This window comes from Segatella albensis DSM 11370 = JCM 12258 (assembly GCF_000426565.1).
Lineage (GTDB): Bacteria > Bacteroidota > Bacteroidia > Bacteroidales > Bacteroidaceae > Prevotella > Prevotella albensis.
Genome location: NZ_AUFP01000002.1, coordinates 1 through 57,671 on the forward strand (window position 1 = coordinate 1; position 57,671 = coordinate 57,671).

General features: G+C 41.4%; 42 protein-coding genes (1 of these 42 running past the window's edge). 12 read left to right on the plus strand and 30 right to left on the minus strand.

Annotation, left to right across the window (positions count from 1 at the left end; all coding sequences use genetic code 11):
* A partial coding sequence (locus K333_RS0101565; protein ID WP_244870400.1) for a hypothetical protein occupies nucleotides 1–337 on the plus strand: 337 nt, incomplete at its 5' end.
* A gap of 273 nt (nucleotides 338–610) precedes the next feature.
* On the opposite strand, the gene K333_RS11685 is transcribed toward K333_RS0101565, so the two are convergent.
* The 9 genes from K333_RS11685 to K333_RS0101610 form a co-directional block, all read right to left on the minus strand.
* Complete coding sequence (locus tag K333_RS11685) at nucleotides 611–1,330, minus strand: hypothetical protein (RefSeq protein ID WP_154652961.1); 720 nt, start codon at nucleotides 1,328–1,330, stop codon at nucleotides 611–613.
* A gap of 95 nt (nucleotides 1,331–1,425) precedes the next feature.
* Nucleotides 1,426–2,772, minus strand: a complete 1,347-nt coding sequence (locus K333_RS0101575) for an NAD(P)-dependent oxidoreductase (protein WP_024989207.1) — start codon at nucleotides 2,770–2,772, stop codon at nucleotides 1,426–1,428.
* Between the two features lie 188 nt (nucleotides 2,773–2,960).
* Nucleotides 2,961–5,426: a glycoside hydrolase family 2 TIM barrel-domain containing protein gene (locus tag K333_RS0101580; RefSeq protein ID WP_024989206.1), complete on the minus strand. Its 2,466-nt coding sequence runs from the start codon at nucleotides 5,424–5,426 to the stop codon at nucleotides 2,961–2,963.
* A 30-nt stretch (nucleotides 5,427–5,456) separates the two neighbouring features.
* Nucleotides 5,457–6,251 carry a prephenate dehydrogenase/arogenate dehydrogenase family protein gene (locus K333_RS0101585; RefSeq protein ID WP_024989205.1) on the minus strand — a complete coding sequence of 265 codons (795 nt, stop codon included), beginning with the start codon at nucleotides 6,249–6,251 and terminating at the stop codon, nucleotides 5,457–5,459.
* Between the two features lie 7 nt (nucleotides 6,252–6,258).
* On the minus strand, nucleotides 6,259–7,323 hold the full coding sequence (locus K333_RS13045; RefSeq protein WP_024989204.1) for a bifunctional 3-deoxy-7-phosphoheptulonate synthase/chorismate mutase type II: 1,065 nt from the start codon (nucleotides 7,321–7,323) through the stop codon (nucleotides 6,259–6,261).
* 6 nt (nucleotides 7,324–7,329) lie between these two features.
* Nucleotides 7,330–8,499 (minus strand): pyridoxal phosphate-dependent aminotransferase, encoded by a 1,170-nt coding sequence (locus tag K333_RS13050; protein ID WP_027452251.1) that lies wholly within the window; start codon nucleotides 8,497–8,499, stop codon nucleotides 7,330–7,332.
* An 18-nt stretch (nucleotides 8,500–8,517) separates the two neighbouring features.
* Nucleotides 8,518–9,348: a prephenate dehydratase gene (locus K333_RS0101600; RefSeq protein WP_024989203.1), complete on the minus strand. Its 831-nt coding sequence runs from the start codon at nucleotides 9,346–9,348 to the stop codon at nucleotides 8,518–8,520.
* Nucleotides 9,349–9,796: 448 nt separating this feature from the next.
* Nucleotides 9,797–10,714 (minus strand): tetratricopeptide repeat protein, encoded by a 918-nt coding sequence (locus K333_RS0101605; protein ID WP_024989202.1) that lies wholly within the window; start codon nucleotides 10,712–10,714, stop codon nucleotides 9,797–9,799.
* A gap of 8 nt (nucleotides 10,715–10,722) precedes the next feature.
* The gene (locus tag K333_RS0101610; protein ID WP_051230829.1) at nucleotides 10,723–11,289 is read right to left on the minus strand and encodes a hypothetical protein; all 567 of its coding nucleotides are present in this window, start codon (nucleotides 11,287–11,289) and stop codon (nucleotides 10,723–10,725) included.
* A 181-nt stretch (nucleotides 11,290–11,470) separates the two neighbouring features.
* On the opposite strand from K333_RS0101610, the gene K333_RS0101615 reads away from it, so the two are divergent.
* The gene (locus K333_RS0101615; protein WP_024989200.1) at nucleotides 11,471–12,253 is read left to right on the plus strand and encodes a hypothetical protein; all 783 of its coding nucleotides are present in this window, start codon (nucleotides 11,471–11,473) and stop codon (nucleotides 12,251–12,253) included.
* Between the two features lie 32 nt (nucleotides 12,254–12,285).
* On the opposite strand, the gene K333_RS0101620 is transcribed toward K333_RS0101615, so the two are convergent.
* Together K333_RS0101620 and K333_RS0101625 are read right to left on the minus strand one after the other, a co-directional pair.
* Nucleotides 12,286–14,202, minus strand: coding sequence for a heavy metal translocating P-type ATPase (locus K333_RS0101620; RefSeq protein WP_027452252.1), 1,917 nt, complete (start codon nucleotides 14,200–14,202; stop codon nucleotides 12,286–12,288).
* An 18-nt stretch (nucleotides 14,203–14,220) separates the two neighbouring features.
* The gene (locus tag K333_RS0101625) at nucleotides 14,221–14,430 is read right to left on the minus strand and encodes a heavy-metal-associated domain-containing protein (protein WP_024989199.1); all 210 of its coding nucleotides are present in this window, start codon (nucleotides 14,428–14,430) and stop codon (nucleotides 14,221–14,223) included.
* Nucleotides 14,431–14,746: 316 nt separating this feature from the next.
* Here K333_RS0101625 and K333_RS0101630 point away from each other — a divergent pair, with 316 nt between their 5' ends.
* The 6 genes from K333_RS0101630 (at nucleotide 14,747) to K333_RS0101655 (ending at nucleotide 24,147) form a co-directional block, all read left to right on the plus strand.
* Complete coding sequence (locus tag K333_RS0101630; RefSeq protein ID WP_024989198.1) at nucleotides 14,747–16,075, plus strand: hypothetical protein; 1,329 nt, start codon at nucleotides 14,747–14,749, stop codon at nucleotides 16,073–16,075.
* The gene (locus K333_RS0101635; protein ID WP_024989197.1) at nucleotides 16,072–17,280 is read left to right on the plus strand and encodes a hypothetical protein; all 1,209 of its coding nucleotides are present in this window, start codon (nucleotides 16,072–16,074) and stop codon (nucleotides 17,278–17,280) included. Before K333_RS0101630 ends, K333_RS0101635 begins: the two co-directional genes overlap by 4 nt.
* Nucleotides 17,264–18,718 carry a TackOD1 domain-containing metal-binding protein gene (locus K333_RS11690; protein ID WP_024989196.1) on the plus strand — a complete coding sequence of 485 codons (1,455 nt, stop codon included), beginning with the start codon at nucleotides 17,264–17,266 and terminating at the stop codon, nucleotides 18,716–18,718. The genes K333_RS0101635 and K333_RS11690 overlap by 17 nt, the downstream gene beginning before the upstream one ends.
* Complete coding sequence (locus tag K333_RS0101645; RefSeq protein ID WP_238314227.1) at nucleotides 18,711–20,078, plus strand: glycosyltransferase family 2 protein; 1,368 nt, start codon at nucleotides 18,711–18,713, stop codon at nucleotides 20,076–20,078. Before K333_RS11690 ends, K333_RS0101645 begins: the two co-directional genes overlap by 8 nt.
* 270 nt (nucleotides 20,079–20,348) lie before the next feature.
* On the plus strand, nucleotides 20,349–21,620 hold the full coding sequence (locus tag K333_RS0101650; protein WP_024989194.1) for a nucleotide sugar dehydrogenase: 1,272 nt from the start codon (nucleotides 20,349–20,351) through the stop codon (nucleotides 21,618–21,620).
* Nucleotides 21,621–21,726: 106 nt separating this feature from the next.
* Nucleotides 21,727–24,147 (plus strand): LVIVD repeat-containing protein, encoded by a 2,421-nt coding sequence (locus tag K333_RS0101655; RefSeq protein WP_154652962.1) that lies wholly within the window; start codon nucleotides 21,727–21,729, stop codon nucleotides 24,145–24,147.
* 513 nt (nucleotides 24,148–24,660) lie between these two features.
* Here K333_RS0101655 and K333_RS0101660 read toward each other — a convergent pair.
* The 5 genes from K333_RS0101660 to K333_RS0101680 form a co-directional block, all read right to left on the minus strand.
* On the minus strand, nucleotides 24,661–25,779 hold the full coding sequence (locus K333_RS0101660) for a UDP-N-acetyl glucosamine 2-epimerase (RefSeq protein ID WP_024989192.1): 1,119 nt from the start codon (nucleotides 25,777–25,779) through the stop codon (nucleotides 24,661–24,663).
* Between the two features lie 91 nt (nucleotides 25,780–25,870).
* Entirely contained in the window at nucleotides 25,871–26,824 is a 954-nt protein-coding gene (locus tag K333_RS0101665) for an SPFH domain-containing protein (RefSeq protein WP_024989191.1), read from the minus strand.
* Nucleotides 26,825–26,849: 25 nt separating this feature from the next.
* The gene (locus K333_RS0101670; RefSeq protein ID WP_024989190.1) at nucleotides 26,850–27,317 is read right to left on the minus strand and encodes an NfeD family protein; all 468 of its coding nucleotides are present in this window, start codon (nucleotides 27,315–27,317) and stop codon (nucleotides 26,850–26,852) included.
* A 39-nt stretch (nucleotides 27,318–27,356) separates the two neighbouring features.
* Complete coding sequence (locus tag K333_RS0101675) at nucleotides 27,357–28,238, minus strand: M48 family metallopeptidase (RefSeq protein ID WP_024989189.1); 882 nt, start codon at nucleotides 28,236–28,238, stop codon at nucleotides 27,357–27,359.
* A 156-nt stretch (nucleotides 28,239–28,394) separates the two neighbouring features.
* A complete protein-coding gene (locus K333_RS0101680; RefSeq protein WP_024989188.1) occupies nucleotides 28,395–28,751 on the minus strand; it encodes a hypothetical protein in 357 nt (118 codons plus the stop codon).
* Between the two features lie 440 nt (nucleotides 28,752–29,191).
* Between K333_RS0101680 and K333_RS0101685 the strand changes: the two genes are divergently transcribed.
* The gene (locus K333_RS0101685; RefSeq protein ID WP_024989187.1) at nucleotides 29,192–29,803 is read left to right on the plus strand and encodes an FKBP-type peptidyl-prolyl cis-trans isomerase; all 612 of its coding nucleotides are present in this window, start codon (nucleotides 29,192–29,194) and stop codon (nucleotides 29,801–29,803) included.
* Nucleotides 29,804–29,846: 43 nt separating this feature from the next.
* Nucleotides 29,847–30,923, plus strand: a complete 1,077-nt coding sequence (gene aroC / locus K333_RS0101690; RefSeq protein ID WP_024989186.1) for a chorismate synthase — start codon at nucleotides 29,847–29,849, stop codon at nucleotides 30,921–30,923.
* A 180-nt stretch (nucleotides 30,924–31,103) separates the two neighbouring features.
* Here the strand turns inward: aroC and K333_RS0101695 are convergent, their stop codons facing one another.
* From K333_RS0101695 to holA, 4 genes are all read right to left on the minus strand, one after another.
* Entirely contained in the window at nucleotides 31,104–32,012 is a 909-nt protein-coding gene (locus K333_RS0101695) for a dihydroorotate dehydrogenase (RefSeq protein ID WP_027452253.1), read from the minus strand.
* Entirely contained in the window at nucleotides 32,000–32,776 is a 777-nt protein-coding gene (locus K333_RS0101700; protein WP_024989185.1) for a dihydroorotate dehydrogenase electron transfer subunit, read from the minus strand. The genes K333_RS0101695 and K333_RS0101700 overlap by 13 nt, the downstream gene beginning before the upstream one ends.
* Before the next feature lie 377 nt (nucleotides 32,777–33,153).
* Entirely contained in the window at nucleotides 33,154–33,627 is a 474-nt protein-coding gene (locus K333_RS0101705; RefSeq protein WP_024989184.1) for a helix-turn-helix domain-containing protein, read from the minus strand.
* A gap of 885 nt (nucleotides 33,628–34,512) precedes the next feature.
* Entirely contained in the window at nucleotides 34,513–35,547 is a 1,035-nt protein-coding gene (gene holA / locus K333_RS0101710; protein WP_024989183.1) for a DNA polymerase III subunit delta, read from the minus strand.
* A gap of 32 nt (nucleotides 35,548–35,579) precedes the next feature.
* Between holA and K333_RS0101715 the strand changes: the two genes are divergently transcribed.
* Both K333_RS0101715 and K333_RS0101720 read left to right on the plus strand, forming a co-directional pair.
* Nucleotides 35,580–36,029, plus strand: a complete 450-nt coding sequence (locus K333_RS0101715; protein ID WP_024989182.1) for a type I restriction enzyme HsdR N-terminal domain-containing protein — start codon at nucleotides 35,580–35,582, stop codon at nucleotides 36,027–36,029.
* 204 nt (nucleotides 36,030–36,233) lie between these two features.
* Nucleotides 36,234–37,316, plus strand: coding sequence for an AAA family ATPase (locus K333_RS0101720; RefSeq protein ID WP_024989181.1), 1,083 nt, complete (start codon nucleotides 36,234–36,236; stop codon nucleotides 37,314–37,316).
* A 598-nt stretch (nucleotides 37,317–37,914) separates the two neighbouring features.
* On the opposite strand, the gene K333_RS0101725 is transcribed toward K333_RS0101720, so the two are convergent.
* The 10 genes from K333_RS0101725 to K333_RS11695 form a co-directional block, all read right to left on the minus strand.
* Nucleotides 37,915–38,664: a hypothetical protein gene (locus tag K333_RS0101725; RefSeq protein ID WP_024989180.1), complete on the minus strand. Its 750-nt coding sequence runs from the start codon at nucleotides 38,662–38,664 to the stop codon at nucleotides 37,915–37,917.
* Between the two features lie 141 nt (nucleotides 38,665–38,805).
* Nucleotides 38,806–40,500, minus strand: coding sequence for a glycoside hydrolase family 43 protein (locus K333_RS0101730; RefSeq protein ID WP_027452254.1), 1,695 nt, complete (start codon nucleotides 40,498–40,500; stop codon nucleotides 38,806–38,808).
* 113 nt (nucleotides 40,501–40,613) lie between these two features.
* On the minus strand, nucleotides 40,614–42,269 hold the full coding sequence (locus K333_RS0101735; RefSeq protein ID WP_027452255.1) for an endo-1,4-beta-xylanase: 1,656 nt from the start codon (nucleotides 42,267–42,269) through the stop codon (nucleotides 40,614–40,616).
* Nucleotides 42,270–42,278: 9 nt separating this feature from the next.
* Entirely contained in the window at nucleotides 42,279–43,247 is a 969-nt protein-coding gene (locus K333_RS0101740; protein WP_036885833.1) for a DUF5627 domain-containing protein, read from the minus strand.
* A gap of 24 nt (nucleotides 43,248–43,271) precedes the next feature.
* The gene (locus tag K333_RS0101745; RefSeq protein WP_027452257.1) at nucleotides 43,272–45,068 is read right to left on the minus strand and encodes a RagB/SusD family nutrient uptake outer membrane protein; all 1,797 of its coding nucleotides are present in this window, start codon (nucleotides 45,066–45,068) and stop codon (nucleotides 43,272–43,274) included.
* A gap of 12 nt (nucleotides 45,069–45,080) precedes the next feature.
* On the minus strand, nucleotides 45,081–47,894 hold the full coding sequence (locus tag K333_RS0101750) for a SusC/RagA family TonB-linked outer membrane protein (RefSeq protein ID WP_024989177.1): 2,814 nt from the start codon (nucleotides 47,892–47,894) through the stop codon (nucleotides 45,081–45,083).
* Between the two features lie 37 nt (nucleotides 47,895–47,931).
* A complete protein-coding gene (locus K333_RS0101755; RefSeq protein ID WP_036889032.1) occupies nucleotides 47,932–49,881 on the minus strand; it encodes a RagB/SusD family nutrient uptake outer membrane protein in 1,950 nt (649 codons plus the stop codon).
* A gap of 11 nt (nucleotides 49,882–49,892) precedes the next feature.
* Nucleotides 49,893–53,030, minus strand: a complete 3,138-nt coding sequence (locus tag K333_RS0101760; protein ID WP_027452259.1) for a SusC/RagA family TonB-linked outer membrane protein — start codon at nucleotides 53,028–53,030, stop codon at nucleotides 49,893–49,895.
* 188 nt (nucleotides 53,031–53,218) lie between these two features.
* Nucleotides 53,219–55,804, minus strand: coding sequence for a xylan 1,4-beta-xylosidase (gene xyl3A / locus K333_RS0101765; RefSeq protein WP_027452260.1), 2,586 nt, complete (start codon nucleotides 55,802–55,804; stop codon nucleotides 53,219–53,221).
* A gap of 246 nt (nucleotides 55,805–56,050) precedes the next feature.
* Nucleotides 56,051–57,671 carry the 3' portion of a glycoside hydrolase family 95 protein gene (locus tag K333_RS11695; protein WP_024989175.1) on the minus strand. The gene runs 509 nt beyond the window's last position, so 1,621 of the gene's 2,130 nt are visible here — the last part of the coding sequence; its start codon lies off the right edge, out of view — the gene reads right to left on this strand; its stop codon occupies nucleotides 56,051–56,053.

Genomic DNA, 57,671 nt, shown 5'->3' on the forward strand with positions numbered 1-57,671 from the left:
TTTCTACAAGATACCTTATCCTATATCCATAGAGGCTAATGGTGAGGTCGTCAATCAAGGAACAGTGCAAGTGCTTGTGCCATACAAGTATTTGTATCTTTTCGATGAGCCAAGGACGGCTCATGTATCTTTCGAGGGCAACGACGATGCTTCTTATAACTGCAACATCATAAGCCATAATGCCAAGCTCATACATAGGGAAGATGGTAACTATTTTATGGCTACAGCCACTGTGAGTACACAGGGACAAAATACCCCAATACTGCAAAAGTACATGAAAGCCGATGTCAGAATCATCGTCAGCAACAAAACGTTATGGCAACAGGTATTCGGATAAACTATATCCGAATACCTGCTGTTTGTTTTTGGATGCATATTGTGTTGGTAAGCATCAGATTTTACGCAAAAGTTCTAAATTCCATAAATTTCTCCTAGCGAGTTATGGGATATTTAGAAATTTATCGTATCTTTGTCCCCGAATTGAGGCGTTCTTTGCATATTGCAAAATACAGAAACGAGCAGAAGTCCGCTCGTTTCCATGTTGTTACCTATATAATATAGGCAAACGCCCAACTTCTTGATTTTCAATCAAAATCCAATTTAGAGCGAGTTATCTTTTTATATCTTCAATAATTTCTTGTTGCTGTTTCCTTTTGTCAGTTTCAACTTTTTCTTTGGCTAATATTTTAGCCTTCTCTTCAGCCTCCTGCTGTGCTTCAGCTGCCTCTTTTTTGCGTTTAGCTTCAGCTGCTTCCGCAGCTTTGGTCTTTTCATATGCGGCAATAATAGGATCTGAACTGAATTTAGGTTTATCCAACTGTTCAGAAATCTCTTTAGCCTTCTTTAGATGTTTTGCATCACGTTTTCCGCGTGCATCCATCCATCCTAAAAAGTCTTTTCCAGAAGGTAGTTTTCCATATTCTAAAGCTATCTTCTTAGCTCCACTAAGAGCCTGTTTGATTGACTGTTGTTGATAATCTTTGCCATAAACAGTCACCTCATCCAAGGTAAGTGTCGTTTTAGGCAAAAGGAACAAAGTATCCGGTAAATTCCTAGAATATATTTTTGTTTCCAGATATCCTTCTCGTTTTACGGATGCAGAATCAAAGGTATATCTCATATTCCAGTATCCACGATAATCAGAACGCGCCCAATGCCCGTTGTCGGTATGAATAATCACATCACGAACAGGCACATGCGTTTCCATGTCGGCAATTACACAAGTACGGTATTGCGAACCCACTATCGTGTCTTTACAGGCTTCCGTATTCTGTGCCTTAGCAATGGAATTCATTAATAAGGCTAATATAAAAAAGACGATTCTATTCATTCCTTTTTTCTAAACGAAAACAAAGGTAATGGAAAGAATCGTCCTCAGCAAATATATTGTAGCTTATTAAAGCGAATTAAGCATTTTTTTACAAATTACTGTTCTTCTATCTTTATGCCTACATCTTTCATCAACTTCAAAGCGTCCACATATTGTGCAATGCCTTGGGCTACATCCTTGGCTGCTTTCATGGCCAATACTACGGTCTGAGGTCTGTGCACAACATCACCACCTGCAAAAACACCTCTACGCGTTGTCATTCCATATGGACGTTCTTGCACTTTTACATAACCCTTTTCATCAACCTCAATACCCTCGGTGGTTGAAACGATACGATTAGCCGGACGACTTCCTATAGCTAAATATATACGATCAAACTTTTCGATACGCTCTCCATCTGGTGTCTTCAAACGACATTCTGCTAGTCGGCCATTCTTACCTGCAATAAACTCTTCGACGGTTGTCTCCCATTGGAATTTCACGCCTTCGCTTACTGCCTCTTCGTATTCGCTCTGAATAGCAGGCATCTCCTCTTGGGTTCTACGATATATAACTGTAACATCAGAGCCCATACGAATAGCTGTTCGTGCTGCGTCCATAGCAACATTGCCGCCGCCAATGACACCTACCTTTTCTCCATCCTTCAAAGGTACTTGGTCACGACCCAATGCGCCTTCGTTGAAGGCATTTACATTATGGAGGAAATAGGTGCTCTGACTTACACCATGTAGTTTACTGCCTGGAGTTGAATCCATATTTTGAGGAACTGCGGTACCTGTACCCATAAAGATTGCATCGAAGCCTTCTGCAAAGAGTGAATCTACCGTAAGTCCATTCTCTCCAACAAGAGCATTACATACGAAATTCACACCTAAGGCCTCTATCTTTGCTGTTTCCGAACGAACTACCACCTTAGGCAATCTATATTCCGGAATACCGTACATCAGGACACCGCCAGGTTCTGCCTGTCCCTCAAAGATTGTCACAGCAAAACCTTCGCGAGCAAGATCACCGGCAACGGTAAGTCCTGCAGGACCGGAACCTATTACTGCTACCTTTCCTCGTGTCTTCTGTGGTAATTTCTCACGACGAAGTTGCATCTTTGTATCGAAATCAGCGATAAATTGCTCAAGTTTGCCAATCTGTATCGGTGTGCCTTTCTTACCAAGAACGCAATGACCCTGACATTGTTTTTCATGTGGACATACTCTACCACATATCGCCGGAAGATTACTCTTATTGTTGATAATCTGCATTGCACTTCCTAAATTACCTTTCGACAATTCGTGTACAAAATCAGGTATATCATTTTCTATAGGGCAACCTTTCTTACACTGTGGTATCTTACAGTGTAGGCATCGTTGAGCTTCTTCGATAGCCTCATGCATATTATATCCTTCATGAACTACTTGAAAAGCATTTTGTTCGTCGATTTCACTCATACCTATTTATTTTAAATTGATTTCGTCTTAAGTTTGTAATGCAAATTTACATATTAACGCATACAGAATTTAACATTATATCTTATTCTTAACGATTTTTAATCATAACAACGCAAAGAATGCACAATATCTTTCATATTGTGCATTCTATATTTACTTATAAGCGATTATGAATTGCACACTTGTGCTCAATTCACATGGATTACGGGAATTAGTATCTCTTTTTCTATATGGTGGTCCATATCTTTTACCTTGACATGAACTTTTCCTGGATGTTCTCCTGCTCTTACTGTTAAAACTAATTTGCCTGCAAAAAGATGCATCTTGGGTTGTTTGAACGACTCCAGCGATGTGGCATCGCCATTACATACGGCTTCGAAAGTTCCTTCTCCTGACACTTCGAATGACAAGGCATCGGTGGCATTAGGGATTTCTGTACCCTCTGCGTCTACCAGTGATACTTTGATATAAGCTAAGTCCTCACCATCAGCTTTCAGCGATTCACGATCAGACTGTAACTTCAAAGCCTTTGCTTCACCAGCAGTTTTTACTGTTGTTTCACCCGTCTGATGTCCAGCTTCATCATAGGTTACTACTTTTATCTCACCAGGAGTATACTTCACATTTTTCCACATCAGCCTATATCTTGCTGCACGTTCTTCTGCTTCCTGTGATGTGGCCGGATGTCCTGTTTTCCACTCTGCATCATCTATTTTTGCTTTATGGATTCGTCCTTGCGAAATTCCATTTACAAACAGTTCGGCACAAGGATAATCTGTATAACAGAACACAGGTGTTACCTTTCCTTCCCTACCTGGCCAAGTCCAATGGGGTAACACATGAATCGTATGTTCTTTCTTATTCCATACTGAACGATACAGATAATATCGGTCTTTAGGAAGACCGGCTAAATCACATGCTCCAAAATAACTGCTACGAGAGGGCCAATATTCATCATAAGGTGAAGGTTCACCGAGATAATCAATACCGGTCCAGATAAACTGACCTATTGTATATGGAGCATCTTCCATTGCCATGAAGTCTTCTTCCGGTAAGTTACTCCACGAGCACCATTCTGTGTCATATCCGCTTAATTGTCCATCCTCCCATGTCTTGTCGTTATTCCATTCCACAGGAAACTTATATATTCCACGACTACTTACCGTTGATGCCGTTTCTGATCCTAACAAGAAGCCAACGGGTAATTGCTTGATATTTCTTCCATATTTATAAACGCGATAATTGAAACCCGGAATATCCATCACCTGTGCGAAACCTGACTTTAGGGCATCCTCGGCTCTGTCCATTCCTTGGGTAACAGGGCGCGTAGGATCCAACAGATGACAAATATTCTGTAAATGTTCAGCCTCATCTCGTCCTTCCTTACTCCATTGATCAGGAATTTCATTACCGATGCTATACATGACAAGCGAAGGATGATTTCTGTTTGCTTTTACCAGATTTTCGATATCACGGTCGGCCCATTCCTTGAAGAATTTAGAATAGCCATTTTTGCACTTTGCATAAAACCACATATCAAAACTCTCGCCCATCACCATAACTCCGAGAGAATCATATACTTCCATCTGCATCTGAGAAGGCATATTATGAGAGGTCCTTATCGCGTCGGCACCCATATCTTTCATCAGTTTCACCTGTCGGATTAAAGCCGCTTTGTTTACAGCGGCACCCAATGGGCCAAGATCGTGATGCAAACAGACACCTTGGAACTTTCTGGTCTTTCCATTCAGCATGAATCCATTCGTTTTATCAAAAGAAATGGTTCTAATTCCATATTTCAGACTTTCATCATCAAGGACAGTTTTTTTTCCTGCCGTCTTTTTATTCGAAGCTAACACTTCGATTTTCAGTTGATAAAGATATGGATTCTCTGGGCTCCATAGTTGTGCACGATCTACAAAGATGTCAAAGTCAACATTTGTATTGGCTTTCTTATTAGCAACAGCCTTTGTCTTGCCTTCTGCATCAAGTAATGTAAGTCTCACCGATCGCTTATCCATGCAGCCTTCCAATTTCACCTTGGCATGGAGTTTGGCACATCCTTGAGAATTTACATTTTCTGTAGTAATAAATGTTCCCCAGTCTTCTATCTTGACATCGCCTGTTGATATTAACTTTACCGGACGATATAATCCTGCGCCAGGATACCATCTACTACTTTCTTCACGATTGTTAAGACTTACCTGTAAGAGGTTTTCCTTTCCTTGATGGATGTAAGGGGTAACATCTATACGAAAGGCATTATACCCATACTTCCACTCTCCTACTTTACGACCATTCACATAAACCACAGGTTCGCTCATTGCTCCATCAAAAACAAGTTCTGCTTGCTTTCCTTTTTCTACGCGAAATGTCGTTTTGTAATAGCCTTTTCCTATCCATGGTAAGGCACCAGAGCGACCACTTTTTTCTGTGGCTTCGGTTTCACCATTCTGAGTAATAGCGACTTTCTGTAAATCCCATTTTTTATCAAAAGGGCCTGCAATAGCCCAGTCATGGGGAATTCTCACACGAGTCCAATTCAAGCTATCGCGTGAAAACTCCCAATATTTTAGGTCAGTTACTTGTCTCTGAGCTGATGCAGAGAAAAAAGATGTTGACACCAACATCAAAAATAAAAATTTCTTGTACATATATAGTTGTTTATTTTAGGTATTCTCTAGTTATCGGTTGATTTCTATATCTTTTGCCACGTTGTTTCTTATCTTTCTTAAATAACCTTGCATTCTTTTGGCATCCTTATGATCTATGATATCTATCAATTCCTTCAATTCGTCACGTATCAAGGATACTTGTCCACTCGTATAAGGATTAAAGAGGATTTCCTGCAATAAATAATCATCCTCGTTCAGCACGCCTTTTGCGATATTCATGTGTCGCTTGAATGTCGTACCTGGTGCATCTTGATGCTTCATCACGGCGGCAAAACAGAATGTGCTCACAAATGGTATACTCAAAGAGTAAGCCACTGTTTCATCATGCTCCTTGAAACTATATTCGTAGATATTCAATCCAAGTTTCTGATACAAGTCTTTGAAGAAGATTCTTCCCATATAATCACCCTCATTGATGATAATCGCATTCTCCTCGCTCAACTGATTCAGATTGGCAAAGGTCGGACCAAACATCGGGTGAGTAGAGACATAAGGATGACCACTCTGCTCATAGAATTCTTTCAGTCCCGTCTTCACAGATGCGATATCACTAAGGATACAGTCTTCTGGCAAGAATGGCAATACTTCCTTGAAAGCCGACAAGGTATATTTCACAGTTACAGCATTGATAACGAGTTCCGGTTTGAATGCCTTTATCTCATCGGTTGTTGTAAATCTCTGACAATTATAGGTAAAACGAAGTCGACGGGCATCTTGTTCAAATGCTGCGACCTCGTGATCAAACGAAAGCAGGTCGATGAAGAAACTTCCCATCTTACCTGCTCCCATAATTAGTATTTTCATTTTCTTGTTATTCATTTACGATCTTCAACTGCTGACGTACACTTTCTTCATGAATCAACTCAAATACATGAGCTGCAAATTCGGGATCCATTCCACAAAGACTTGCCTGTGCACCTCTCTTCTCCAGAATTTCATTATATCTTCCTGCCTGAAGAACTGTCATATTGTGTTCTTTCTTAAAGGTACCGATCTCACGACAAATACGGAATCGCTTTGATAAGAGATCCATCAGATTATTATCCAACTCATCAATCTGACTTCTTAACTGTCGTAATCCTTCTGTTGTAGTATGTTCATCACGAACGACAAGTAATCCTAATATATAATCAAGGATTTCTGGAGTAATCTGCTGCTTGGCATCGCTCCATGCTTCATCAGGATTACAATGGCTTTCTACTATCAGACCATCAAAGCCAAGGTCCAGAGCCTGTTGACACAGTGGAGCTATCAAATCACGACGTCCACCAATATGACTTGGATCGCAAATAATAGGTAATTCTGGAATTCTACGATGCAATTCTATAGGGATCTGCCACATCGGTAGATTACGATAGATTTTCTTATCATAGCTAGAGAATCCGCGATGAATAGCAGCCAACCGTTTTACACCAGCTTGATTGATACGCTCCATAGCTCCGATCCATAATTCAAGATCTGGATTTACAGGATTCTTCACGAGTACCGGACCATCATAGCCTTTCAAAGCATCTGCTAAAGATTGCATTGCAAAAGGATTAGCACTTGTTCTTGCTCCTACCCATAATATGTCTATACCATATTTTACGGCAAGTTCTACATGCTCTGGGGTTGCCACCTCAGTAGCGGTAAGCATACCAGTCTCTTCCTTGACTCTCTGCATCCATGGCAAGGCTTCCTCCCCATTACCTTCAAATCCTCCTGGTTTTGTACGTGGTTTCCAGATACCAGCACGAAACATATGACATCCTTTGGCTGCAAGTTCCTTTGCTGTCGTCATCACTTGTTCTTCGGTCTCTGCTGAGCATGGTCCTGCGATAACAATGGGACGTTCGTTATCACTCGGTAAATTCAAAGGTTCTAATTCGAGTTCCATAGTCTATTATTTTTTAAATTCGTTTTTTATTCTTTTCAATGCTTCCTGCATCTTATCATCTTTTGCACAAAGGGATATACGAATATATCGTTTACCATTATTTCCAAAGATAAATCCTGGCGTAATAAATACCTTTGCCTGATGTAGTACACGTTCTGTCAACTCTTCCACATCGTTATATTCTTCAGGAATCTTTCCCCAAAGGAACATACCGACTTGTTTAGGATCGTACGAGCATCCAAGTGTTTTCATGATTTCCTCGGCTATAACTCTTCGCCGACGATAATTTTCTATATTATTCACACGATGCCACTCTTCGGTATTCGTCTCCAAAGCCTCTGCAGCAGCAAGTTGTATTCCGCGGAAACTACCATTTTCTATATTGCTCTGTACCTTGAACATCCAACTGATATACTGTTTATTACTCATAATCATAGCAACACGCCATCCTGGCATATTATGACTTTTCGACATCGAATTGAATTCAATACAGCAATCCTTAGCACCTGGCACTTGCATGATACTCATTGGTGTATCATTCAGTATCAACGAATATGGATTATCATTCACCACTACGATTTCATGCTTCTTGGCAAAAGCCACCAGACGTTCGTAGATATCCATCCTGGCATTACCTCCAGTAGGCATATTCGGATAATTCGTCCACATCAATTTAACGCGACTTAAATCCATTTTTTCCAACTCATCGAAATCAGGTTGCCATCCTTTATCTTCGCATAGGTTATAGTTTATAATCTTTGTTCCGAAGATCTTATTAATAGCTGTATAAGTGGGATAACCTGGATCTGGAATCAATACTTCATCACCAGGATTACAGAACGCAAGTGTGGCATACATAATACCTTCTTTACTTCCTATAATAGGTTGTACCTCTGTAGCCCAGTCGAAATCTACATGATAAGTACGCTTATAGAATCCTGCCATCGCCTTGCGCAATTCCGGTATTCCGGATGTAGGCTGATAGCCATGGGCATTAGACTGTTGGGCCACTTCGCATAATTTATCTATTGTTTTCTTAGATGGTGGCATATCAGGACTACCGATAGCAAGGGAGATGATATCCTCCCCCTTTGCATTCAACTGTGCTACTTCTTTTAGCTTACGACTAAAATAGTATTCCTGTATTTCATTAACTCTTTTAGCAGGTATAATCATTATTCTTAGTTCTTATATTTATACTTCCTTGTATTCTCCTAATATTTTAATGTTTCTCACCAATGGTGTTATGGCATCGATACTCTGATGATATCTGGTCAGATTATTAAAAGTTAAATCGACATAAAATAGATATTCCCATTCCTGACCGATTATCGGCAAACTCTGAATCTTCGTCAGATTGATATCATAAAAACTCAAAATGGTAAGAATCTTACTTAAACTACCTTCTTCATGGGGCAAACTAAATACGATGCTGGCCTTATCACAATCCTCTACCTTCTTTAGGAAAGAAGCCTTCCGAGGATTTGTAACCACCAAAAATCTTGTATAATTGTGTTTGTTGTCATGAATATCTTCCTCCATCACCTTCATACCATAGAGTTTTGCCGCATATTCTGAGCATATTGCTGCCATGCCATGGCATTTATTCTTCGCAATGAATTCTGCTGCTCCTGCTGTGTCTTCTGCTTCAACAGCCTTTAGTTCTGGATGCTTTGACAGGAATATCCGACATTGTGCAAGAGCTACTGGATGAGAATGAACCTCTTTCAGCGTACTCCAATCATCATCGGGCAAACAACATATACCATGCTTGATATGCAATTTATGCTCACCAACAATCGTTGTACCAGAAGCACGAAGTAATTCATAATTATGCAACAGACTGCCAGCAATTGTATTCTCAATGGCAAGCATTCCAACGACCGTCGGATCGCGCTTAATGTTTTCAAATACCTCTTCGAACGTGCCACAACAGATTAGTTCTATCTGCTCTCCTTTGAAGAATTCGTGAGCAGCGATGTCGTGGAACGATCCGATTTCTCCTTGTATTGCTATTCTCTTCATTTTTATTCTTCACCCTTCTGGGTTCTCCCTTATATACATACTTTACGAAAAACGGTCCTCACTCTTTAAAGCGGGACCGTTTCGTTATTTCTTTATAGTAGAACCATAAGTTGAAATTTACACGCAACTTCCCGCTTCACAAATTCTTGCAAAGTAAAAATAATAATAAAAAGATGCGTATAAGTTACTCATAATCCTTTTTGTTTCAAATTCAACTGCAAATATATAACAAATTATTCGTTTACACAAACAATCTGCTAATTATTTTATATTTTTTCTGTCAATTTCTAAAATATATTCTATTTGGCTCTTCCGATAAATGTGTTGACCTTATTGACTGAACTTAAGATTCTAGAATATCTAAGTTTTGAGAATTCAACTAGTCTATTTCCTTGCAGAAACCTTCGGGATTCGTTCGGGATCGTCTTTGCCTACCACGAAGCGAAATTTATTTGAACGGATTGTTATTGCGATAAGCTTCTTCTACCTTTCTTTGAATATCTTCTGTACCTTCGGCTTTGAAGTCTCCGTCTACATTTGCTACCTCTGGGGTCAACTCAATTACTTTACGGGCATCCTCTTCTGCGCCCTCTTTATCTCCCTTCTCCAGTTTGATAGCACCACGTTCCTTATAAGCGATAGCAGAGAATGGATCTGCCTCAACGACACGATCATAGAATTTGATAGCTTCATCGTTTTCTCCTTTGGCATGCAATACACGAGCCTTCAGCATCAACACATCTTCGTTCTCTGCCTTTGAATGACTCATCAACCAGTCTGCATCCTCACCGGCACCATTCAGATCACCCATTTTCAACAGAGTTTCACCTCTTAATAGATATGCCCCTTCTATTACATGGTCATCCTTCAAGTCTTCAGTATTCTGTGCTTCACATTGCATAATACACTTAGTAAGCAAGGCAACACCAATAATTTGATTTCCTTGTCCTAGGACTGCTCTGGCATGAAGGAATCTCACTTGAGGGTCATCAGCATCTATCGTCTCAGCCTTATCACACACTACCGCCATCTCATCGTAGTCTTCCATCATGAAGGCGATATTGGCCATATTCTTCAATATCAAGATGTTATCAGGTTGAGCCTCTTTTAAAATCTGCAACTGCCCCATTGCTTCAGACAACTGGCCCATTGCTGTATAAGCACGCGAAAGATAATCATTAATTTCCAAATCAGTTTTGATTTCAAGTGCATGATTAAAACATTTCACGGCATATTCGAACTCACCTTGGCGTAAAGCTGCTACACCATCATATTTCAACACCTCAAAATTCTTGGTCTCCTGCTGTTTTTTCTCGTTCTCAGGACTAACCTCTTGACCACTAAAAAGTTTCTTGAAAAATCCCATATAATATTTTAATGCTTAATCTTATCATATACGTCTTCAGGAAGGACATCAATACGTGTTTGTTTAGGATACCTTCCGTTCATCTTTTCAAAGGCCTCACCTACCAGACGTTGACGGTCAAATCGATATTCTGCGTTGATATAGCCATCCGTTCCGTCTTGCGCCAGGATATAACAAGTGAGATATTGCTGATATCCTACAACCTTGTCGCCTTCTGTCAAGGAAATGCTTCCCCATGTTTTCATCGGGAGTACCAAACTTTTTACGACAGCATTAGGATACACCTTGCGAAATTTCTGTAAACAGGCTTCCTTCAAAGCAATGGCGTCATCACCATGATAACGATCTTCCGTATATATTGGCATATATTGTGCACGAAGTTGAGCATCCTTAGAATCATCTATTCCAAATTCGCGCTTGATACTCTTCGTAACTTTCTTAGTGGTCTTCTTTGTTTTTTTCCATATAGAGGATGCTTTACCGGCAAACGTATTGTCCGTCGATTTCTGCTGAGCCTGTACTGCTGTCAGCGACAAACTGGCAAGCAAAATGATCATTGTTGTTCTTTTCATCATATTGGAATATTTTATTCAGAGGCAAAAATAACAAAAAAGAATTTAGCATAAGTCTGTATTAATGATAAAAATCTGTAAAATCAACGATTTCTAACACTTTTTGATATTTTAGGTTTCTTCTTTTATACTTTTTATTTTTATCTTTGCCCCCAATGAGATACTTTACTTTTATTTTTCATTCATGAAGAGATACTATATTTTCATTTTATTATGTCTGTGTCTTTCGCTGAATATAAAAGCACAAGACAATCGCAGTCTCAACATTCCTCATGGTCTGGATGTTGAAACTCAGAAGAATTTATGGAAACAGATGGTTGCTGATACCACAAAAAGTGATAACCTCGCAGACTCTTCCAAGCCTATCACTCAGGCCCCATCGATAATTCAATCGTATGCATACGGATTACACCCTGGTTTCAATGCTTCTGTCGGCGTTTCTGCTTTCGCTACGTTTGGTAAGAATGTACCACATCATGGAGGTTTTGGCCAAGATATCAATTTGTCGTATCTGACTCCTCTTACCAAGAATGGAAAGTTATGGCTCGACCTTGGAGGATATTTCAATAACACAACATGGGGCGGTGACAGTTATCGCGATGTTGGCCTATACGGAATACTTGGTTACAAATTTGACGAACATTGGGAGGGATTCGTTTATGGTCAACTCTCACTTAGCAACAATTACGACAATCTGTGGAACCGTTATGGATACTACGGATATAGCCCTTATTACTATGGATATCCTATGATGGGATATTCACCAATATATTATGGTATGATGGGAACTCCGATGGGATATGGAATGGGAATGCCTGGTGCCAATGTGATCGGGGCAGGCGTAAAATATAACGTCAACAAGAATTTCTCTATCGGGGTAAGTTTTCAGGGGGTATGGTACGACAACAATCCTCATCGAAGATTCTTCGAGCATTATTCTTATCCTGCTCCTCAGGATGCCAACTAAACATGAATCCTGAGGATACAGGTTGAATGATACTAGAAAAACTTAAGTCGTAATGAATTCAGTATGACACTCACACTTGAAAATGCCATCAGAGCACTCGCCCATGTAGGAGTTATCTGGAAATCTATACCAAACATATATAATACTCCCGCAGCAACAGGGATACATATTATATTATAGATAAAGGCCCAAAATAGGTTTTCACGAATCATCTTTACCGTTTTCCGGCTTAGATGAATGGCGTTAGTAATCGTTTGCAAGTCGTTTCCCATCAAAACTACCTGAGCGACATCCATTGCGACATCGGTACCCTTACCAATCGCAATGCTCACATCTGCCATAGCCAAGGCTTGTGTGTCGTTGACGCCATCCCCTATCATGGCTACAGTTTTTCCTTCGCTCTGTAATGTTCTTACCAAGTTCTCCTTATCTCCGGGCATCACACAACTTTGATAATGAATGATACCGGCTTGCTCCGCCCAATACGCGACAGCCTCATCCTTATCACCACTCATCATATATACGTCGATACCATCTCGTCTTAATTGTCTCATAACCTCTTGAGCATGTGGCTTCATCTTCTCACGATCCTCAAGAGAAAGAGTTTCGTTTTTGGTAAAGTCAACATTCTTGTTAGGAATGGTAAGTGTCCCTGTCTTGTCGGTCACGAGAGCATCCACCTTACATAATTTTTCCAAAGCTGTAGCATCTTTGATAAATATCTGTTTTTCGGCAGCTTTTCCAATACCGATCATCATGGCTGTCGGCGTTGCTAATCCCATTGCACACGGGCACGCAATCACCAATACCGCTACCGCAGACAAGATGGCATGGGGCAATGCTTCATTCCCACCTAGTAACCACCATAACAAGAAGGTGACAAGAGATGCAAATGCAACAGTTGGTACGAATACTAAAGCTAAACGATCGACGATTCTTTGTACTGGTGCTTTAGAACCTTGTGCTTCCTGCACCATCTTGATAATATGTGCAAGAGCAGTATCTTCGCCGATCATCCTTGCCCTCATTCTAAATTTACCTTGACTTGGGATGGTACCGGCCATCACTCGGGCCCCTTTTCTTTTCTCGACAGGGGTTGGTTCTCCCGTTATCATACTCTCGTCAACATAGGCAGCATCTGCTGTCATGAAACTCTCTGCTGATATCACTTCTCCATCTACAGGTATTTTCTCACCAGCTCTTACTTCCAGGACGTCACCTTTTTCTATTGTCGATATGGGAATCTCTTCTATCTTACCATCCTCTACGATATGTGCTGTCTTAGGTGCCAGTCCCATCAAATTTCGGATACTCGAGGTCATACCATCCCGTGCTTTTCCCTCAAGAAGTCTTCCTGTGAGGACAAAGGTAATAATCATGGCCGATGCATCATAGTAGGTATGCCATACGATTCCTCTAGTCCCCCATACCTCATCTCCCCAGAAGGTATTGAAGATACTAAACACTAGAGAAATTCCCGTTGACAACGCCACTAAAGTATCCATGTTCGCAGCAACGTGCATTAGTTGTTTCCATGCTGTACGATAGAAAGTCCATCCGCAAATCGCGATATTGAATATAGCGATAAGCATCGACAGGAGATTCGACATCAGGTCGGAACCACAAGAAATCCATCTCATGGAGAATGCCATAATCAACACAGAGAACACCCAACTAAGTATGGTCTTGAAACGAAGATTCCGATAATACTGTCTTTCTATTTCATCTGTCTTGCGATCTTCTTCTATGACAAGATCGTATCCAATGGCGCTAATCTCACTCTTTATCTGCTGGAGCGTGATGATTCTCTCGTCATATTCTATCAATGCAGTTCTGCTGGGTAAACTGACAGAGGCATACTTGATACCTTCCAAAGTATTCAACTTACGTTCTACATTTGCCGAACAGGCAGAACATGCCATTCCTATGACAGGAACTGTCTTCTTCAATAACATTATTCTTGCTGATTAGAGTATCAATTCGAACTTTCCAAGGTCATTTACTGCATTCTGAATATCGGTATCCTTGACCTTTTCCTCTTCAAAATCTACAGTAACATCATGATTGGCCAAATCCACTTTTGCGCTATTTACACCATTCAGATTCTTGATAGCATTTTCTACCTTTGTGGCGCAATGCTCACACTTCATTCCATTTACCGTGAAAACTTTATTCATATCGTTTTACTTTTATAATTTTGCTTTTTGTACGTCTCCCCCTACAGAGATATACACGAATATAATAATGATACAAAAATAACAATTAATTCTGATAACTAAAGTTCAGAGAAAACATTTTTTAACTTAAAACGATATTCTTTAGCTGAAAAACTTTGAATTTCAAAATTAAATATATACTTTTGCAGGAGAAAGTGAAATCTTATGGGGATACGCGCGCAACATATATCCCTTTAACTGACGATAAGAACAAATTATAGAATTTTAGTTAAAATTAGAACGAATGCGTGGCGACTAAGCGCATAATTACTTAAGTATGAACAAAAAGAGAGTTACTATCTTTGTAGCACTAGTTTCTATTCTCCTATCGATTCAAGCACAGGAAGTCCATACTGGCAATAACCTTTTAGGGAAATTCAAACAACGTTATACCGTTATGGATTCTTTACTGGCTAATCTAGGGAGAAAGAATTCTAACATTCAAGGTGGGCAGATGATGTCTGTTCACGCTGTTCCGGATGATGTTTTCCATAAACTCAATAAGGCTGATATTGATGCCCTAAAAGCACAAAATGGATTGCAGACTACAGGACAGTTATATGTACGACCAGGCAAAGGCTTGAGCTATGACCCCGACGATCCTTTGGTCGCATATAATGCCAAAGCACAAGTAGAGGTAAACTGGGATTTCTTTCAAAGTTCTTACTATAAACGTAAACAGAAAATTAAGCTCATCACAACGCGTAACGAACTCGAACGAATGCAATACGAACGGGATGCACTCCTCGAGACTATCGCCGATGAGCATGTCCGCATCCGCCGCATCGATTATAGCTATCTCCTAGGAGTATTAAAGGAGCATAGTCTCAATCTAGCGCTACTCACTTCCACTCAAAATTATCTTCTTAAAACAGAATCCATTTCGAGTGATGAACTTCTGAAATTAATCTCTGAAAAGGCAGAACTTGACCGACAAATTATTTCTATCGAGGCGGATTCTGTGTATCAACCACGAATTCCACAGATGCCCGACAACATCGCCATCGATACGACATCCGTGCTCTCTTATATCCGCAGCTACTATTACGATGTACGTCGACTTGCCCTTCAAAGAGAGGTTTTACAGGCGGAACTAGAAAACACAGATTTCTTAAGTACAACTCATATCATGCCTTTTGCACGATTGTCATATTATAATAGGTATAAGGCGCACAACACTCAGAATTTTGATGTCGGCATCTCATGGCGTATACCTCTTTCTTTCGATACCTCCAAGAAACGTAAGGCTATTGTAGCACGCCAAGATGTTATCGATGCACAATATACACAAACCACCTCGGCTATTGAGAAACAACTGAAATTAATTTTCACAGAGATAGCAAGTTACAACAATAATATCCGTGGCGAATACCAACGTATGAAAAAGCTTAAAGCCTATCTTGACATACGCAACAAGGCTTACCGAAACGCACTTGGAAACAATTACTCAAGATTGCAACGACTACAGGAATATAATGCCTATCTTTCCTCTTGGGAACGCATGCTATCCTTTGTATACCAACGTGACGAACGCTTAGTCGACCTACAGGCTTATATTATCAATCAACCAATAAGTCGGTTTCTTATTAAAACTGTATTAAAATGAGATCATTTAATTTCAACGGACAATCAGGAGATGAAAATCTAGAGCAAATCATCACTGCTCGGAAAAGGAAACTTGCCAAACAACAAATTGTTTTCTCTTTCATCGTCATCTTCTTGCTCATCATACTGGGATTCTATGTTGCCCAGAAACTGATATATAGTGAATTCGATGGCTATGTGCAGACTGATTATGAAAACTATAAGGCTATCGACGACATTTATGTCTTTGACCACTATAAGAAGGTTGGTGACTTCGTCCTCCCTGGCGATACTCTTTATTCTTATATGTATCTCAGTAATATTCTGGATCAGGAGAATCTAAACCAAGAACCGGGGGTCGTCATAGCCGATCGTACTGCCCGATTACAACAAGGAGTGAATGGATCTGATGCTAATGTAATACGAGTAAGAATACAGGAACTTCGCAAACAGATTGCCAAGGAAGATCACGACATCCGTTTCGGACTTTCAGACAACTCTCATAAGCTCGACCTTCAACGTGAGCTCGCTGTAGCTCAGGAACAACTGAAAGCGGCTCTCAGCAAGGATAATGTATATCGACGCATCGGCCAAGAGACACGCATTGCCATGCACCGCACAGGATATAGCCGATGTAAAGGTGAGAGCAGCGATGCTGTCGTATTTCGATGTTTCTACAACAAGTATTCAAGTGCCATTCGATATGCTATTGCTAAGGATAGTGCTGTGGTAACGAAATTCTGGACAACTCCTTTCTCACCGGCATTCAAGGAGGATCCTATCCTACAGCTCCAACCTATCAATTTCCAAAAAAGCAATATGCAGGTGGTAGCATATGTGCCTACCGACAAGATGAATACTGTCAACAATAATACAATAGCTGATATCATCGTCAACGACGATGTACAATTCAAAGCTAAGGTTTCACTATTAGGTGTACGAACAGAAGAGTTGCCAAAAGAACTCCGCAACAGTCTGTCACACATCTATACGGTAGTCATCGTAGTCTTCGAACCTCTGCCTAATCAGGTGATGCCTCTTTGGGCGGCTGTAGACCACGTTCCTGTAAGAATAAAAATCAAGAATCTTGATAATGGATATAAGGGTAACTTCACCGATTATTGGTACATCAACGGACGTACCGTAACACCTAATACAGAGAAAGCTATCCAGTTACAAATCAAAAAGCAACGCGAAAGGAGATACCACGATGGACAAAACATATAGTTATCAGATTATTACCAATGTAAACGGGCGACATATTCTTATCATCAACAAATTGATAGATATCGACCGTGAACCGTCACTCCACGATGAGGATTTCGATGCTATATACATCAACATCTCGCACCGTTCCTATGAGGAGAACCGACTCATTGTGAGATGGACTTCACCGATGCGCGTCGTAAAATGTTATCTCAAACCTCGCTTCGCCACTTTGTCGCTTCACGATTTCATGCACTTTGCCAGTAATCTGATAGATGGATACTGTTCTACTCCTTATGATAAGAGTTTCACCGATTTTATCGAGCAAACTTATTCAAATATCGAGAAGTATAACATTCGTCGTGTGCTTACAGATGCGAGTGCTACCTCAGCACGTTTCTATGCGTCATTTATCAAATATGAGATTACACGTGGACGAATCAGTTTCACCAACTCTACCATTCGTGGTCTTGCTCGTGGTTACTCAGAGCTCTACCTTTCATGGTACGACAACCAAGAGACTCTGCAAGTTGAAGAGCGTACCAAATTCAACTTGAAGATGGAAGAACTGGGATATGCCGAGAAGTCGCATTTCGTAGAACGCATCCATACGTGTCCTAAGTGTGGACATTCTCATCTGCTTTTCATCGAAAGTTGTCCACAATGCCAAAGTAGTGACATTCATCAGGAAAGTATCATCCATCATTTCCGTTGTGCCAACGTATCACCAGAGAGTACCTACAATTATGATGGACAATTGCGATGCCCTAAATGTAAACAGTTCTTGCACCATATCGGAGTGGATTACGACCGTCCTGCCATGGTATACACCTGTAACACATGTGGAAACACATTCTTGCAATCCAAGATGAAAGTAATCTGCTCAAACTGTGGCGAAACATCCACTCCCGAAGCTCTTAACCCTGTGGATGTATGGGAATATAAGCTTACACGTGCCGGCATCGAGGCTTTCGCCACCGACGAGGCCTTACTACAGATAGAGAGCAAGGATATTTACTCCGGTTATTCTTCATATGCCGACTTCACCCGTGCCATCCTATCGTTCAATGATATGCCATCCTATCGCGGACAGGTACTCATCGTGTGCCGATACGCTTACAATTATAATGGCGAACAAGGTTCATACCGACTCTTCGATGTCATCAGAAGTCTGCTATCCAAGATGGTCACCGTCAAGGTTTCCGACCATAATAATGAGATCTATGTCCTCATCCTCGCTCATGAAGACCACGTAGAAGAGGAATATAATCAGGCATCGAGTGTCATCGAGCAGATCTTCACAGAGTATGCCCTCACGATGAAGGGATTCAGTGCTCATCTCATCAACAATTATGTATTTGAACAGGGCGATAACGAAAACGAGTTCTTACGTCGCCTTGAACTCAAAGAGTCTGACCCTGCAAACCAAGAAAATGCGCTATTAAATAATCATGAATGAACAAATCATAGATATGTTGCTCAATGCGCCAAGATATCTCATCAACATGATACTTGACGCATATCGTGATATCGAGGTATGCTTTACGCGAAATCTCGATATATGGACAATACTGCATACTTACTGGTATTTGTTCTTCATAGAATTTCCGCGATATTATCTGCTGGAGATCATTATATGCATCAGTTACAAGATGCACTGGCGCACACGTATGCGCAATAATGCCGTAGCACGAATGCTTCTCTTCACAGAGCGCCCACTGGTAAGTATCATCGTACCGGGAAAGAATGAGGGCCAACATATCTATACTCTCGTGAAAAGTTTGCGCGAACAGACTTACCAGAATTATGAAGTCATCGTCATTGATGATGGTAGCGATGATGCGACCCCACTCTTTTGCCGAGATCTGGAACGCAATGGATATATTGATAAATTCCTACGTATGTCAGTACGTGGCGGCAAGGCTAGTGCTGCCAATGCAGGACTACGCCTGTCTAAAGGGAAATATATCGTACATCTGGATGCCGACTCATCACTCGACCGGGATGCTATCGAGAAGATTCTAATTCCGTTCTACCTCGACCCAAAGGTAAAAGGTGTCGGCGGATGTGTAAAAGTGCGAAACACATGGGACACCATATGCACCACTATGCAGAGCCTGGAATATCTCAAGACTATCCAAGTAGGACGTATGGTGACAAGTGCTCTCGAAATCTATCATATTATATCAGGAGCCTTCGGTGCCTTCGAACGAGAAACCTTGGAGAGCGTAGGAGGATGGGATATCGGTCCGGGACTGGATGGTGATATTACTCAGAAACTACGCAAGGCTGGTCACAAAGTGAAATTTGCCAACGAAGCTATATGCCTCACCAACGTACCTACCAAATGGTATGCCCTTTTCAAGCAGCGCAAACGCTGGTCTCGCTCACTGGTACGATTCCGTCTCAGAAAGCATCGAGACATGTTGTTGCCAAATAAGAATTTCTCGTTTGTCAACTGGCTTTCCAATATGGAAAGTATCATGTACGACTGTGTTTTCAACTATGTCTGGGTACTCTATATATTCGGTCTCATCTTCCAATATACCGACCGTCTCTTCGAAATACTACTTGTAGGATGGCTCATCCGCTATTTCTTCGCGGTAATAGCCTTCAGTATTGTCATGCTGGTAAGTGAGCGCCGCCATGAGGAGTCGATGATATTCTTCTATCTTCCACTCTCCACCTTCTATACAGGTTATTTCCTTAGAATCTGCCGACTCATCGGACACACCAGCGAACTATTCTTCTTCCGCTCTTACAAGGACAATTGGAATCCTCGCAAAACTTCAATTGCAGCTCAACTAGAGAGGCAATAAGGGTCGTATGTAGAAACATATCAGAAAAAAACAGCACATTTATCAAATTTATCGTTAAAAATTTGTTATTACGAAATAAAAGATATATCTTTGCAGACAAATATATAAGGAACAAGAACCTGTAATTTATCACTCAAGATTTTGGCGATATAATAAGAACACCTTGTTGAATAAATGTAAAGACAAAAACCACATTTGTCTATAGATTGTAACAAGACGTAATTATAAGTATATAAGTAAGAAATATATAAGAGCTGTTTTATGAATTCTATTGAGAATTTGAAAATTGGATTTATCGGTTTAGGCTATGCAGGATTACCAACAGCTTGCCTATTGGCCGGAAAATATCCTTTGATTGGATATGATATCAAGGCAGAACGTGTTGAGCATTTGCTCAGTTCGGCTGAGGATAAACATATCAATCACTCCCAAATTCACCATCTCATCGAAAAAGGGATGATGCTCACCTCTGACGAAGAGCAATTGAGAGATTGTAACTTTTACATCATTGTTGTACCTACACCAATCGACTTTCATAATCGTCCTGATCTTAGCTTCGTCACCGAAGCTTCCAAGACCGTAGGTAAATATCTGAAAAAAGATGACATCGTAGTGTATGAATCTACGGTATATCCGGGTGCCACAGAGGAAGTATGCGTACCTGTACTTGAGGAAGCATCACACCTACACTACAATGAGGACTTCTTTGTAGGCTATTCACCGGAACGCATTGTACCGAAAGATACCAAGCACACTGTTGCCAACATCATAAAGATTACCTCTGGTTCCACTCCGGAGTCAGCTAAGTTTATCGATCAAGTGTATTCTTCTGTACTTGAAAATGGCACATGCCCAGTTTCTTCTATTCGCGTAGCAGAAGCTGCTAAGGTTATCGAAAACGCACAACGTGATGTCAACATTGCCTTTGTCAATGAGATTGCAAAAGTTCTTAATAGTTTAAAACTCGATACCAACGAGGTTATTGATGCTGCTGCCACCAAATGGAACTTCCTCGACTTCCGTCCGGGACTAGTTGGAGGACACTGTATCAGTGTAGACCCTTACTATCTGATTTCCAAAGCTGCTCACGTGGGCGTCTCTTGCGATTTAATGAAATCAGCGCGCAATATTAACAATAGTATGGCGCAATTCATTGCCAACCAAGTAATCGTACATATGGGCGAGCGCGATGTACCAATTGCTGACAGCAAAATACTACTTTTGGGATGTACTTTCAAAGAGAATTGCCCTGACGTTAGAAACACAAAAGTAATTGACATTTTCGCACACCTTGCACAATACACCAACCATATCGATATATATGATCCTGTAGCTGATGCCGCTGCATGTCATGACTATTATGGCGTAAATATCAAGGAGGACATCTCCGAATTATCTGCCGATGGCTATCAAGCTATCGTACTCTGTGTAAGCCATGAGGAATTCAAGACTCTTGACTACGAAAAACTCAAAGGAGAGAATGCCTTTATCTATGATGTAAAGGGATTCTTGGATAAGAACTTAGTAGACTATAGATTATAATAATAAAATAAGAACTCAAGTAATACGTACTTTTTTCTACTGCCTGTTAGTGTTTCTTTACAAAACAACTAATGGCAAACAGTTAACTTTTAATATATAAGTAAAAATGAAAAGAATTAACTTTTACGTGGCATCAGCTATTGCCATAATGGCCTTAGCATCTTGTTCTAGCGACGATTCCATAACAGGTGGAGGTTCGGTAGAACCAATGAAGGTTACAGGGCTACAGCTCGACAATCTGAATGCAAAAAGTCTTGGAGCTAACATCGTTAACATGTATGGTTCTAATGAAGGCACACGCGCTGCAAATGTTTCTAACTGGGGACTCCTTACCAGCATGCCTAAGTATGACACTCTCGACAAGTCTGGTGCAGCAACATTAAATGGAAATGTTGCCAACCTTGATCTTGGCGCAGCGAAAGTACACATCTGTGATGGCGATGTAACTCTCAACAACGTATATGGCAAAGGTACTATCATCGTACCTAAAGGTGCATCTCTGAAGTTTAATGAAGAAAGACAAACATTCCTTCGCAACGCTCAGGTCACACTCTATTGCTATGGTAAGCTTAAAGTTACAGATGGTCTATACATTGGCAATGGATATGGCAAAGGACAAAAAATATATATTGATGGTGACCTTAATTTAGGTGAAAAGCCACTAGCCGTACAAGGATGTCTGTATGTTTCAGGTAATGTGAAAGCTAGCTCTACCAACTATAACGGTCAAATATTCAACCAAACTGCTCGTGTCAACGTTCTCGGTAACTTCGAAATTGCAGGTGATATAAAATTCGATGGTAACAACCATATCGGTGGCGCCATCACAGCTAAGAACATCTTGATCGGAAGTTCAGCTCTGGTAGCTTCAGATTGTAAGGTAGAAGCTGAAAATGAAATCGAAGTAAACTCTAACGGTGTTAGCCTTTGGGCAAATTACATTCACTGTAAGGAACTCAACCAAAGTGCTGCTAGTAGTATTGAACTCGAAGACAAAGGTCTCATCAAGGTAGAGGATACTTATACCAACCTAAATAACGGCAACGATGCCTCAGTCATCGTAAAAGGTAACAAGGCTTTGGCTGTAGTTTCTGCACCTAAATTTGTTGCGAACTATGGCGATAATCAGAAAGCCTGCTATATCTTCAAGGCTCAGGGAGAAGGTGCACGTATAGCACTGAATATCGGTGCATACTATCGCTGCAAAGATCAAACCCCTTATACCTATAATGATTTTGACTTCTTCGGAAACACTGTAGATGCTACCAATAAGGATAATGTGGTAAATATCAAAGCCGACGACTGCAAGCCTGGCTTCAGCAACAAGGGTGAAGACCCAACTCCTGCAAGTCCTGAACTTGATGATGTATCTTCTGTAGAATACCCAGAGCACACCCACGATATTTCAGCCACCTGTGTACAGGTTGCCAACGGTCACATCTATCTGTCATATCATCAGAATGGTAAGAAGCAGAGTGGATGTATCGAAGTCCTCTCTACAGATGCTTCTAACAACAAGACAACCCTCAACCAGTTTGTTTGCGACCATAACAAGGAACTCGACTACAACCATCTGATTGTAGACAATGCAGACAAACGTATTTATCTCGCTGGTAACTCTCGTTTCAAGAGTGGTATCTTGGCATGGATTGGCCTAAACAATGAAGGTCTGCTCGATACTCAGGCTAAGGAGACAGAATCTCAGACTGGTCTTCCTCTAAACCTCATCTCTATGAAGGGTCATAAGGAATGGAAAGGTCAAGAGAATCCTGATACTATCCCTGACGGTGATGCAAACTGCGTAATACGCAATGGTAATTATCTTGAGGTAATGACAACCTCTGGATATCGTATCTTCGACATCTCTGGTGACGCTCCTGTTCTTTCTGGCAAGAACCTCTTCAAACTTAGAGCTAAGCACATCGATGCTGATGACAAGCATATCGTAACCTTGCGCTATTTGGAGAATCCTAGCGATGAGAACGCCCGCGTAAAAGCTCAGCTCGAACTTTACGACAAGAGTGATGTAAATCTCGACAGTGCCATAGCTAAATATAATGATTTCTCTATTGCTCCAAACAATGGTAAGAACGTTGTCAAGATAGACGGCAACTATGTATATGTCTGCACCAGTACCGATGGTTTGAAGGTATTCAAGATAGACGGCAATAAATTCAATCTCGTAGGCACCTATCAGCCTAAGAATGTTATCATTGCAAATGAAGAGTCAGCTAAGAAAGGTATGCCAAAAGCTCTCTGCAATGGTTGTGCTGTCGATAGCAAATATATCTATCTGGCTTATGGTTCATTCGGCCTCATCGTCCTCGACAAGGCAAAGGTTCAGGCTGGCGAAACAGATCCTAGCAAGTGTGAGGTTGCCAAGAAGAAAGCTAGCAAGTCAGCTAACTACGTAGCTTTAGGCAATGGCTATATCTACGTGGCTTATGGTCGCGACCGCTTGCAGGTATTCAAACTCGTTAATAAGAGTGCTACCTCTGGTGACACTTCATACCAAACTGGTAAATAAAAATCTCGATCATTAATTTGGACGATCTTACTATAAATCGTTACGAGATAATACTTTTAATAATTAGAAGAGGTCTGCTGTGAAGCACACCTCTTTTTTTATTGATGTAATCGGAATGAACTCTTAATTGAAGTTTCATCCAAATAACAACAATCCCGACTCTATAAACAAGAGCCGGGATTAATTCTTTTGCACAATCTCTTACCTATCAAAAAGTCGTTATACCTAAAACCATTAATAGTTGCTTGCAATACATTGATAGCATCGCATATATAACCACTTGTCTGTAGCTGCAAATATAATTGAAAAGAGAATATCATTTGTAAAGATTTCAGTAAATCTGCATTTTTGAGATGTTTTTCACCCAAAATGTAGACCACTACTTATAGGAATATTTTACGAAGTTAACTCCACCATTTTATGTAGTTAACTATATCAGCTTACGCAGTTAACTTCATCGGTCTACGCAGTTAACTGCGTAGCCTTACGAAGTTAACTGCGTAAAATGTAAGATCAGATTTTCTGTTGCATCATAATCTGAATGATGCGTTCAGCAGTACGTCCATCCCATCGATCAGGGATCCCGGCTTTCTTCCATTCACCACGTACCATACGATCGGTAGCCTCGGCCAACTGCGCTGCATCCTCACCAACCAATACATTAGTGCCAACCTTCACCGTCTCGATATGCTCTGTATAGCTATTGAGAGTAATACAAGCCACCTGATTAAATGTAGCTTCTTCGGCTACATTACCACTATCAGTGATGATACCTAAAGCTTCGGCTGTGAGACGTGAGAACTCAAGATATCCCATAGGACTGACAATATGGAAATTATGCAGGTCGAGCCCACGCTGATGCGCAAAATCCATGATCGCCCGTTTGGCAGGTTCACGTAATGGAGCTATGACAGGTGTATCGCCGGCAACTGCAAGCATTTCGCTGAGCATACGATATAAATTCTCGCTATCTGCAAGTAGGGCTTTTCGGTTGAGCGTAAACACGAGGTAAGGACAACGATGGCCATCAACGGTTATAGCAGTTTCTACCTCTGCAGGCAATTGAGCATTGATAATACGCTCATGATTGTAACGTAGATTATCCATCAAAATATTACCCACAGTGTAAACTTTAGAAAGTTCGGCGCCCTCCTTGTTGGCTATCGAATTGTTACTGATGCCGGCAGTGAAAAGGATGTCGCTGAGTCCATCAATAACAAGGCGATTAATTTCCTTAGGCATGGTGATATCAAAAGAACGAGTACCTGCAGCAATATGTGCCAGAAGAATGCCTTGCTTCTTGGTAACGATACTTGCTGCCATGGTAGAAGCCAAATCGTCAACGACAATGACTGCATCAGTAGGATATTGCTGAAGATAAAGTTCAAACTGAGACATCACACGACCTGTGAGTTCATTAAGGTTTTCACAGTCAACTCCAAGAAACTCGTCGGGACATTTAATTCCAAGTTCATTAAAGAGAGACTCTTCAAGAGTAGAATCATTTTCAGGACCAGCATACACTAGTCGATATGTAGGTTTATCAGCGTGTTCACTACGGTCAATAGCTCTTATAATTGGCGCAACCTTGATAAAATTTGGTCGTGCGCCACAGAAAATACAAATATTCATTGGCATATCTTATTTTGACGACAAAATTACTAAAAAAAATAAAGGTTGCAAACAGATGCAACCTTTATTTCTTTCTTATCAAGGATTTTTTTCATTCACCCTTAAAAAGTTCCTTGATACCGCCTATGCTGCCCATAAGATTACTCGACTCGTAAGGCAGGAATACGGTCTTGGTCTTATCGCCTGAGGCTACCTCGTTGAGCATCTGAATATACTTCTGTGCCAACAGATAGTTGGCAGGGTTGGTACTCTTGCCCACAGCCTCTGTAATTTTCCCGATAGCAATAGCTTCGGCTTCAGCTTTTCGGATGCGCGCCTGTGCTTCACCTTCAGCATTAAGGATAGCTTGCTGCTTAGCAGCTTCGGCCTTATTGATGATAGCGGCTTTATCACCCTCAGACTGCAAAATCTGCGACTGCTTATTACCTTCACTGGTGAGAATAGCGGCACGCTTGTTACGCTCGGCTTGCATCTGCTTCTCCATGGCCTGAAGTACGCTCTGTGGAGGGGTGATATCTTGTAGCTCTACACGGTTTACCTTGATACCCCATTTGTTGGTGGCATCATCAAGCACACCACGAAGTTTTGTATTGATGGTGTCTCGAGAGGTAAGGGTCTGGTCGAGTTCCATCTCACCAATGATGTTACGCAGAGTGGTCTGAGTAAGTTTCTCAATGGCGTTAGGCAGATTATTGATTTCATAGACAGCCTTAAAAGGATCGACAATCTGAAAATAAAGCAAGGCATTGATCTGCATCTGGATATTATCCTTGGTAATCACGTTCTGTCGGTCAAAGTCGTACACTTGTTCACGAAGATCAATGGTATTGGTATATACATACCGACCGTTCTTCATAGCCACAATCTCCTTGGCATGGTCGATGAACGGAATGATGATATTGATACCGGGCTTAAGAGTAGCATAGTATCTACCAAGTCGCTCAATGATCTTGGTTTCACTCTGTGGAATGATGACGATGGTCATCTTTACAAAAATAAGTACCATCACTACGATGGCTACTAATACATAGGTTCCTATTTCCATAGCATGATTATATAAATGATGATTATTAAACTTCTTCGACGGTGACAATGATGGATTCACGATCGATGATTCTCACTCGCTTGCCCTTGACAATGGTCTCGCCTTTGGATATGGCACGCCATTGATCGCCATCTACCTTGACATATCCAGAATGCTCGGGCTGAATGTCTTCAATAACTACGCCCTCACGACCTATCAAGGCGTCTGCATTACTCTCACGTTGTTCTCCTCTACGATGCAGACTTTTTACGAGACGTGGTCGAATGAGCCGAATGCTCAACAAGGAGAATATTGCCCATACCAAAACTTGTAGCCAAAAAGGCAGACCGATAAGGGCTGCAACGACAGCAAACAGGCCGCCAATAGCGAAACAGGTGATGAAAAAATCACCGGAGGTAAGCTCAAGGATGAGGCAAACAAAGATGCCTACTGTCCATAGTATCCATAAACTGGATACTACGTGACAAAGATTGAATGAAATAAAATCTATCATGGTAATATAGGTTTAATGTGGCATAGTTATTGATACCTGCTAGCGTTTCTTGGTTGACTTCTTGGCAGGTGTTTTCTTGGTTGAAGTTTTCTTCGTGACTGTAGCTGACTTATAATAAGTCATAGCCTCTGCCATCTCACTCTGCAATGCTTTTATGCGCTTAATGTCACTAGGATGGGTTGAGAAGATATCGCTGCTACCAGAACCTGACTTTTGTCCCATACGCTGCCAGAATGGTATAGCTTGTTGAGGGTCATAGCCAGCCATAGCTGCAAAGATAAGCCCTAGATGGTCGGCTTCGAGTTCGTTCTGTCGACTATATTTCAAATTGCGGAACTGTGCATAACCACTGGCAAGTTCTCCTGTGATCTTTCCTACATTCGCATCTCCCGCAATAGCACCGACAACGCTTGATCCTAAACCTATCAATGTGCTCTGATTCTGCTGCTTGGTAAGCAATTCGGCACTATGTTTTGCTACGGCATGAGCAATCTCATGACCCAAAACGATGGCAAGACAGGTTTCATTCTGGGTGTATGGAAGCAAGCCTTCGTATACTACGATTTTACCACCAGGCATACACCATGCGTTAGCTTCTTTGTCCTGTATCAAATTGAACTCCCAATTGTAATTCTTTACATCTTCACTATATCCGTTATTATTCAGAAACTTAACCACTGCATTGGCCAGTCGACTGCCTACACGCTGCACCATGGCTGTCTGCGAAGCATTCGTGCTCTTCTTGGCGGTCTTCATGAATTTCTGATATTCCTGAGTAGAAAGACTCAGAATCTGTTGGTCATCGTAAGTAGATGATATACGATGTGTACGTCCTGTAATAGGAACGGTCTGGGTGGTTCCACATGCACTCAACGTGAGCGCTGCAATAGCTGTAATTACTAATACTTTTACTTTTTTCATATTTCTCTAATTATGTATTATATGCAAAGGTACGAAAAAAGTAAATAGGGTCACAACTGTTTACATGAAATTTTAATTATTATAGGCACAAAAAAAAATCGCATATCTTTATGATATGCGATTCAATTTATTTCTCTCTCAAAAAGTTTTCTATTCTTACTTGATAATACCACGGTTTACCATTGTGGTATTGAGCAAAAGAAGATACTTACGATACTGACCCTTAGAAAGGATAGCGTGAGCATACTTCAAATCATTGAGAACAGCCTTGTTAATCTTAGCATCTTTCTCGTCACCCTTCAAAGAAGCAGCGCTCATCAACTCAGCAGTGAAGTTCTTATGTACATCCTCAAGAGCTTCCTCCTGATCCATGTTCATACCTAAAGCATCAGCTAAACGATCCATGTTTACGTTCATGTTGTAAACTGCTGTTGCCTCTGTTGCCTCATCGGCTGCGAATGTAGCTGTTGTCATACTAAGCATTGCTACTACTGCGATCATTAACTTCTTCATAATCTTTTTACCTTTGTGAGCTTCGCCCGTAGGACCTGCTCGTTAAACATTATCCTTGTGTCGCTAAATTATTATATCTCTCTTATCTATTATCGAGAAACTTTATTTCTTTCGACATTGCAAAGATATGAACTATTTATTTATCTCGCAAGCTATTTATTAGATTGTTTGCGCAAACAGCATACTTTCTTGACTTAAATCAACAGGTATAGCTTACATTTTGATATATTTACTTGTATTTTGATACTTATTCGTAGAATTGGAACTCCATTGACTTACTATCAATAAAAGATCGTAATACTATTCTATTGCTAATATGGACCGGAAAAACAGGGTATTATATATATTAAGGTGTAATATCCTGTTTTTTTCATCTATTTCTTTGGTTTTATAGCTAAATAACCGTACCTTTGCACAAATCAAAAAATATAGGAATCATAATGGATAATAAAACCAACAAGTACATCGCAGCTCAATATAAGCTGTATGACGTGACCGATGGCAAGTCGGAACTAGTGGAGGAAACTACAGACAACCGTCCTTTCGACTTTATCTCTGGCTTGGGTATCACTATTCCTGCTTTCGAGGAGGCTGTAGTAAACCTGAACAAAGGCGATAACTTTGAAATTGAATTGAAGCCAGAAGAGGCTTATGGTCCTCACGTCGATGAGCGCATACTCGATTTGGATAAAAATATCTTCTGCATTGAGGGTAAATTTGATACTGAACATATCAAGGTGGGAGCAATCGTTCCTCTTCAGAATGCTGACGGTAATAGATTCAACGGTGTCGTGCTAGAGATTGGCGAAAACACTGTAAAAATCGATTTGAACCATCCTCTTGCTGGTCGTACTCTCCTATTTAAGGGGTCTATCTCTGAAAGTCGTTTGGCTACTAATGAGGAGGTGGCTCAATATATTAGTGCCATCAACGGGGAAGGTGAAGGTTGTAGCGGCAACTGTGGTCACTGTGGCGGTCATCATCACGAAAATGGTGAAGGATGCTGCGGAGGAAACGGCGAAGACTGTAACTGTAGCGGCCATTGCCACTAATCATTCTTCATTAAAATAACCATTAAAAAAAGGAGGAACAGACATGCGGAACACATTTGGTAACGTATTCACGCTAACGACATTTGGGGAAAGCCACGGCATCGCTGTAGGGGGTATCGTTGATGGCTTCCCTGCTGGTATCGATATCGACCTGGATTTTGTACAAAAGGAACTAAACCGAAGACGACCAGGACAAAGTCATATCACAACAGGAAGAAAAGAACCTGACAAGGTGGAATTCCTAAGTGGAATCTTCGAAGGTAAATCTACAGGAACACCTATTGCCTTCGAAGTGAGAAATACGAACCAGCACTCACAAGATTACGAGAATATGCGCAGTCTGTTCCGCCCTTCTCATGCTGATTTTACCTATTATAATAAATATGGTATACGCGACCATCGCGGAGGTGGACGCTCATCGGCTCGCATCACTATCGCAAGATGTGTGGCGGGGGCCTTGGCCAAACTGGCTTTGCGACAATTAGGGATCTCGGTGTGGGCATATACTTCTCAGGTAGGCAATATTGCACTCGATAGGGATTATACTAAATATGACTTGAATAAAATCGAAGATAACATTGTTAGATGCCCTGATGCGGAAAAAGCCAAAGAGATGGAAGACCTTATCGCTTCCGTAAAGGCTGACGGAGATACTATAGGAGGTGTCATCACTGGCGTCATCAAAGGATGCCCCGTAGGTCTGGGAGAACCAGAATTCGACAAATTACATGCACAACTAGGAGCAGCAATGCTCGGTATCAATGCAGTGAAAGGCTTTGAATACGGGGATGGATTCTGTGGAATTACAGCTCGTGGTAGTGAACAAAATGATGTCTTTATCAATGATGGCAACGGAATTTCTACCATCACAAATCATAGTGGAGGTATACAGGGTGGCATCAGTAATGGACAAGATATTTACTTCAGAGTGGCTTTCAAACCTGTGGCAACACTTCTAAGAGAACAAGATACGGTGGACATAAAAGGAAATGCTACACAACTGACTGCCCGTGGCCGACATGATCCTTGTGTCTTGCCAAGGGCTGTGCCTATCGTAGAATCGATGGCAGCAATGGTAATTTTAGACAATTTCCTTCTAAACAAGACCATTAAACTATAAAAAGAGAACAATAAATCACTTTTTTCCTTTTCCAATAAGGATATTATAAGAAAAAATCATTATATTTGCATTAAACTTATGGGGACTTGAGAAAGTCGCACATAATGTTTAGTTAAGTCTAGTTTAGTTTTTGTGTTGGTTGGGGCAGCCTTTATGGTTGCCCCATTTTTTATCTACTAACTATTGTATCGCACCTATAATTTCGTTTACATCCTTCACACCATGGGCTTCAAGCCAATCATTGATACCATCTTTTACCTTCTTGGTAACTGCTGGGTCGATAAAGTTGGCTGTACCTATTTCTATCGCCGTAGCACCACACATCAGGAATTCTATAGCATCTTTGGCATTACTGATTCCTCCAAGGCCTACAACTGGGATTTTAACAGCATGGGCAACATCATAAACCATACGAAGTGCCACTGGCTTTACTGCAGGACCGCTCAAGCCTCCTGTACGAATACTCAACATAGGTTTGCGCTTTTCGATGTCTACAGCCATTCCCATCAAGGTATTGATCAACGAGACACTGTCTGCACCTTCAGCCTCACAAGCACGCGCAATATCAGCGATATTGGTAACATTAGGTGACAGCTTCACTATCATTGTCTTATGATATACCTTGCGCACAGCTTTTACTACACTGGCAGCTCCCTCGCAAGTAACGCCAAAAGCCATACCACCGGATTTTACATTAGGACATGAGATATTAACCTCAATGGCAGGAATCTTATCTAACGTTGCTATTTTCTCTGCGCAGGCTGCATAGGTTTCTGGTGAATTTCCACTCACATTCACAATCATATTGGTATCTATATTCTGAATCTGAGGATAAATATTCTCGCAGAAATAATCTACACCTTTATTCTGAAGTCCCACACAATTAAGCATTCCTTGGGCCGTCTCTGCCAATCGAGGATAATCATTACCCTGACGTGGTTCCAGCGTGGTACCTTTTACTATAATACCACCTATCTCATTCAATGGAACAAAGTCGGCAAACTCAAGACCATAGCCGAACGTACCTGATGCTGTCATTACTGGATTCTTAAGTTCCAGATCATTTATCTTTACATTTAAATTTGCCATGATAATTGATTAATATTAAACACAGGACCTTCCTTACATACACACAGATTACCCTTGGTAGTCTTCTCAACACAGCATAGACAAGCACCTAATCCGCATGCCATCATGTTCTCTAGTGATGCCTCACAATTGATGTTCTCGGAATGGGCATATCGTGCCACACTTACCATCATTGGCTTAGGACCACAAGTTGAAATCTGATCGAACTTTTCTTCTCGCAAAATCGAGTGATCGGTCACAAATCCTTTCTCTCCTACAGAAGCATCTTCTGTAGTAATATACACACGACCATACTTTCTAAAAAGGTCAACTTCGAGTAAGTCCGAAGCTGAACGAGCTCCCAAAAGAAAAACAGGTTCTGCCCCATAATCTTTAATAAGTTTACCAAAATAGAGAAGTGGAGCAACACCAACACCACCACCTACTAAAAGAATCTTTTGGCTTTTAGAAGTTGGCATTGTAAATCCATTACCCAAAGGGAGGACACAATTCAGTTTATCTCCCTTCTGAAGTTTTGATAACTGTCGGGTTCCCTCACCAATTGAAGCAATCAGCAACCAGAGTTGATTATGTTCACGATCGACAAAGTGGATAGAAATCGGACGACGTAGGAATGTGTCTTGAGAATGATCGACACGAACTTCAACAAATTGTCCAGGTAACATCTCCGGTAGAGGCTTTGAGTCGGTTAATTTTATAAGCACATGCTTATCACTTAATGCTTCTACAGAGACGACTTGAAGGTCTAGAATATATTTCTTCATTTTTAATATATAGAAGTTTTTGCAAAGGTAGTGCAATTCATAGGAAATACAAAATAAAAAACAACTTTTATTTATTCGACATATTTGCCATAAGATGATATCTAGGGAGAAAAAATATGTTGTACCTATATATAATATAGACTTAAAAAAATGAAAACCCGAAGCATTTTATCCAATTCATTAATGAAGAGTAAATCGCCTTGAGAAATATCTACATCTTTATTTCCAAGAATAAAAAGTATAAGAAATATAGGTGCCCAATTCACTCTTTAATATGCCACACGAATATAGTATAGGAAATAAAAAGAGGCACCTGAAAAGATGCCTCATGATGCGATTTATAATAGAGAGATTATAGTTTTCTAGAAGAAACCAAATTACTTTTTGGGAACAAAGATTTCGATGGTATTGTCATCATAGATAACTTGAATCGATGACACTTTTCTTTGCGGTTTGTCAATAATTTTAACCACTGTATTATTAACTTTTTTAGGTGTAGATTGTACACCTCGCATATTAGAAGCATTATAAGTAGACTCTGACGATGGTAAATCCTCACCACCGAAATCAATAGTAGGCTCGATAATAGGTGCTTCCTGCTCATCTGTGTCTGGAGTAGAAGACTGACTAGATTGTTCTGGAGAATTAAACATTGATCCAGATCCAAACATCAACCAATTAAGATTAATATTAGGAAATGTATTCTTAATGGCTTCGACATGATTCAAAGTTGGTTTTGTACGACCTTTAAAAATACTGCTAAGTGATGCTGCTGAAATTCCAGTAGCATTCGCGAACAATTGTTGATTCATATGTTGGCTCTCCATGAGCTCTCTAATTCTATCTTGCATAACTCAAATTTTAGTAGTTTGGTCTATTATGACCAGTTTTTTATTGACTTTACAAAGGTAAAACAAAAAAACGGAATAAGCAACAAATCTTGAAATTATTTTCATTTTTATAATTCGTATTTATACTTTTTAATTCATGAATTTAAATATTATAATCTGAGTTTTTACGTTTTACTTTTATAAATTTAAATTTTAAGATCGTAAAGTATATATAACCCTTTATATAGAGCTTTTAGTTAACTAACTGGGTTATAAATAGGTATTTACGGGATTGTAAACTGTAAAACGTAAAATATGCACAATAATGGCCTGGTTTTGTTACGATTTCTACGCTATCTCATCAATTTATTTATGTAAAGTACTGGTTTCTAGCACTTTATGTGTTATAAACTTCTAGTGCATATTTATTATTTTATATATCTAAATGTTGATTTATTATTTTATATATCAATATTATACAACGATAAATTATATATAATTTTCCAAATTCACATTTTAATAAACTAAAAACCATTTATAATTCAAAAGTGTAAAATGTAAATGCTTTAGAATACTAAACCTTAATAAAGGTTAATCGTAAATAATTAACCCTGCTTTTGAAACCAAAAAGCCATTTTAAAGATTCTCAAAACAAGTACACACGATGCTTACAAATACGCGAATTTTGAGAAGGTAAAAACTAAGTAAACTATCTATTTTACAGGGAGTTAATTCATTTTTAGCCCTATTCAGAACTACTTCTTTTAGCTCTAAAATAGCGTTCAAAAGGCCTATTTAAGCACAAAAAAGGCCCAATTTTAGATATTTTCGACCTAAAATCGGGCTATAACATAGGGTTTTATACCCTTAAAAAAGTTTAATTGACTATTATTCCCTACTCTTCTATTAATGTAGGATAAAAAAGATGAGTTCTTTCATCAATTCACCAGCATCCGTATTAGGATTATCAAGGCCTTTACTCTTGGCATCAATTTCTCGAATCTTACCAATAATCTGCATCACTTTCATACCAGAATAATTTCTCATACCTTTCATATAATCATGAGCAGCCCACCCTCCCCTTAATTCTAAGAATTTTGCAAGACCTTCAGGATCATTTCTTTGAGGTGCATAATATGCTATCATCAAATTCTGGAAATAAGAAAAGAGCAAAGGGAGAAAAGCAAACAAAGAACCAGCTTTAGGATTCTTGTCAAAATATTTTATTATCTGATTTGCTTTAAAAATATCACGCTCGACTATCGCACTTCGAAGTTCAAACGAATTAAATTCTTTGCTCACCCCTATTTCTCTCTCAACAATATCCGGTGTGATTCTGCGATCATTTTCCGGAAGAGAAATCAAAACCTTATCCAACTCTGAAGTGAGTCGATTCAGGTCAGCACCGATATGTTCAGCAATCATCATCGAAGCTTTGTTATCGATTGTGACTTTTTTAACTTTCAGATAATTTTCTATAAAACCCGGAAGATCTCGATCACGTAATTTCTTGCTTTCAAAAATCACAGCACCGGATTTCTGAGCCGCAGTAAAATACTTCTTTCTTTTATCGATGAAACCATTTTTATGACATAAAACCAAGATCGTTGATTTTGACGGTTTTTCGAAATACTTCTCCAAGGGTTCGTAATTTCGCAAATTCTGAGACTCTTTTACAATGATCACTTGATACTCTGACATCATCGGATAACGACGAGCCAAATCAGCAATCTGAGACGAAGATGTATCAGAACCGAAAATAACAGTTTGATTGAAATCTTGCTCTTCTGGTTTCAGTACATTGTCGGCAATATAATCAGAAATCTTATCTATATAAAAAGATTCATCACCCATTAATATATAAATAGGTGAAAAGACTCGTGCCTTCAGATCTTTCATAACCTGAGCATAGGTTATAACTTTCGTTTTCTTTTCTGCCATTTTTTTATTAACTTTGCCACAAAGTTAATAAAATGATTCGATTAAACCTACCTGATTATGCAATAAAATTGTCGGGCACGAAACAGCGTCCAACAATTTGGGATATTCTAAAAAGAAAATATGTAGCACTCACTCCAGAGGAATGGGTGAGACAACACTTCATTCATTTTTTGATAGAGCATAAAAATTATCCATCAACCTTACTTGCCAATGAAGTTAAACTGAAAATTGGCGATAAAAATCTTAGAGCAGATACAGTGCTCTATAACAAGGAACTGAAACCTAAAATGATTATAGAATATAAAGCTCCCCACATCCCAATCACACAAAAAGTTTTTGATCAGATTTCAGTCTACAATATGCTTCTGCATGTAGATTATTTAATTGTGTCGAATGGCATAAATCATTATGCCTGCAAGATGGATTATGAAAGTAAAAAATGTTTATTTTTAAAAGAAATTCCAGATTACAAAAATATTTAACACCATATATACTCTATAATTCCATTCTTAATAATATGCTCATATTTTTAAAATTCATGACCAACCGATTAACTCCTCAAAAATACGCGAAATATAGAGCACTATTTTCCCAAACAATATTTAAGTTTTGAAATAAATATTTGGAGCAAACATATAAAATGCTTAACTTTGCCATCTAATTTGCGACAAACGTACAAAACAAATATGAAAGATATCAAGAAGATTGTTCTCACTGGAGGACCATGCGCCGGAAAGACAACCGCGCTCGTGAAGGTAATCGAACATTTTTCGAGCCTTGGATTTAAGGTATTTACAATTCCCGAAGTACCTACCATGTTTTCACAAGCTGGTATGGACTATCTAACAAAGAATCCAGGATTTTTCTATGAAGGCGAAAAATCAACTCTCGAAATTCAACTACAACTTGAGAATCATTTCATGAAAATGGCAGAGCAACTTGATATGCCTACCATCATAATATGTGACCGAGGAGCTATGGACATTTCTGCCTATATGAAACCTGAGATGTGGGAAGAAATCACACGCGCTGTCGGCCAAGACTCTAACGATCTGAGAGAGCGATACGATGCCATACTCCACCTAGTTTCTGCGGCAGACGGTGCCGAACAATTCTATACCACCGCAAACAATAGTGAGCGAACTGAGGGACTAGAGTTGGCACGCGAACTCGACAAGAAAGTAATCAATGCTTGGACAGGGCATCCTCATCTTCGTGTTATCAACAACCACGAAAATTTCGATAACAAGATTTATCGCGTACTAAAGGAGATCAGTAATGTACTCGGTTTACCACAACCAATCACAGAGGAAAGAAAATATATCGTAGAACTTACCGGAGAGATTCCAAATTCCAATCTCAGCGACATCACACAGACCTATCTTGTAGCCGATCCGGATTGCGAAGTACGACTCAGAAAACGCAGTTGGGCTGGTAAGGACGTATACGTACATACCACAAAGAAGAAGATTTCTTCGAAAGAACAGATTGAGACCGAGCGTCAGATTGGGGTAAATCTATATGAATCACTTTTACAACAGGCCGACCCATACCGCCACACGATTCACAAAACTCGCAAGAGTTTCATCTGGAAAGGTCAGTTCTTCGAACTCGACACCTATCTATCCCCTATCAACAATCTACAAATACTTGAAACAAAGGGTATTACAGAACATGAGCAAGTAAACTTCCCTCCATTCCTCAAGGTTATAGAGGACATCACAGGAAATATGCAATATTACAATTACAATATTGCTTTAAACAAGTAATAAATTTACACATCGGCAAATCCAACCGGCATACTTGAAAATCCATGATTCATGCCAGTTGGATTTGCAAACTTCAATAACACCCCTATTCCTTAACTTTAACTAGCAAGTGCAAATTTCCCGAACGAATTCCGAAGTTATCTCGAAGGCATCCCGAAGGAAATCTTTTATAATATTTTAAGCTTTTCCACAGAACTGTTAAAAGAAAATGTGTCGACTTTTTTGCTCCATCTGGAACGTACAGAAAGTCTCCGTACTCCCTAAAGTATGAAAAATCCACTTCAAAAAGTTGATTTCTTGAATGAAGTTAACTTCATCGACTTACGCAGTTAACTTCGTAAACTTACGCGAATAGGTATGTAGCCTTACGCAGTTAACTGAATAAGCCTACAAATCCAATATATTTAGAGCGTAAAATAAGATAAGAAATCACAACTCGTTGATAAACAAGCGATTACATTTTAATCATATTTCTAATATTCGTGATCAACTCATCTTAAGTCCCAAATTCGCGAATTATGAGCGCCTTTTCAAGGACGAAATTTAACAATTAAAGGTTCGTTAAACATGGGGCGAATTCAAATTGATAATGCAATCTTCAGTTTACTGCATCATCGGCAGACTCGATACCCTCTGCTCTTGCCAAATCCTCATAAGCCTGATTCATCTCATTAACAAGCGTCTCATAATTATGAGCATTGATACAAACCTTACGGAACACACCATCAAGTCCCGATTCCTCGGTGCCTTCCCATACATCAAACACTTCGTCATGAAGCAACATCATCATCCCGGATATCATCAAACGGAATACAGAAGCCTGATGGAGACTCGTCTTCCCCACTCCAGAAGCTTTAATACCCAATGTATAGCCATGCATCAAAGCACGGACGGTGTTACGAATGGCATGGTCGACATCAAGTTCGCCCACCGATTCTCCACGCTTCCAACCCGCATAGAACTCATCTAAAGGCTGCAAACGCCCCTGAAGAATAGACACCATCTGACGCTGATATTCTTCGACCAAAGCCTCAAAGAGTTCCTTATCCCTACAAGCATAACGCAAAAGTAACTTGACGGGAGTTGCATTAGAGAAATGGCGCTTGTTCATATCCTCCAAAGCAGCCTCATAACTTTCAAAATTCGTAGTGAGCAAGAGCGGGAACAACACATTGGCAAAATGCCCATGTATTGTCTCATAATGTTCTGCAGCAAGTTTTTTCAAGACACGCACATCCTTATTCTTCTTCCAATCAGGCACCTTACTATCGAGTAATCCCGAGAAGAAGCCCACGAAAAAACCACGCACCATCGAAGCCGTAAGCTTATACTTATTGATTTGTTCCATGCAATTATCCTTTTATCGGCAAAGATACATCTTTCTTTTCACAAAAACAAGCCCAAAAGAAAAAATCGGATTCGAAATCACTTCGAACCCGATTCTGTCCTCAACGAATATTTCGCTGAACAAACTATATATTATCTTGAGTTAATTCTGGTTATTTGTTGCATACAAACCGATGCATGCACCAATAAAGCCACCACTTTGATGTGTACTCAAGTTAACGGCATCTACACCTTGCGCGAGTAATTTCCACTCACCATTTCCTGCAGCGTAATAGAAGCTATAATAACGCCCCTTACCTACGATCTTCAGACGAAGATTCTCCTTAGCCTCCTGCTCGGTAAGTTCGGCAGAAGCGATAGTAACATTCACACGCTCAGCACGATTGAGGACAACAACAGTCTTTCCTGCACGCTTGGTTTTACCAAAGACAAAATTGAATTGCTCATTCTGCAAAAGAACGAGACCAGCCAACTGCTTCGCGTTCTCCGGTGTGAAATCCACCTGAGTCTCTGCCGTGAAATCAGTATGCTGCTGACGAGCAAATACGGCTGCAGGACTATCCATCTGACTGATGTTGGTATTCTTTGCTGCAATCTGTAGCCCCTTATCGGTAATCTTCCAGAATTCAGAAGGATTGCGCAGGAACATCCAACGCCCATTCAACTGACTCTCCTTGAAGTTATCACGATAACCGAAATTACCGGTCATAGGTTCAAATTGTTCACCAGCCTTAAAAGCCTTGTTACCTGCCTTCTTCTGCCAAGCAGTCTTATTCAGTACGGTAGGCATCGCTTTACCCTTCTCCAAGATTACAGGCCAACCATTCTTCCAAGTTACAGGAAGAAGATAGGTATCACGACCCGTATTATAGAAATCATCCTCATAAGGACGGCAACCGAGGAACACAGCCCACCAGTCACCATTTGCACTCTGCAACAAGTCAGCATGTCCAGCACTTGTCACGATATCAGGACGGTTAGGGTCAAGACCTGAGCGCTGTGTAAGGATTGGGTTGTTAGGATTTTCCTCCCAAGGTCCCATCGGATTTTTAGCACGGAAGATGACCTCACTATGCTGATCACATGTACCACCCTCTGCACACATCAGATAATAATACTTACCGATACGATAGAGATGTGGACCTTCTATCCAGATAGGACGTTCCGTAACATGTGTACCACCGCGAACGATCTGCTTGTAGTCTCCTACGATACTATCCCCATTGACATCAAATTTGAAAATACGGATAGCACGCTGTCCCTCATAGTCAGCCTTACCATCTACAGGACCGTTATGTACGATATATCCGGTACCATCCTTGTCGAAGAAGAAAGATGGGTCAATACCATTGATTTTAGGAAGATAGATAGGATCACTCCATCCCTTCTCCGGATTCTTCGACTTCACGAAGAAGTTTCCGGCACCGACATTGGTAGTGATCATATAGAAAGTCTTGTTTTTCTCATTATAAGTAATCGCAGGTGCAAAGATACCCCCGGATACTCTCTGACGCTGCAGAGGCAACTGTGAAGGACGATCAAGCACAAAACCGGAAGGTTTCCAGTTGATCAAGTCTTTACTTGTAGAAATAGGCACACCCGGATAGAAAGAGAAACTAGAGTTTACAAGATAATACGTGTCACCTTTTCTGCAAAAAGAAGGATCAGGATAGAATCCGGCAAGAATAGGGTTATAGTATTTCTGATTCTTGTCGATATTCTTATTAAAACGCGACTCATTACCTTGGTAGTCGAAATAGCCAAAGGTAGCAGTCTGAGCTTCCGCCTGTATTCCCAATGCAGAGACAAAAGCGGCCAACAAAATTTTCTTCATCATATAAATTACTTTTTTGTTTCTTACTTCTTGAAAAAGGAAGACCATGTCTCTCGACACAGTCTTCCGAACCAAAAAATCATGAAATTTATTCCATGAAATGCACAAAAATATTTCTATTTACCAGCAAGTCCGTCTGCGAAACCTGCATAAGCTGGTTTGCGAACGAAGTCTTTGTTCCAAAGACCTACAGGCTGGTTCTTTCTCCATGTATTATCTACATTTGGAGCGTCGGTCTGACACCACTGTGTAATACCGTAACGCTGTGCAGCAGGTATATTAGCAAAGTATGACTTCACGATATACTGATAGAATGCCTTCTGAGCTTCAAGCATCTCATCGGTAGCATCATCGGTTTCTACGGCTTTGCCATTAGCATCATCGATACCCATATCAAGCTCCGACATCTTAACCAATTTACCAGTAGCAGCGAGCAACTTGAACATATTGTCGATGTTCTCCTCGTTCTTTTTCTGCTTAGCAGGGTCCAAAGAAAGGGTAACATGCATCTGTGTACCGATACCGTCGATCTTGGTCGTGCCATCGCTCTCCCAATACTTAATCATATCTATCAAGCCCTTGCACTTCTCGTTGCCATCGCCTTCGAGACCATACTCGTTGACGAACAATTTCAAGTCAGAAGGTCCATACTGGCGAGCTAACGCGATTACTGTGCGAGCATAATCCTTGCCCAGATAATCCTGCCAGAAGAAGTTAGTCTTGGTGTCACCATCGCGACCAGCCTTCTTCAACTCTGTAGGCGCTGAGTCAGACATTGGCTCATTGATAGCATCAAAGGCCTTAACCTTACCCTGGCAAGCCTGCATCATACCACCAACCCATTTGTCAAGAACCTTATTGAGGGAATCCTTAGCAGCCTCTTCGCCACCAGCATTCTCAGCCTCTTCCTTGTCACGTGCCATAGTTGTATGAGTGTGGTAACCTGGTTTGCTCCACGCTCCGATATTATCATCATCGAAATCTGAATTCTTCAGCAAGTTATCGGTAGTACCTTCCTTTACCAATGTGATATCATCGATACAGAAGTCACCCTTGAATGGACCAAACTCAAAGTTCAACTTAATGAGCGGTTTTTTACAATCAAATGTCTGAGAAAGTACTGACCATTCCTTGGTAAACTGGAAAGCAGCAAGATACTGTGTATTATCTGTAGCAGCATCAGAAGCAGGCCAGAAAGGCATATCAAAGCCAGAAGAGGCTTTACCCTTGAATGAGATAGTATATTTTGCACCAACCTCCAAAGGCTTAGACAATGTATAGGTGATGTTACCATCCCAAGGATTTGTTTTTGCCTCAGAACTTGTTACATGCAAGAAATAGTTAGGTGGAGCCAACAAACTCTTAAGATAAGTAACATTCTGCTGTGAATGCCAGCAAAGAGTGTGACCATAAACGGTCATACCAACTTCCTCTGCCTGATTCACAAGATCAGTAACACCACGGAAGTCCATATATCCATCATTCTTCACGATAGAGCCAAACTTCATCAAGTTACCAGGAGTCAACTCATCAAAGTTGTTCTTGGTTACTGCCCAAGCACGATTATGCTTGAAGAAATCAGCAGCAGAAACACCGGTACCCAACTTAAAGTTAGGATTCTCGCTACGGTTTACATACGACTTCAGATAGCCATAGCCATCCTGGCCTGTAACACCAGGCTCATCAGGAGCCTGGCTATACATATCATTATCAGCACAGCCACAAACGAGAAGGGCTGCTGCCGCAAATGAAATTATCTTATTGTATTTCATTGTTTAGGATTATTTGAAGTTAAATGTTTCAAACTTACTCTGACGGTCACGCATAATCAAAGATTCCTTGGTAGAAACTTTATAATATGCAGCACCATTCTTGAACTTTGCTGTGTATTCGAGTTCGAGCAGATCACGGTCTTTATCGCCCCAAGCCTTTGGTGCACCCATACGAGTCCACTTACCAGTACCTGAAACTTCAAAATCAGCATCAGCAGAACTTAATGTGCAATTATCCTTATCATCAAAGGTAAGAACGATGTTACGAGTCATCTCCTTACCATTAACGGTAGCGGTAAGTGCGTATGTACACTGATTCAGAGCTGTTGTAGCAAGATAACGAAGGTCGTACTTTCTGAAATCCGCAGGTTCGCGAGTATTTGTAGAAGTCTTACCATTGTTATCGATCTCATCGGTACCATGACTCAACCAGCAACCTGTGTACTTATTCTTATACTTTACAGCATAGAGTGTATAGTTCTTTGACTCCAAGACGGTATCAGCATCAGCCTTTACAATCTTAAGAGGAAGTACATAGTGAACCTCCTTGGCCTTAGGATCATTAAAGAAGGCATCAGTAAGATGAACCTTTACAGCTCCCATGATCTCACCAGCCTCGATAACAGCTTGGTTAGACTCCAACTCATAATAGTTCTGAGGAAGAGCTACAATAGGCTTACCATCTTCGAAAGTCTTACCATCACACAAAGAATTGTCGACAGCAATCTCTACCTTACGGTCTTGTATGTTTTTCCATACGCCACCAAGTGTAGCATAAACCTCAAATTCATGTGCATTGTCAAGGTCTGTAGGATATACATCGTCACCCAGTGTGATTGTACGCACCGGAGACTGATATGCGAAGTATACTGCCTGACGATCGAAGTCGTCAAACTCTCTATCACCATTTTCGCAAGAGGTGGTCAACATTGCTGCTGATACAGCGAGCATTGACAGTAATACGTTTTTGATTTTCATTTTATTCTTAATTTTTTGATTCGATTACTTTATTTCCCATCCACGGTTCTGAACAAGAGCGTTGAACTTAAGAACCTCAGAGTAAGGGATAGGACCATAAATCATATAATCCTTATAGTCACGCTTCTCTACCTCTATCGGTGTATAGGTCTTTGTTGCATTGTTGATGCTCATACCCTTAGCAGTCTCTGTAAGATTTACATTCCAACGACGAAGATCCCAGAAGCGGAAACCTTCGAAAGAAAGTTCGATACGACGCTCGTTACGAATAAGTTCACGCATCTTAGCCTGGTCGTTCTTGATAGATTCAAGATATTCATTACCTACACCAGCACGCTCATGGATGGCCTTGATAACATCGTAAGCACTATAGTTATGACCACCCTTACCTGTAGGGCCCCAAGCCTCGTTGGCAGCCTCTGCATAGTTCAGGAAGATCTCTGTATAGCGGATACGTGGTGTGTAATGATACTGCTTAGTTGTTGAATTAGGATCAAGGTTGATATCCTGACGGAGCAACTTACGCAGATAGTAACCGGTACGGGTACTACTGTTGGCTACGTGGTCGATACCATCCTTATTTGGGGTTTTACCATCCTCATCTTTAGCATCGGCATTGGTATTGATGACAACATCGTTTACACCAACCTTACTACCATTCAATACAACGAAAGCAGCCAGACGAGGGTCACGATCTGCATAAGGATCAGCAGCCTCATATCCACTACCCTTTACATCAATAGGATAACCATTCTTCATAGGGAATGCGTCAACGAAGTTTTGGGTAGGGTTGATACGACCCTTACCATAGAGAGATGGAGGGAAGTTGTCTTTCTCCCAATCATTATTCTCACCCTTCTCACCACGCCAAAGGATTTCCTTAGGGCACTCACCATTCTTGAAACCATCGATATCCTTGGTATTAGCATACCATGTCCAACCGGTAGGATCCATACCTGCGACACCACCGATAGGGTCAAGTATCTGAGCAGCATAATCAGCGGCATCAGCCCACTTGTAACCAGAAGCTTGGAAAGCAGGACTTGCTGCCAGTAAAGCTGCGCGTGAACGGATAGCCTTTACGATAGTACCGTCAACACGGCCTTTAAAGATTCTACCGAACACACGGTTATACTGACCACTGTTGGCACCTTTGTATTTTGCAGGAATCTCAGGAGAATTATCAGCGAGATCCTTATATTCCATAGGAAGTAACTCCAATGCCTTGTCGCAATCATCATAGATAGCCTTCATGCACTCTGCGAATGTATTACGAGGGAGATTGTGTTCTGAATTTACATCCTCTGACTCAGTAATGATAGGCACACCCATCAACTGGCCGTTAGCATCTACACCACCATGAGCCTGAAGCAGATAATACATGAACATAGCACGTAAACCGTATGCTTCACCTTTCTCACGGTCGTTAAACATCTTTGCTGCCATCTGGTCATCAGCCCAATGTACCTTATCGGCACGGTCAAGGAACAGATTGATATACATAATAGCAGCACGGCAGTCGCGCCAACGTTCTGTTGGGTTAGCGTCTGCTGTCCATGTACCACTGGCAGCCTTACGCCAGCTGTTTGATGGGTCATTGCTTACCGCATCATCAGTAGCCACCTCACTGAAAGGGAAGCTACCACATGGGATTCGGGTATATGCATTACCGAGTACGCCTTCAGCATAACCGGCATCATTATACATATGATCAAGACCAAGGTTATTCTCCTGAGCAGGCTCAAACAGGTCATCACAAGAAGTGAAGGTAAGACCTGCAACAGCGAGGATTGCCAAGGCTATAATATTTACTTTTTTCATTTCTCTAAGATTTTAGAAGTTAACCTTTACACCAAGACTGTAGCTACGGCAATTTGGAGCATTACCTACACTCAGTTCCATGTATTTACGCTCTTTAGCGATTGTCAACAAGTCTGCACCATAAGCATATACCTGAAGACCCTTGACAAACTTACCTGCAAACATTGTTGCTGGGAAATCATAAGTCAACTGAACCTTGTTCAAACGTACTGCGTCTGTCTTATATGTCCAGAAGTCTGATGTTACGAAGTTCAAAGAGCCATCGTTAGATGCTGTCAGACGAGGATAAGTAGCAGTCTCTGCTGTCTCCGGAGTCCAGCGACCCAAGACAACTTCAGAATACTTACCATTGTCACCGGTACCAAAAACCCACTCATAAGAGTTGTTCTTGATAGCAGAAGCACCGAAGTTACCTGTTGCATTCAAGAAGAGAGTGAAGTTCTTATACTTAGCAGTAAAGTTGAAACCAAGTGTGAAGTCTGGTGTCCAGTGGCCAAGAACGACCTGGTCCTTACCATCGATGATACCATCTTCATTCATATCCTGATACTTCAAGTCACCGGCACGAGCTGTGTTGTTTACTACAGCAACACCATTCTTGATGTCGTCCTCTGTCAAGAAGCCTAGGCAACGATAACCGCGAAGAGCATCAATACGAGCACCTTCACTCTTCAACCAGTCGTAAGCAACGTTCTCGCTGTAGCGAGTGTTCTTACATGTATAAACCATACCATTAAGACCTGCCTGCAAATCAACCTCACCAAACTTCTTATGAGCATTCAGAGAGAAGTCGAAACCTGTACGACTCTGATTGTTATAGTTCATATAAGCGAGGAATGAAGACTGAGGCCAACCTGTTTGGTAATAACTTGGCATCAATGACTCTGGTGTTGTCAACAAGCCATTAGTCTTCACATCAAAGAAGTTTGCATCCAATGTGATGAGACCATTCCAAAGGTTTGCGTCCAAACCAATACGGAACTCGTTACGCTTTACGAAACCGAGGTTCTCATTTGCACCACGCTTAGAGTCTGAAGTCTGCATAGAGTTTGCACTCTCACTCCAACCCCACCATGTACCACTAGAAGTGAACAGGTTGTCGTACATATAATACTTCTCAATATCAAGATCCTGGTTGATTACACCATAAGAAGCGGTAAGCTTCAAGTCGGTCAACCAACTCTTTGCATTCTCAAGGAACTTCTCGTTAGAAAGACGCCAACCCAAAGTAAGAACCGGAGATACAGCCTCACGATGACCCTCAGCCAACTTAGCAGAGTGAACACCAGCCATAGAGAGATCAGCATAGTATGTATGAGCATAGTTGTAAGCCACCTGCAAGCCAAGGTTTGCGTTGCTGATACGGTGATACTCACCTGAGAGACTGCGCTGATAACCATTAGCCAACAATGTAGCATTTACATTGTGCTGACCGAAAGAACGGTCGTAGTCGAACTGTGCCTGGAAAAGTACGGTCTGCTTATAAGTAGTACCATTGGTACCAGGAACACCGGTACGCTTATCTGTCTGATACTTGGTCAAATTTGAGATACCATTATATGTATTAGGATCCCAAGTAGCCTCGTATGTTGCGTAGTCATTAGACAATGTAGTATTATAGGTAGTAGCATAGTCTACAGCAAACTTAGTCTTGAAAGTAAGTCCTTTCAGAACACTGTTCAAGTCGAAGTTCACACCCATATCAAACTGCATCTGACGACTTGTATACTTATTCCAACCAGCTACATACATAGCAGCGAATGGGTTGGTCTGCAAATCCTGTGTACCACCAAGAAGATATTTACCGTCAAGCACATAGTTTGAGTTGGCAACAATATCTTGGAGAGTCTGATTGTTAGGATCGATACCAGCGATAGGAATCAGCGGTACAAGAGGATGGTCCTGATAAGTAGGACGAATCTTTGCTGACTTAAACCAATAGTCTGAGCGGTCGCTATGTATATCATAGAATGTAGCATTTGCGTTAACATAACCGGTAATCCAATCGTTCAGGCGAAGGTCGATGTTACCACGAACGTTCAGACGAGTAGTACCATTCTTCTTACTTTCACCGAAGTTCAATAGATCGTTGGCATGATACAAACCGATGTTAGCATAGAAATGTGCAAACTTACCACCACCGGAGAACTCTGCATCACCCTCATAACGCTGATAAGTTTTCTTCAAATAATCACTTGAGAAGAAGTTCAAACTTGGGTAACGATATGGATTATCCTGCAAACTGTAAGAATAGATATCATCCTCACTGAAGACAGCAGCTTTACCATCATTCTGCAAAGCCTCATTGTATAGCTTCATATAATCAGCAGAAGCCAAATACTTAGGATAAGACTTAGGAACGAAAAGACTGGCATTACCACGAGCACTGATCTTCAGACCTTCGTTACGACCACGCTTCGTAGTAATCAGGATAGCACCTTTAGCAGCACGGCTACCATAAAGAACTACCGCATTAGCAGACTTCAGGAAGGTGATCTGTTCGATTTCCGTAGGCAAAACATTATTTGCATCACGAGGAACACCATCAACGATGACGAGAGCACCACCCATGTTCCACAATTGACCTGTATAACCACCTACATAAGCCTGCATATTATCGAGGCTATAGGTAGTATAGTTCTTGTGAGTGAGCTCTACCATGTTGATAGAAGAGACACCACCCATCAAATCGCTTTTGTCAACGGTACGGAAAGCTACATTCACCTTGCTGTTGGCAATTGAATCGGTGTAGTCCGCATCGTCTTGAGCCATTGCTGCCATAGGGAGCAAAGCCATACCAAGTGCGATATTATATATTTGTTTCATAACTCTTGTATTCGAAATGTAAATTTATTAATTTGATTTACCATCCTGGATTTTGAGGGAATCCTTCGTAAAGCTGGGTATCAGACTTCTTCAAAGGCAACCAATAATGTTTGTCTGTGAAGTTACGCTTCAAGATCTGAACTTCCTTGAAACCGGAAACCTTCTCGTTCTTCTCATCACCGGCACCAACAATGCTCTTGTTACCATCCTTGTCAGTTACGATAGAGAAGCCTTCTACACGCTGGAATTCCTGTGATGTCTTAATATTATAAGGATACTTGTCGAGAAGCAACCAGCGACGAAGGTCGTTGAAACGATGGCCCTCGAATGCCAACTCTACAGCACGCTCACGACGAACTTCGTCCATGAACTTATGTGCATCTGTTGAATAAGTACCACTTACAGGATCTACTCCTGCACGATCGCGAACCGCATTGATAGCCTGAAGACCTGTCATTGTAGTAGTAGCATTAGCACTAGGGTTACCGGTAGCAGCAACGATAGACTCTGCATACATCAGGTAAACATCAGCCAAACGCATCCATGGAATATGGATATGAATCTGTGGAGACCATCCATATTCATCATCCCACTTGTTACATCCTGTAGTAATAAACTTATAATCGAAATAACCTGTACGGCTACCGCGAGTCTCACTTCTGAACGCACCACCTGTCTGGAGGTCTGCATAACGCCACTTGGTGTTATCATCCTTACCGGTAGTTTCCTTCTTAACCATACGGCAACCATCAAACTTGATATCGTGATAGAAACGTGGGTCACGACCCTTCCAAGGATGTTCCTTATCGAAACCTGAGTGAGGGTCATTAAGAGGAAGACCGTTAGCCATACCATAATAGTTAACATAGTTAGCTGTTGGCAAGAAGATGACACCACCATCATTGATATCACTACCTCCATAAGCCAAAGCCTGTCCCCAACGAGAAGCACCCCATCCTGAACCGTAGGTAGGACCACGGAAGATAGCCTCTGTAACAGAACCGTCCTTAGTCTGACCAGGCATCTTACCACCTTCACTTACAGTAACGAAGTTGTTAGAATACTGATCGAATGGCAACAAACCGATAGGGTTCTTAGAAGTAGAAGTCTTCAATGTCTCGAAGAGTTCACCGAAAGCTTGAGCAGCCTTCATAGCATAATCCTTATCATAATCGTAGGTATCACCCTTAACGCCTTTAGACATTAATGGACTAGCGGCCCAGAGATAGTTCTTACCAAGATAACCCAATGCAGCGATCTTAGTGACACGCAACTGGTTCTTACCTTTCAAGCCACCCATAGCCTTTGTATCATCCCAGTCGATAGGGAGCAAGTCGGCAGCCTTACGGAAGTCAGCAGCACACTTGTCTGCACACTCCTTATATGTCTCACGAGGCAAATTCAACACTTCGTCTGCAGGGAGCACTCTATCTATATAAGGTAGACCGCCTAAGTACTGGATCAACTGGAAGTGGAACCAAGCACGGAAGAAGTAGAGCTGACCCATGAGCAGATCTTTCTCCTCTTTTGTACCCTTGAAATTGTCGATATTGGCAAGACCCAAGTTAGCCTTACGAATACCATACATACAACCAGGATACAAGCTATGACCGAAACGGTCTGAACCAGGATTGAAGCTAGCCACAGAACCACGATCAAGCCAACCAGCCTGCCAGCCGTCATGCTCACTCTGCCAACCCCAGAAGTCACCCTGGTCTACTTTATATCCGAAATGGAAATTAGCACCACCGGTATTGATGATTTCATCCTCACCCCAGTTCCAAGAGTTAGTCCAATAACCATTGGTGAAGTCAGGGATACAATAGTACAACTCCTCTGTAAAACCCTGGAAGTTCTTGAAATCCTTGAAGGCATCCGTACTAGAGATGTCAGATTCCGGAGATTTATCCAGATAGTCGGTACATGAGGTAAGACCCATAGAGAGGGTCAATGCACCTAATAATATATATTTATTAAGAAATTTCATTGTTATGAATATTAGAAATTGATTTTAAGACCCAGGTTGAAACGCTTAACGGTAGGATAAGCACCCTGAGAGCCCAGACCAGTACCTGCGAAGTTAGACTCACGGTCGTCCGGCATTCTAGACCATACCCAGAGGTTATTACCATTCAAGTACAAACGAATGCTGTTGATACCCATGCTCTTAACCCAAGGCTGAGTAAAGGTATATGCAATTTCTGCATTCTTCAAACGAATGAATGAACCATCATAGTGGAAACGAGTACCCTCGGCATAGCTTGGAGTAGAATTGATACGAGGCATTGGAGCGTCAGCATTCTGAGTATCCTTTGTCCACAATGTACCCTCATCGAATACGGTATCAAGTTTCTTACCAAGAGAGTTGAATGCTACGTAACGGTCTACGTTAGTTACGCCATAGAACTGTACATAGAAGCTCCAGCCCTTATATTCTGCACCGACAGATGCACTATATGTATTCTCAGGAATACCTGTATAACCATAAGGAGCTGAGTCGTCTGAATCAATCTTACCATCTGCATTGTAGTCAACTACAGTGTAAGAACCTGGCAATTTCTGATTATCATTAGTATCAAACTCTGTCATACCATAGATCTGGTCCCAAGTATTAGCGAAACCTGTAGTCAGGTTAGCATGGTCCTGACCGATAGCATATCCGGCCTGCTTCTGGTAAGCTGGCTTCAAAGCTGGGTCATCCTTAACGATGATCTTACATCTTGCGTGAGTCATATTGAAGTTACCCCACAGACGAACATTATTGATTACCTTGTTGACACGAAGTTCCAACTCATAACCGTTAGTTCTTGACTTACCAAGGTTAGATGTAGCAGGAGACATACCGAAATAAGTAGGTACGGCACGGTCGCCACCAGGAACCAAGATATCGCTACGCTGCTCGTGGAAGAACTCTAAGCTACCTGCGAAGAGACCACCCAAGAAGCTATAATCTACACCGAAGTTCTGCTTAACAGCAGTTTCCCAATGTACATTCTCATTACCGATCTTCTTCTCATAATACCAAGTATAAGGACTGGCATCCTGATTCAGACCCTGGATAATGCTACCAGACTGGTTTGCACCTCTTGCATTATATCCCCACTCAGAAGCATAAAGCCAACGAGAAGGACTCCAATCGTTACCTACCTGACCGTAGCTGTAACGAAGCTTCAACATGTCGACAACTTTCTTAACTGGCTTGAAGAATTTCTCTTCGCTGATAAGCCAACCGATAGCGCCTGAGTTAAAGAAGTGGAAACGGTTCTTAGGACCGAACTTCTCAGAACCATTGTAAGCACCATTGTACTCTGCGAAGTAACGACCTGCATAATTATATGTAGCACGGAAAGCCCAGTCCTCACGATAATTAGGGAAATCACTTCCGTAAGCATTCTCTGTACGATTGAACACACCCATTGCGGTAACATCGTGCAAACCGAACTTCTGCCCCCAGAACAACTGAGCCTGATAGAAGAGGTTACGAGCACCTACGCCTACAGAACCAGCATCTGTTGTCCAACGGATACCCTCATTGAAGTCGAAACCAGTCTTGTTATCACCTTTCTGAGAATAGGTCACTTCACCGGTCTCTGGGTTGATCCACTTAGTCTGTGTACCATGGTTCATATCGTTGATACCACGCTTATCCTCGGTAAAGGTATTATCCCAAGAAACAGTAGCACTAGCTCTCAAACCTTTCAAGAGGAAGCTCAAATCCTGTTCAATGGTAAAGTCGGTATTGATACGAGTATTAGTAGTATTGTTGATACCAGCGATAGCCAAATCCTGTACAGAGTTGTGAGCACCCTGAGTATCATCAGGATAATAACCCCAAGTGCCATCACTATAACGAGGAAGGAAAGCATCTGTAGGTGCTGAATAAGCAGCCTCCCAGAGCTGAGTCTCTGCCCATGAACCACGACCTACGCCATAAGGGCCCTGAGAAACACCATGAGAACCAAAGAGGTTAACCTTCAACTTGGTAGTCTTAGTCAACTGGAAGTCGAGGTTAGAACGGATGTTTACACGGTTGAAACCATAACCGGCCTTATAACCACGGTTATTGTCCCATCTCTTATAAAGGTCACCCTCGTGTAAGAAATCCAAAGAAGCGAAGTAGTGTACGAACTTGGTACCACCACTTACATTGATATTAGGATTGTAAGAGAAAGCGGTCTTGTTGAACAACTCGCTAGCCCAATCTACATTAGGATAACGTTCAGCCTCCTCAAGGTTAGCAGGGTTACGATACTTTTCGAGGATATACTCAGGAAGCACCTTGCTCCAAGATCCAGGCTCTACGCCCAATTCATATTCAGCTGCCTGGTTACGAACGCGGAGCGCATTGTAACTATCAAACTTATTAGGCAACTTAGACACTACCTTGGCAGCCATCTGCATACCGATTTCGATTTTGGCCTTACCCTCTTCACCACGCTTGGTAGTAATCAAGATAACACCATTTGCACCACGTACACCATAAACGGCTGTTGCAGAAGCATCTTTCAATACAGAAATGTTCTGAACTGAAGCGATATCGATAGATCCCATAGGACGCTCGATACCATCGACGAGGATCAGCGGCTGAGTATCACCCCAGGTACTGACACCACGGATGACGATCTGTGGATCCTCATCACCTGGCATACCAGAACTCTGCATGGTGATAACACCAGGAAGATTACCGGTCAATGCTGCACCCAGTGATGACAAACCACCGGTACGTTGAAGAGCTTTAGCATCGGTCTGTGTGATAGAACCAACGACTGAAGCTTTCTTCTGCTGACCATAACCAACTACGACGACTTCGTCTGTTGTGTGTGCATCACTTTTCAAAGTAATACGCAAAGGTCGCGAACTGTTCGCTGTTACATCTTTCGTAACCATTCCAATGTATGAAATGGTCAAAGTAACTTGCTTAGAAGGCACCTGCAACACGAAGTTACCATCAAAGTCGGTAACTGCGCCTACAGAATGATTGCCCTTCATGACGACAGTGGCACCAATCAATGGTTCACCACTTTCATCCGTAACATTTCCCTTGATGGTGTTCTGTGCCAATGCTGTCATTGAAGAAAGCACAAGCATCAACGCCACCAGCGAAATGACTTGCAAAAGTCTGCTTAAATGTTTCATTGTAATTATTAGGTTGATTGATAAAATTAACGCAACAAAATTACGCAAACCTTTTATATAAAGGGTATTTGAGTGTTACATAAACTTTATACCATGTTACAAAAACAAGAAAAATCTCATTTCTGATACAAAATGTAACAAGAAATGAGATTTTTAACAGTCTATCTTATTCGTCCTACGATTTAAGATTATTTTTCAATCGTTATATCAATTTCTTTTAAATCTTGTTTAAAACTACTTGTTCCATACCATACGTGATAGAGTCCCGGAGTGGTACGAACAGTATTCGTGGTGTTGTCGAAAAACTCGAAAGCGTTTTTGCCGAGTTCGATTTCTACATTCTTCGATTCGCCGACTTTGAGGTTTACCTTCTTAAAGGCACGCAGGGTTTTGATAGGGCCTTCCGTGTCACCATCCTTCTTGACATAGACCTGAACAGTCTCGCTACCGTCTTTCTTTCCTACGTTGGCTACCGGTATTGTCAGTTGAACCGTTTCTTCCGGAAGGATATTTGTCTTAGAAGCCTTACCGTCCCCTATATTAAATAAGGTGTAACTTAGTCCATAACCAAATGGGAAGAGTGCATCTTCGAAATACCGATAGGTTCTGCCTTTCATCGAATAATCTTCAAAGTCTGGTAGTTGACTGGTACTCTTATAGAATGTAACAGGAAGTTTACCGCCAGGGTTATAGTCACCATACAATACTTCGGCTACGGCGGTTCCACCCTCCTGACCTGGATACCAAGCCTGGAGAATAGCTTCTACATTCTTCGTTTCCGGAGTCAAGGCGATTGCCGAACCCGAACAATTGACATAGATGACTTTCTTGCCGGCATCTTTCAAAGCCTTCAGATAATCACGCTGTACCTTCGGCAACTCGATATTGGTACGGTCTCCGCCTTTGAAGCCATCGATCTTTACCGGCATCTCTTCACCTTCAAGTGCCGGAGAAATACCACCAACGAAGATGACTTTGTCGATACCCTTGAGTTGGGCTATCTGCTTCTGATAATTGATTGGATTCTCTACGCCTAGGTTGATCTTCATATTAGCTCCCCAAGTAGGAACGAAATGATAACGTATTTCGATCTTATAGTTTTTACCGGCTTCTACATCAAGAGGGGTACGAGTGGGCTGGGTGCGCCATGTGTGAAACTTCTGTACGGTCTTTCCATTCACCAAAACCTCAAAGTCACCACAACTCTCTACTTTCAATACTACTTGCTGTGACTTTTTCGCCTTATATACTGTCTCATATTTTGCCGAGAAGTTTTCTACTTTTACTCCTGGGGCAAACACATGCATACCTGCTGTTGTTACGGCGAGTTCATCGGTATAATACTGAGTTGTGACGGGTTTACCGCCCCACTCCATATTATTCCAGAAGGTGCCTCGCAAACCTTTATGGCCATCAATCTGACATTCAGGAAGAAGAGTGGTCACGATTTTGTCGTCTGTGAGATCACATCCCTTCATATACACTACATTCTTATTCTTGGCCTTGATACCATCAAGAATGGTCACCGTATGATTTGGTGTTCCGTTGTAGTTACCCCACATCATAGGTGTATTGTCGGCATTAGGGCCGATAACGGCGATTTTCTCCTTACGGCCCAAAGGAAGAATCTGGTTGTTATTCTGAAGAAGGACTAAACTCTGACGAGCCATTTCAAGAGCTATCCGGCGATGTTCCTTACAATCCATGACAGAAGGCTTTATCTTAGACCATTCCACAAGTTTAGGATCATCCATCTCACCCAATTCAAAGCGACCTTCCAACAGGCGTAATACATGCTTATCGACTTCTTCTTCGGAAATCAATCCGCGGCGCACAGCCTCCGGAATACTCTTATAAGCATAATTATATCCACATTCCACGTCGGTACCGGCCAAAGTCGCTACAGCAGAAGCATGGACAGCATCACTAGAGGTTTTATGGGTCTGCCAAATATCGGAAACAGCCCCACAATCGCTGACGACAAGGTATTTGAATCCCCATTCGTCACGCAGGATTTGCTGCAACAGTCGATTATTACCACAACATGGTTCGTCATCGAGTCGTTGATAAGCGCACATCACCTCTCTCACCTTAGCATCTTGTACCAAGGTCTTGAAAGCTGGTAGATAAGTTTCCCACAAGTCTCGTGGTTCTACATCATTGATATTTGCCGTATGGCGAGTATATTCCGGTCCACTATGCACGGCATAATGCTTGGCACAAGCCCAAAGTTTACGATACTTTGAAGATTCCGGTCCTTGCAGACCTCTAACAACAGCAACACCCATGACAGAGGTAAGATACGGGTCTTCTCCATAGGTTTCCTGTCCTCTTCCCCATCTAGGATCGCGGAAGATGTTTACATTAGGAGTCCATACCGAAAGACTATGGAATTTCTGGTCTTCGCCACCAGCAAGCATTCGCTGATTGTATTGCGCACGCATCTCATCACTTGCGGCATTAAACACACGATATAGTAGTTGGTCGTTAAAAGAAGAGGCCATTGCCACAGGTTCCGGAAATACCGTAACATTGCCCATATTGGCTGCGCCATGTAGAGCCTCGCTCCACCAAAAGAACTTCTTGATACCTAAACGTGGAATTGCTGGTGACTCGTCGAGCATCAGAGAAGCCTTTTCTTCAAGGGTCAAGCGACTTAACAAGTCTTTCGCACGTTGCTCTACCGGGAGATTGGGATTCTGATAAGGATAGGTCTGTGCCTTTATCGGCGATGAGAACATCGTCAACACTACCGTACACAAACTTACTCCCATAGAGAAAGCAACCTGCTTTACTTTTTTCTGTTTCTTCATAGTGTCTTATTTATTATATAAACATGATTTCGATGATTTTCAGGGTACATAGAATCTATGTTCTTTACGCTATTAACGGCATCGATTTACGCAGTTAACTACATCAGCTCACGCAGTTAACTACATCGGCCTACGCAGTTAACTGCGTAGCCTTACGAAGTTAACTGCGTAAAACGAGGGTATTATCCAACCTTAAGAGCATTGATATCAATGGATCTTGGAATAGATAATCTTTCCAGCCTTCCATTTCATATCAACGACCTTACCTCCACGTGTTCTGAAGCCCTTGACTTCACCATCTGTCCAGTCGTCAGGAAGAGCAGGAAGCAATTCTACCTTACCATTCTGACTCTGAACAAGCATCTCTGCGATACCAGCGGCAAGTCCAAAGTTACCATCGATTTGGAAAGGTGGATGGGCATCGAAGAAGTTAGGATACAGATGTCCATTGAATAGGTTCTTGATGACTTTCCAAGCATGGTTGCCATCATGCATACGTGCCCAGAAGTTCACTTTCCAAGCCAAACTCCATCCTGTAGCTTCATCGCCTCGCTGTATCAAGGTGTTGCGGGCACCCTCGAAAAGCACAGAATCCGACGGAGAAATCTGATTAGAAGGATACAAGCCATACAAATGAGAGATATGGCGATGCTGATCTTTAGGATCATCGGCATCTTCTCGCCACTCTTGCAACTGGCCATACTTTCCAACCTTCATTGGGGCTATCCTTGAGATTTGGAGTTTTAGTCTCTTACGATAATTTGGGTCTATATTCAAGATTGAATCTGCCTTAAAGGCTTGTGTAAGTACATCACGGGCTATCTGATTGTCCATCGTAGAACCTGCCGTGATGGCAGAACGTCCATAAGGGCCATGTTCCGGTGATTCTGATGGTATGGTCACTAAATCGCCGGTCTTAGGGTCTTCTTGCATATAGTCGAGATAGAAATCTGCCGCTCCCTTGAGAATCGGATACTGTTCGCGTAACCATTTTTTGTCGCCCGTATACAGATAATGTTGCCAGAGATGCGTCGTGAGCCATGCTCCGCCATTCGGATACATTCCCCACATAGCACCATCTACAGGACCTGAGATACGCCATAAATCCGTATTGTGATGGGCCATCCAACCGCGACAGCCGTACATTTCTCGGGCTGTGACGGCTCCTGTCTCGCTCAAATCCTTGATCATGCGGAACAAAGGTTCTTCACATTCGGTAAGGCCACAAACTTCTGCCGGCCAATAGTTCATTTCTGTATTGATATTGATGGTATACTTACTATCCCAAGCCGGATTCACATCGCGATTCCATATACCTTGCAGGTTAGCAGGTTCTGAACCGGGCTGCGAGGAGGAGATGAGAAGATAGCGTCCATAGTTGAAAAGCATATTTGCCAACTGCACATTCTTATCTCCCACCTTATTATATATATGCAAACTTACACGGTCGTATTGCTTCTTGTATGCTTTTTCATGTCGCTGAAGAAGTTTGGCATACGAGAGATTCGCTACCGATGCTAGTTGTTTCGTGCATCGCTGAGCCGGAGATGCTGAAACATCATGATAATTTACAAAACTTGTGGCTGCTGTGATCAATAAGATTATCTCGCGGGAATTCTTGATCTGTATGTCTGATTTCCCGTCTTTTACGTCTCCGTCTGCCTTGACAAGAACGCGATATTCGGCTTCAAGTTGACCTCTTACTCCCTCGTGATCGACATTATGCAACCTTGAAATCAAAGTATGGTTATTCACACTACATACTCTCTGCAAGAAGTTATGGTCTTTTACACGTAGTGAGATTGGACTGTCACTGGTAATTCTGACA

What these genes read in the sequence shown, in the direction of transcription:
- K333_RS0101585 (WP_024989205.1), bottom strand. Translation starts at nt 6,251, where the DNA reads ATGAAAATACTAATTATGGGAGCAGGTAAGATGGGAAGTTTCTTCATC.
- K333_RS0101705 (WP_024989184.1), bottom strand. Translation starts at nt 33,627, where the DNA reads ATGCAAGATAGAATTAGAGAGCTCATGGAGAGCCAACATATGAATCAA.
- K333_RS0101575 (WP_024989207.1), bottom strand. Translation starts at nt 2,772, where the DNA reads ATGAGTGAAATCGACGAACAAAATGCTTTTCAAGTAGTTCATGAAGGA.
- holA (WP_024989183.1), bottom strand. Translation starts at nt 35,547, where the DNA reads ATGGCAGAAAAGAAAACGAAAGTTATAACCTATGCTCAGGTTATGAAA.
- K333_RS0101675 (WP_024989189.1), bottom strand. Translation starts at nt 28,238, where the DNA reads ATGAAAAAAGTAAAAGTATTAGTAATTACAGCTATTGCAGCGCTCACG.
- K333_RS0101670 (WP_024989190.1), bottom strand. Translation starts at nt 27,317, where the DNA reads ATGATAGATTTTATTTCATTCAATCTTTGTCACGTAGTATCCAGTTTA.
- K333_RS0101760 (WP_027452259.1), bottom strand. Translation starts at nt 53,030, where the DNA reads ATGAAACATTTAAGCAGACTTTTGCAAGTCATTTCGCTGGTGGCGTTG.
- K333_RS0101655 (WP_154652962.1), top strand. Translation starts at nt 21,727, where the DNA reads ATGAAAAGAATTAACTTTTACGTGGCATCAGCTATTGCCATAATGGCC.
- K333_RS0101695 (WP_027452253.1), bottom strand. Translation starts at nt 32,012, where the DNA reads ATGGCAAATTTAAATGTAAAGATAAATGATCTGGAACTTAAGAATCCA.
- K333_RS0101735 (WP_027452255.1), bottom strand. Translation starts at nt 42,269, where the DNA reads ATGAAATACAATAAGATAATTTCATTTGCGGCAGCAGCCCTTCTCGTT.
- K333_RS11690 (WP_024989196.1), top strand. Translation starts at nt 17,264, where the DNA reads ATGGACAAAACATATAGTTATCAGATTATTACCAATGTAAACGGGCGA.
- K333_RS0101645 (WP_238314227.1), top strand. Translation starts at nt 18,711, where the DNA reads ATGAATGAACAAATCATAGATATGTTGCTCAATGCGCCAAGATATCTC.
- K333_RS0101685 (WP_024989187.1), top strand. Translation starts at nt 29,192, where the DNA reads ATGGATAATAAAACCAACAAGTACATCGCAGCTCAATATAAGCTGTAT.
- aroC (WP_024989186.1), top strand. Translation starts at nt 29,847, where the DNA reads ATGCGGAACACATTTGGTAACGTATTCACGCTAACGACATTTGGGGAA.
- K333_RS0101665 (WP_024989191.1), bottom strand. Translation starts at nt 26,824, where the DNA reads ATGGAAATAGGAACCTATGTATTAGTAGCCATCGTAGTGATGGTACTT.
- K333_RS11685 (WP_154652961.1), bottom strand. Translation starts at nt 1,330, where the DNA reads ATGAATAGAATCGTCTTTTTTATATTAGCCTTATTAATGAATTCCATT.
- K333_RS0101600 (WP_024989203.1), bottom strand. Translation starts at nt 9,348, where the DNA reads ATGAAGAGAATAGCAATACAAGGAGAAATCGGATCGTTCCACGACATC.
- K333_RS0101660 (WP_024989192.1), bottom strand. Translation starts at nt 25,779, where the DNA reads ATGAATATTTGTATTTTCTGTGGCGCACGACCAAATTTTATCAAGGTT.
- K333_RS13045 (WP_024989204.1), bottom strand. Translation starts at nt 7,323, where the DNA reads ATGGAACTCGAATTAGAACCTTTGAATTTACCGAGTGATAACGAACGT.
- K333_RS0101750 (WP_024989177.1), bottom strand. Translation starts at nt 47,894, where the DNA reads ATGAAACAAATATATAATATCGCACTTGGTATGGCTTTGCTCCCTATG.
- K333_RS0101630 (WP_024989198.1), top strand. Translation starts at nt 14,747, where the DNA reads ATGAACAAAAAGAGAGTTACTATCTTTGTAGCACTAGTTTCTATTCTC.
- K333_RS0101740 (WP_036885833.1), bottom strand. Translation starts at nt 43,247, where the DNA reads ATGAAAATCAAAAACGTATTACTGTCAATGCTCGCTGTATCAGCAGCA.
- K333_RS0101605 (WP_024989202.1), bottom strand. Translation starts at nt 10,714, where the DNA reads ATGGGATTTTTCAAGAAACTTTTTAGTGGTCAAGAGGTTAGTCCTGAG.
- K333_RS0101615 (WP_024989200.1), top strand. Translation starts at nt 11,471, where the DNA reads ATGAAGAGATACTATATTTTCATTTTATTATGTCTGTGTCTTTCGCTG.
- xyl3A (WP_027452260.1), bottom strand. Translation starts at nt 55,804, where the DNA reads ATGGGAGTAAGTTTGTGTACGGTAGTGTTGACGATGTTCTCATCGCCG.
- K333_RS0101610 (WP_051230829.1), bottom strand. Translation starts at nt 11,289, where the DNA reads ATGATGAAAAGAACAACAATGATCATTTTGCTTGCCAGTTTGTCGCTG.
- K333_RS0101700 (WP_024989185.1), bottom strand. Translation starts at nt 32,776, where the DNA reads ATGAAGAAATATATTCTAGACCTTCAAGTCGTCTCTGTAGAAGCATTA.
- K333_RS0101725 (WP_024989180.1), bottom strand. Translation starts at nt 38,664, where the DNA reads ATGGAACAAATCAATAAGTATAAGCTTACGGCTTCGATGGTGCGTGGT.
- K333_RS0101755 (WP_036889032.1), bottom strand. Translation starts at nt 49,881, where the DNA reads ATGAAATTTCTTAATAAATATATATTATTAGGTGCATTGACCCTCTCT.
- K333_RS0101635 (WP_024989197.1), top strand. Translation starts at nt 16,072, where the DNA reads ATGAGATCATTTAATTTCAACGGACAATCAGGAGATGAAAATCTAGAG.
- K333_RS0101715 (WP_024989182.1), top strand. Translation starts at nt 35,580, where the DNA reads ATGATTCGATTAAACCTACCTGATTATGCAATAAAATTGTCGGGCACG.
- K333_RS0101730 (WP_027452254.1), bottom strand. Translation starts at nt 40,500, where the DNA reads ATGATGAAGAAAATTTTGTTGGCCGCTTTTGTCTCTGCATTGGGAATA.
- K333_RS0101720 (WP_024989181.1), top strand. Translation starts at nt 36,234, where the DNA reads ATGAAAGATATCAAGAAGATTGTTCTCACTGGAGGACCATGCGCCGGA.
- K333_RS13050 (WP_027452251.1), bottom strand. Translation starts at nt 8,499, where the DNA reads ATGATTATACCTGCTAAAAGAGTTAATGAAATACAGGAATACTATTTT.
- K333_RS0101580 (WP_024989206.1), bottom strand. Translation starts at nt 5,426, where the DNA reads ATGTACAAGAAATTTTTATTTTTGATGTTGGTGTCAACATCTTTTTTC.
- K333_RS0101745 (WP_027452257.1), bottom strand. Translation starts at nt 45,068, where the DNA reads ATGAAAAAAGTAAATATTATAGCCTTGGCAATCCTCGCTGTTGCAGGT.
- K333_RS0101680 (WP_024989188.1), bottom strand. Translation starts at nt 28,751, where the DNA reads ATGAAGAAGTTAATGATCGCAGTAGTAGCAATGCTTAGTATGACAACA.
- K333_RS0101625 (WP_024989199.1), bottom strand. Translation starts at nt 14,430, where the DNA reads ATGAATAAAGTTTTCACGGTAAATGGAATGAAGTGTGAGCATTGCGCC.